Origin of the sequence: Bradyrhizobium sp. HKCCYLRH3073 (assembly GCF_051167995.1) — a bacterium.
Lineage (GTDB): Bacteria > Pseudomonadota > Alphaproteobacteria > Rhizobiales > Xanthobacteraceae > Bradyrhizobium.
On sequence record NZ_JBNPUD010000017.1, the window covers coordinates 1 to 55,785 of the forward strand.

Consider the following 55,785-nt stretch of genomic DNA (forward strand, 5'->3'; position numbering starts at 1 on the left):
GGCGCGCCTTCGCGCCAGCCTTGAGGCCGGCCGATCACCGGTCTACAAAAAAGACAGTTGCTCCCCGGGGACCGGCTCTCTTGCCCCCGTCGCCGGCGGATCATCACCGCCAGCTTGGCCTCAGCGTCGGGAGGCCAGGACCACACGCTTTCGCCGTCCGCGCCATGCCGTTCGTCGGCAGGTCCAGGACCCGCTGCAACATGTCGCGTCCATCGCATTCCGCTGCCAACGTCCGTGACGATCGCGATACGTCCCCTGCCGTGCAACGAAACGCAGGCATCATAAGCCTGATTTGGGCAGAGCACGAAATGATTTATGTTTTTCAGAAGACCTTGACAGCTTTTGTCGTCGCCGGCCGATTTGCCCGACGGGCTGCAGGGCGGTGCTGGGCGCGGTAACCGATCCTGCATCGTCGGCAGCCATCAAATTCGCAACGACGGGGTGAGGTCATCGGATGCGCGCCATCTCGTTCACGAACTCACGATGACGTCACGCTTCGTCGATCCTCGAATGATGGTGTGGTTCAGGTCTCGCGGTCGTGATCCCGGCGAGGCGACGACGCCGCGAATATTTCGTTTCCTCCGCGGTCAATACAGAGGCGGTCGTGCCTCGCTGATGACGGCTCTGACCAGGGCATCAATCGCGTGCGTGATCTCCGCATCCTGAGAACCTGGAGAACAATCATGACATCCTGGAAATCAAAGGCGGCAGCCTTGCTGCTGTCGATGGCCACTGTTGCGCCGGCATCGGCGCAGGGCTGGTTTTTCGGCGAGCAGGAGCCTGGGGCGTTTCAGGCGATGTATCCTGATCGCGACGTGCTCAACGGCGGCGCGCTGACGCCGGCGGGGAAAATGGGCATGGAGCGCGCCTCCGGCGCGGTGCTCGTGTTTCCGCCGCGGGCCCGTCTCAGCCCGTATGATCGGCTGCCGCTGCGGCGGTGACGCGTCGGACCGTCGGCACGAGTCATCCCTTCGCCAGCTCTGAGACATGAGCGCGCTCACGAAGGGTTATCGGCTCGCGCAGTCGTGATAGGAGGGCAGCCTTCGCCCGCCTACATGATCGCAAGCGTGAATTGGTGCACCACAGAGGGAAGACCGATCATGATCATATTCAGGAGCCTGGCGGCAGCTCTGCTGATGTCGACGCTGGCGGTGACCGCGGCATCGGCGCAATTCTCCGAGCCGGCGGCCTATGAGGCCATGCATCCCGAACGCGACGTGCTCAATGGCGGCACGCTGACGCCGGCGGCACAGGCGGAGTTGGCCCGTCGCGGCGCGCCGGGCCTTCCGAATGCCAATGCAGCGATGCGGCCGGCCGATATGGCGAGGCCGCACCGGCGTCATCGGCGCTGAGCGGGGTGGCTCAGCTCGCGTGCTCCTCGCGCTCGTGGATCACGCTGGCGCGGCCGACGATGAGGTCGTCGACCTGGCCGATGCGCGAGACGTCCTTGCCGGCATAGGGCAGCGAATGCAGCACGCAGCGCATCGCGTTCAGCCGCGCACGCTTCTTGTCGTCTGACTTGATCACGGTCCACGGGCAGTCGGCGGTGTCGGTGGAGAAGAACATCGCCTCCTTGGCGCGGGTGTAGTCGTCCCATTTGTCGAGCGAGGCGGTGTCGATCGGCGACAGCTTCCACTGTTTCAGCGGATGCGCCTCGCGCTCCTTGAAGCGGCGGCGCTGCTCGTCGCGGCTGACCGAGAACCAGAACTTGATGAGGTGGATGCCGCTGCGCACGAGGTTGCGCTCGAACTCCGGCACCTGGCGCAGGAACTCGTCGTACTCGATCTGCGAGCAGAAGCCCATCACGCGCTCGACGCCGGAGCGGTTGTACCAGGAGCGGTCGAACAGCACGATCTCGCCCGCGGTCGGCAGATGCTCGACATAGCGCTGGAAGTACCACTGGCCGCGCTCGACGTCGCTCGGCTTGTCCAGCGCCACCACGCGGGCGCCGCGCGGATTGAGATGCTCCATGAAGCGCTTGATGGTGCCGCCCTTGCCGGCGGCGTCGCGGCCTTCGAACAGCAGCACCAGGCGCTGGCGCGCATCCTTCATCCAGTTCTGCAGCTTCAACAGCTCGGTCTGCAGGATGAATTTCTGCTCCTCATAGTCCTTGCGGTACATGCGGAATTTGTAGGGGTAGCCGCCCTGGCGCCAATTGTCGGCGAGCTCGTCGGAGGTGTGGCGCTTGTCGGGCTTGGCCTTGCCCTCGATCAGCGCCTTCATCAGCCTGGCATCGTCCGGCGCGGCGCCGTCCAGCATCGCCCTGACCGGCGCGGAGTTGGGGTCGAGGGCCGGCGGACCGTTGAGCACGGTCTCGAACGCCGACAGCTCGGTGATCTGCGCGGCCTGCATCGATTCGTCCACAAGCGACTGACCGATCGGATCGAGCTTGGCTGCGGACTGCCGGCGCGCGACACGCGCCGTGGCGCTCGCGCGCTTGCGGCGCTGACCGTTGGAAGCCTTGTCTTTCGTCGACTTGCCTTTGGTCTTGCCTTTCGTGGTGTTGGACTTTGCCATACGATCCCGCCGTCTGCTGCTGGTTTAACAGAGATGTGAATCGATCTTTATCCGCCAAGGACCCTGCGTCAGGTTGACGTGGATCAACCTGCCGCAGGTGGGTACCAGCGAGGCGAGCAAAATCGTCTCGCGCGGTAAAGCCGGCGTTACACCACGATCGACAGCCGCTTCGCGGCGCGGGTGATGCCGGTGTAGAGCCAGCGAGCGCGGCTTTCCTGGAAGGCAAAGCTCTCGTCGAACAGCACGACGTCGTCCCATTGCGAGCCCTGCGACTTGTGCACGGTCAGCACGTAGCCGTAGTCGAACTCGTCATAGGGCTTGCGCTGCTCCCACGGGATGTCCTCGATGCCGCCGGCGAAGCATTCGCCGCGCACCGAGACTTTCGTGACCTTGCGTCCGAGATCCTCGTCGGGCGCGACCCGCATGGTGACGATCTTGGACTTCGAGGTCGCGCGCGACTTCACCCGCCACAGCCCGCCATTGAACAGGCCCTTCTTGCGGTTGTTGCGCAGGCAGACCAGCTTGTCGCCGGCGACAGGGAGGGCGTCCTCGATGTCGAGGCGCTGCCGGAAGCGGTTGTTGTAGGCGCGTCGGGTGGCGTTGCGGCCGACCAGCACCTGGTCGGCCTCCATGACGCGGGACGGATCGAGCTCGCGGCGCTCGACCACCTCGCTCTCGCCGTAGCGGCCGACGTCGAGCGTGTTGCCCTCGCGCACGTCCATCGACATCCGCACGATCGGATCGTCCTTGGCCTGGCGATGCACCTCGGTCAGCATCACGTCCGGCTCGCTGTCGGTGAAGAAGCCGCCCCCCTTGACCGGCGGCAGCTGCGCGGGATCGCCGAGCACCAGCAGCGGGCAGTCGAATGACAGCAGGTCGCGGCCGAGATCGGCGTCGACCATCGAGCATTCGTCGATGATGATCAGCTTGGCCTTGGAGGCCGGCGCGTCGTCCCACAATTCGAAGTTCGGCTGCTCCTCGCCGGTTTCTTGCGCGCGATAGATCAGCGAATGGATGGTAGAGGCGTTGTCGCAGCCCTTGCTGCGCATCACCAGCGCCGCCTTGCCGGTGAAGGCCGCGAACTTGACCTCGCCGTCGACGCCCTCGGCGATGTGGCGGGCCAGCGTGGTCTTGCCGGTTCCGGCATAGCCGAACAGCCGGAACACTTGTGGCGTGCCGCTCTGGCCGGGCTTGGCCTTCAGCCAATCGCCGACGGCCTTCAGCGCGGAATCCTGATGCGGGGAGAAGGTGGTCATGGCTCACAGGGATGGAGCCGCGCGGCGACTCGGGGACGTTCCGTGAACCTAAGGGCTGATGCGGGGAGATCAAGCGCTAGCTAAGGCAGGGGTGCCTCGCTTCAGAGAATGGAGGCCGAAAGCGTGCGGCGCGTACGGTGTGCTCCCTCCCCCCTTGTGGGGGAGGGTTGGGGAGGGGGGCTCCGGGCGACACCGCCCGTGTGGGCCCCCTCCCCAACCCCTCCCCACAAGGGGGAGGGGAGCCGACTGCGCGCGCGGCGACGGCTCGGCCATTCAGAGAAGTCGACTACTGCCAGCCCGGCACGCCCCTCATGTCCGGCAGATGATGCGCGATGCCCTTGTGGCAGTCGATGCAGGTCTTTTCGCCGGTGAACAGGAAGCGTTGATGCGCTTCGACGGCGCGCGGCGACTGCTTGGTGATGTCCATCGACTGGGAGCTGTGGCAGTTGCGGCATTCGAGCGAGTCGTTCGCCTTGAACCGCGCCCACTCATGCAAGGCGAGCTCCAGTCTGCGGTCGGTGAACCTCTCGCGGGTGTTGATCGAGCCGAACAGATGGCCCCAGACCTCCTTGGAGGCCTGCATCTTGCGCGCGATCTTGTCGGTCCAGTTGTGCGGCACGTGGCAGTCCGGGCAACTGGCGCGCACGCCGGAGCGGTTGGAGAAATGGACGGTCGTCTTCAGCTCGGCGAACACGTTGTCTTTCATCTCGTGACAGCCGGTGCAGAACTTCTCGGTGTTGGTGATCTCGAGCGCGGTGTTGAAGCCGCCCCAGAAGATCACGCCGGCGAGGAAGCCGGCGAGCACCAGCACGCCGAGCCCGAACACGGAGCTCGGCTTCAGCAGCACGTCGATGAGGTCGAGAATGAACTGCCAGGCGCGGCCGGCAAGGCCGAGCTGCTGCTCGGGGACGGGTGCCTTGGCGCCCTCCGGGATGTCGGCGCTGCTCATCGCTTGCCACCCGGCTTGTCGTGCGCCAGCAGCGTGTCGATGTCGACGAAGTCGTTGCTGACAGGCGGATTGGCGACACTCTGCGGCACGTGGCACTGGGTGCAGAAGTAGCGGCGCGGCGACACCGACGCCAGGAACTGGCCGTCGCGGTCCATGAAGTGGGTGATCGACAGCATCGGCGCCTTCGACTCCGCGATGCGAGCACGGGCATGGCAGGACAGGCATTTGTTGCCCTGCATGTCGACCTGATAGCCGTCGATCGAATGCGGGATCACCGGCGGCTGCTCCGGATAGTTGCGCACCTCTTTCTCGGCGGTGTTCTTCGTCGGCTGCATCGGCGGCGCCGGGCCTTCGTCATTGAGCGGCGTGGGGCCGCGCAGCGACGAGGAGACGCTCTGGGCGAGCAGGGCGCTCGAGCCGGCCGCAAGGCTGGCCGCGAGCAGCATCATGGCAAGTCTCTTGATCATGATCGTCACACCCGCTCGATGCGCACGGCGCATTTCTTGTAATCGGTCTGCAGCGAGATCGGGTCGGTGGCGTCGAGCGTCACCTTGTTGATCAGCTTGGACTCGTCGAACCACGGCACGAAGACGAGCCCGCGGGGCGGCTTGTCGCGGCCGCGGGTCTCGACGCGGGCGCGGATGAAGCCGCGCCGCGAGGCGACCTTGACCTCGTCGCCGCGCCTCAAGTTCGCGGCCTCGGCATCGTCCGGATGCATGAAGCAGACGGCTTCGGGGAACGCCTTGTAGAGCTCGGGCACGCGGCGGGTCATCGTGCCGGAATGCCAGTGCTCGACCACGCGTCCGGTCGACAGCCAGAACGGATAGTCCTTGTCCGGCGATTCCGCCGGCGGCTCGTAGGGCAGGGCGAAGATGCGCGCCTTGCCGTCCGGGAAGCCGTAGAACTGCACGCCGGTGCCGGACTTGACGTAAGGGTCGGAGCCCTCGCGGAAACGCCAGCGCGTCTCCTTGCCGTCGACGACAGGCCAGCGCAGGCCGCGCTCTTTGTGATAGGCCTCGAACGGCGCCAGGTCATGGCCGTGGCCGCGGCCGAACGAGGCGTATTCCTCGAACAGGCCCTTGTGGACGTAGAAGCCGAACGCCTTGGATTCGTCATTGGCATAGCCCGGCTCGATCTGGTCGACCGGGAATTTGTCGACCCGGCCGTTCCTGTAGAGCACGTCGAACAGCGTCTTGCCGCGAACCTCCGGCTTCTTGGCGATCAGCTCCTCGGGCCAGACCTCTTCGATCCTGAAGCGCTTGGAGAACTCCATCAGCTGCCAGAGGTCGGAGCGCGCCTCGCCCGGCGCCGAGACGAGCTGGTGCCAGAACTGGGTGCGGCGCTCGGCATTGCCATAGGCGCCTTCCTTCTCCACCCACATCGCCGTCGGCAGAATGAGATCGGCGGCGAGCGCGGTCACCGACGGATAGGCGTCGGAGACGACGATGAAATTGTCGGGGTTGCGGAAGCCCGGATAGGTCTCTTCGTTCGCGTTGGGGCCGGCCTGCAAATTGTTGTTGACCTGCACCCAATAGGCGTTGAGCAGGCCGTCCTTCAGCATCCGGCTCTGCAGCACCGCGTGATAGCCCGGCTTGTCCGGGATCGTACCTTCCGGCAGCTGCCAGATGTGCTCGGCCTTGGCGCGGTGCTCCTTGTTGGTGACCACCATGTCGGCGGGCAAACGGTGCGAGAAGGTGCCGACCTCGCGCGCGGTGCCGCAGGCCGAGGGCTGCCCGGTCAGTGAGAACGGGCTGTTGCCGGCCTCGGCGATTTTGCCGGTCAGAAGATGGATGTTGTAGACGAGGTTGTTGCACCAGACGCCGCGGGTGTGCTGGTTGAAGCCCATGGTCCAGAACGAGACCACCTTGGTCTTCGGATCGGCATAGAGCTCGGCGAGCGCCTGCAGCCGGTTCAGCGGCACGCCGGACATCTCGGCGGCCTTCTCCAGCGTGTAGTCCGAGACGAACTTCGCATACTCGTCGAACGAGATGTCGGTGGCGTCGTTCGGGTTGGCGGCGCCCTTGGCCTTCTTCTGCAGCGGATGCTCCGGCCGCAGGCCATAGCCGATGTCGGTCTGGCCCTTCTTGAACACCGTGTGCGCCTGGACGAAGTCCTTGTTGACGCGGCCTGTCGTGATGATGTGGTTGGCGATGGCGTTGAGGATGTAGAGGTCGGTCTGCGGCTTGAACACCATGCCGATATCGGCGAGGTCGAACGAGCGGTGCTCGAAGGTCGAGAGCACGGCGACCTTGACATGCGGCGTCGACAGTCTCCGATCGGTCACGCGGGTCCACAGGATTGGATGCATCTCCGCCATGTTGGAGCCCCACAGCACGAACGCGTCCGTGGCCTCGATGTCATCGTAGCAGCCGGGCGGCTCGTCGATGCCGAAGGTGCGCATCATGCCGGCCACGGCCGACGCCATGCAGTGCCGCGCATTGGGATCGATGTTGTTGGAGCGGAAGCCGGCCTTGAACAGCTTGGAGGCCGCATAGCCTTCCCAGATCGTCCACTGGCCCGAGCCGAACATGCCGACGCCGGAGGGCCCGCGCTTCTTGAGCGCCTCCTTGTACTTCTGCGCCATGATGTCGAAGGCTTCGTCCCACGTGACCGGCGTGAACTCGCCGTTCTTGTCGTACTTGCCGTTGGTCTTGCGCAGCATCGGGTGCGTCAGGCGATCATGGCCGTACATGATCTTGGACAGGAAATAGCCCTTGACGCAGTTCAGGCCGCGATTCACCTCGGCCTTGATGTCGCCATGGGTGGCGACGACGCGGTTGTCCTTGGTCGCGACCATCACGCTGCAGCCGGTGCCGCAGAAGCGGCAGGCGGCCTTGTCCCATTTCAGCTCGCTCTGCTCGCGCTCGGTGACGAGGTTCGCCGCGAGCGAGGCGCTCGGCATGCCGGCGGCGGCCGCGGCAATCGCGGCGGCTTCCAGCTTCAGCATCTGGCGGCGATCGATCTTCATGTCGGTCATTGGAGTCTCGTGTGATTAGCCGGCGTCGATGGCGTGGAAGACGAGGCAGGCGGAGTGCACGTGCGGCAGCAGTCCGATCCGGTTCATGGTGGCGCCGAGCGCGCCGGCATCGGGCGCATCGACGACGACGATCAGCTTGCCTCTGATGTCGCGGCCGTGGATCTCGCAGCCGGACAGCGCGAGGATGTCGGCTGCGACGCGGTCGAGCTGCTCGGGCCGGGTCTGCACGATGATGCTGGCGATCTCGCCCTTGGCTGGTGCGACGACGGGATCGGCGGTGAGGACGCGGCCGGTGATCAGCGCGCGCCGGTCGAGGGAGGTGCGGTGTGAGAGCACGGCGGGGTCCTTCCGATCAGTGCGCCGCGGGCGGCCCGGGCGGTCCGGCCATCATCTGGTAGACCCACACCGTGAGTCCGTAGGAGCCGACAGTGGCGACCGCGAGCGCAGGCATCAGCACGGCAGTGAGAAACAGGAAGGCAAAAATTTCCATGCGTCTGCGACGCGCACGCGCGTTCGCATCGCCGCCAATGAGCGACATGAGAGAATTCTCGGCTAGGGGGAGGTTCAGGAGGGGTTGCGGCATCCGGGCCGCGCCTGTTCCAACGTTAAGCAAGGAAGCCTTGCCAAAGGCTTGACCTGGATCAAGCGGCGGAACCGCGGGGACGATTGGTCGCGGATCGGCGAGCATGCCGGTGCGATCGTGGTTGATGGTCTGTGAAGACCCGTGATCGCGTTGTCGATCGCGAGAAATTCTCGCTGCTTTGCACGGGCGTCTCGATACGAACATCCCTTCGCCGTGTGACGAAACAGGACCAGCATCGCTATTTTTCCGGGGTGCTCGACACGCGTTTCGCCCGCCACCATCATCCCTTGCATCGCATCAATGCGGATGCGCAAGGGTCGGAGAGGGCAATGAAGCGTCGCGATTTTCTCAAACTGTCATTGGCATCAGCTGCGGTGATGAGCTGCGCGGCGCCGCTGCGCGCCGAGGACAGGCCGAAGGAGATCCGCATCGGCACCCAGAAGGGCGGCTTCTTCCCCGCCGTGAAGGCGCGCCGCACCATCGAGGAGACGTTCAAGCCTCTCGGCATCGAGATCGTCTGGGTCGATTTCCAGTTCGGTCCGCCGCTGCTTGAGGCCATCAATGTCGGCAGCGTCGATTTCGGCTATGTCGGCGACGCGCCGCCGATCTTCGCGCAGGCCGCGGGCGCCAAGATCCGCTACGCCGCCGCCGTCAAGCAGAACGGCAGCAGCCAGGCGATCGTGGTGCAGAAGGATTCGCCGATCAGAACGCTTGCCGATCTCAAGGGCAAGCGCGTCGCCTTCGGCAAGGGCTCGAGCGCGCACAATCTGCTGGTCGCAGCACTCGAGAAGGCGGGCCTGTCGTGGAGCGACATCACGCCGGCGCCGCTCGCGCCGGCCGATGCCACCGCGGCCTTCGTCAAGGGCTCGGTGGACGCGTGGTCGATCTGGGATCCGTACCTCGCGCTCGCCGAGCTGAAGGAGAATGCACGGGTGATCGCGTGGGACAAGGACGTGCATAAGCCGAACTCGTTCTACATCGTGGGCTCCGACTTCGTTGAGAAGTATCCCGCCATCGTCGCCAGGCTGAACGCCGCGTTCGCCGCCGAGGGCATCTGGGCCAACAGCCATCACGACGAGGTGGCCAAGGCGCAGGCCGAGGCGACCGGCGTCGACATCGCGGCGGTCAGGCGCTTCGTCGACCGTTCGGTCTACAGCGTCGTGCCGCTCGACGACGACATCATCAGGAGCCAGCAGGCGGTGGCGGATCGGTTCGCCCGCGTCGGCCTCATTCCGAAACAGGTCAACGTCAGCGACATCGTCTGGAAGTGGACGCCGTCCACCTGACGCCTGATCGCCATCCCAATCCGAAAGAGACTGACATGAGTAACGCTTCGAAGCCCAACGTGCTGTGGTTCCTGCCGACCCATGGCGACGGCCGCTATCTCGGCACCTCGCAGGGCGGCCGCGAGGTCAACTTCAACTATCTGCGCCAGGTCGCGCAGGCCGCCGATCAGCTTGGCTATTACGGCGTGCTGATCCCGACAGGACGGAGCTGCGAGGATTCCTGGATCGTGGCCTCGGCGGTGGCGCCGTTCACCGAGCGGCTGCGCTATCTCGTCGCGGTGCGACCCGGCCTGCAATCGCCGGCGGTGGCCGCGCGCATGACCGCGACGCTCGACCGCGTCAGCAACGGCCGGCTGCTGGTCAACGTCGTCACCGGCGGCGATCCGGTCGAGAACAAAGGCGACGGCATCTTCCTGTCGCATGAGGAGCGCTACGAGGTCACGCGCGAATTCCTGACCGTCTACAACGCGCTGCTCGAAGGCGAGGCGGTCAACTTCAGCGGCAAGCATATCACGGTGGAGGACGGCCGGCTGCTGTTCCCGCCGGTGCAGTCGCCGCGGCCGCCGCTGTTCTTCGGCGGCTCGTCGGATGCCGGCATCGACGTCGCGGTAGACACCGTCGAGAAGTATCTCACCTGGGGCGAGCCGCCGGCCGATGTCGCGGCCAAGATCGCCAAGGTGAAGGCCGTCGCCGACAGTCGCGGCCGCAAGCTGTCGTTCGGTATCCGCTTGCATGTGATCGTGCGCGAGACCAATGACGAGGCGTGGGCGGCCGCCGACGACCTGATCAAGCACGTCACCGACGACACCATCGCCTCGGCGCAGAAGATTTTTGCCCGCATGGATTCGGTCGGGCAGCAGCGGATGTCGCAGCTTCACGGCGGCCGACGCGACAAGCTCGAGATCAGCCCGAACCTGTGGGCCGGCGTCGGCCTGGTCCGCGGCGGCGCCGGCACGGCGCTGGTCGGCGATCCCGACACGGTGGCGGCGCGCATCCGCGAGTACCAGGATCTCGGCATCGATACCTTCATCCTCTCGGGCTATCCGCATCTCGAGGAAGCCTACCGCTTCGCCGAGCTGGTGTTTCCCAAGCTTGGCTTGAATGTGTCGGAGCGGACGGGCAACGTCACCAGGCTCCGCACCAATACCGGCCCGTTCGGCGAGACCATCGCCAACGAGCACCGTCCGTTGCAGAGGGCCTCGCAATCATGAGTCTGATCGAAAGTGTTCCCAAGGTCCGCAGGCTCGCGGTGCCGCGCGCGGATGGGCTGATCCCCTGGCTGGTGCCGCTCGCGATCATCCTGATCTGGCAGGCGGCCTCGGCCGCCGGCCTGGTCTCGCCACGCGTGCTGCCGGCGCCGAGCGACGTGGCGCGCGCCGGCTGGAAGCTGCTGTGGTCGGGCGAACTCGGCCGCAACATCTGGGTCAGCTTCTGGCGCGCCTCGATCGGTTTTTTGATCGGCGGCGGCATCGGCTTCGCCTTCGGTCTGGCCAACGGCCTGTCGCGACTGTCGGCGAAGCTGACCGACACCACTCTGCAGATGATCCGCAACGTGCCGCATCTGGCGCTGATCCCGCTGGTCATCCTGTGGTTCGGCATCGACGAGAGTGCCAAGCTGTTTCTGGTGGCGCTCGGCGTGTTCTTTCCGGTCTACCTGAATACGCTGCACGGGATTCGCACGGTCGATCCGCAACTCATTGAAATGGGCCGCGTCTACGGCATGTCCGACCGCGAGCTGTTTCGCCGGGTGATCTTCCCCGGCGCGCTGCCGTCGATCTTCGTCGGCCTGCGCTTCGCGCTCGGCATCATGTGGCTCACCCTGATCGTCGCCGAGACGATCGCGGCGTCCTCGGGCCTCGGCTACATGGCGATGCAGGCGCGCGAGTTCATGCAGATCGATGTCGTCGTGCTCTCCATCCTGATCTACGCCCTGCTGGGCAAGGTCGCCGACAGCGCCTCGCGGGTGCTGGAGCGGCTGACGCTGTCCTGGCATCCGGCCTTCAGCAAGCATTGAGGTTCTGGAAATGCAGCAAGCGCTCCGAATTCCCGTCTCCGGTGTGGAGGCGATCGACGGCCCCGATGTGATCGGGCATGCTGAGGCTTTCCGCCCCGTGAGGAAGCACAGCGTGAGTCCGGCCCAACCCGAGACACGCGGCCTGCCGCTCGTGATCCGCGATCTCCGCAAGGCGTTCGGCGACAACGAGGTGCTGCGCGGCATCGACCTGGAGATCGCGGCCGGCCAGTTCGTCGCCGTCGTCGGCCAGAGCGGCTGCGGCAAGAGCACGCTGCTGCGGCTGATTGCCGGCCTCGACAAGCCGACGTCGGGCACGATCAGCTTCGGCGAAGCGGCCGCGCGGCCCGAGGACGTCCGCGTCATGTTCCAGGAACCGCGGCTGCTGCCATGGGCGCGGGTGCTCGCCAATGTCGAGGTCGGGCTCGGCCGCGAGCGCAAGGCCGCCGGTGCGCATGAGCGGGCGCGGCGGGCGCTCGAGGAGGTGGGTCTCGCCGACAAGCGCGACCAATGGCCGGCGGTGCTGTCCGGCGGTCAGAAGCAGCGCGTCGCGCTGGCGCGCGCGCTGGTCAGCGGTCCGCGCCTGCTGGCGTTCGACGAGCCGCTCGGCGCGCTGGACGCGCTGACGCGGATCGCGATGCAGCGGCTGCTGGAGCGGGTCTGGGCCGATCAAACCTTCACCGCAATCCTGGTCACCCATGACGTTGCGGAAGCCGTGGCCCTCGCTGATCGCGTCCTCGTCATCGAGAGCGGCCGGATCGCCGAGGACATCAGCGTCGATCTGCCGCGCTCGCGCCAGCGCGGCTCCGCCGAGCTTGCGGCGCTGGAAGGCTCGATCCTGGGCCAGTTGCTTGGACCGGGCACGACGGGGTAGGAAAGGTCAACGCAATGAACTCCATCGTCCGTCACATGCCTGATGCCACGGCGCTCCAGCCGGATTTTCGCTCTGCGATGCGCCAACTGGTCGGAGGCGTCAGCGTCATCACGGTCGGACGCGGCGATGAGGTCACCGGCATGACGGTGAGCTCGCTGTCGTCACTTGCGGTCGAGCCTCCCTCCATCATCGTCAGCCTCAACCGCAACGCCTCGTCCTGGCCAATTCTGCAGCGGGAGGGCGTTTTTGGCGCCAATCTGCTGGCGGCGGATCAGATCGGCGTGGCCGAACGGTTTGCGGGTAAGGGTGGCTTGCGCGGCGTCGAACGTTTCGCAGGGGCGGAGTGGCGCAAACGGGTCACCGGTGTGCCGCTCCTCGTCGGAGCGCTCGCGACGCTGGATTGCGAGGTCGAGGAGATCATCGAGCGGCACTCCCATGCCATCGTGATCGGCAAAGTGGTCCATATCGATGTGGCGCCGCAGTCGGCGGCCCTGGCGTATTGGCATGGCAGCTATGTCGGGGTTGATCGCGACGACGGTCACGGTCGGCTCGCGGCCTTCAGCGTCCCGGATCCGCGGCTGACGCCGTAACGTTCCGACGCTCCGGGGCGAGCTGGCAACTTTCCTGCGGACGCCTTAAAAGCCGCTGTCGGCGTCAGCAGCGGAAATCATGAAGCGGATCGGAACCTGGGCTCTGTATGCGATCGGCACGGTCGCCATCCTCTATCTCGCGCTGTATGCGTACGCGGTCCTGACGCAGCGCGAGTTCACGCCCGGCGATCCCATTCACATCTTCCGCAATCCCGAGGCGCCGAACTATTCGTGAGGCTGTGCCCGGCGACGCCGCGCCGGCGTATTCTCGCGAACCCATGGATCCGCGGACTGTTCACAGTCCTGTAGCTGCATCCAATCGTCGGTCAGAAACTGCACGCGGCAGCGGCGCCACACTTTGATGTGTCCGCCATCCGGCGACGTCTCGACGTCGGATAGCGACAGCGTGGGCGGCCGCCAGCGATAGCTGCGTTCATTGTCCCAGCCGTCGCAGCCCTCCCTGTCACAGGCGATGGTTCGCGAGATCAGCTTGCCTTTTCCTGCGAAGCACCAGCTCCTGACGCCCCATTCCTGACCCGACGATGGGGTGACGAGCGGTGCGTGCGACGTCTGCTCCCAGCAGCCTGACAGCACGCCGCGCGTGGCGGCACCGGCCGGCGAAACGGCAAGCGGCGCGCCGAGGACCAGCGCGCCGCCGAGAACGATCCGGATGGGCAGATTATACGGGGCTCGGCATGCGCGGCGTGTCGCCGGAGCCCGGCGGCGGGATCGGCACGCCGCCGTCGGCATATTCGTTGAGCTTGTTGCGCAACGTGCGGATCGAGATGCCCAAGATATTGGCCGCATGTGTCCGATTGCCCAGGCAGTGCTTCAGGGTCTCCAGGATCAGGTCACGTTCGACATCGGCGACCGTGCGGCCGACCAGGGCGCGCGTGACCTGTTCCGCCGCCATCGTAGCATGCGCGACGGCGGGTTGGGTCTTGCCGATGTCGAGGCGGGCGCCGTCGGGCGTGAGGATGGCATCCGGCCCGATCTCGTCGCCCTGTGCCATCAGCACCGCGCGATGCATCGTGTTCTCCAGCTCGCGCACGTTGCCCGGCCAGCGGTTGGTGGTGAGGATGCGCTTGGCCTCCGCCGAGATCGGCCGCAGCGGGACGGCATTGGCCTCGGAATATTTGCGCGCGAAATGCTGCGCCAGTTCGAGAATGTCGGCGGGGCGCTCGCGCAGCGGCGGGATCTTGAGGTTGACGACGTTGAGCCGGAACAGCAGGTCCTCGCGGAACGTGCCCTCGCGCACGGCGTCGGCCAGGTTGCGGTTGGAGGTCGCGATGATGCGGATGTCGACAGGGACGGGACGGGTGCCGCCGACGCGATCGATCACGCGCTCCTGGATCGCGCGCAAGAGCTTGGACTGCAGCCGCACGTCCATTTCCGAGATTTCGTCCAGCAGAAGCGTGCCGCCATTGGCCTCCTCGAACTTGCCGATGCGGCGGGCGACGGCACCGGTGAAGGCACCCTTTTCGTGGCCGAACAGCTCCGACTCCAGCAGGTGCTCAGGGATTGCGGCGCAGTTGATCGAGATGAAAGGACGCTTGGCGCGGGCCGAGCGGGTGTGGACGTAGCGCGCCAGCACCTCCTTGCCGGTGCCGGATTCGCCGGTGATCATCACCGAGGCGTCGGAGCCGGCGATCTGCTGGGCGAGCTTGATCACCTTGGCCATCGCCTCGTCGCGATAGACCAGATCGCGGCTGTCATTGGCGACAGCGGCGAGCACCGCCGCGATCAGCTCAGGATCCGGCGGCAGCGGAATGTATTCCTTGGCGCCGGCATGGATGGCGGCGACCGCGGCGCGGGCATCGCTGGTGATGCCGCAGGCCACGATCGGCACGTGGATGTGCTCGGCATCGAGCCGCATCACCAGGTCGCGGATGTCGAGCGCGACGTCGACCAGCAGCAGGTCGGCGCCCTTGCCGCCGCGCAGCACCCGCATCGCCTGCTCGTTGTCCTCGGCATGGGTGACGGTGGCGCCGTTCTCCATGGCGATCTTGGTGGCCGTCGTCAGCTGGCCCTTCAGCGTTCCGACGATGAGAAGCCGCATGTTGGTCTCCTATTCGGTCGTGCCGCTCTCGATCGGCACGCAGGTCATGTCTGTCAGTTGCGGTCGGACTTGATGATTTCGGTCATCGTCACACCGAGCTTGTCTTCGACCAGAACCACCTCGCCGCGTGCCACGAGCCGGTTGTTGACGTAGATGTCGATGGCTTCGCCGACCTTGCGGTCGAGTTCGAGCACGGTGCCGGGCCCGAGCTTCAGCAGCTCGCCGACATCCATCTTCGAGCGGCCGAGCACGGCCGAGACCTGAACCGGGACGTCGAACACCGCCTCGAGGTCGGCCGCGATGCGCGCGGCATGCTCTTCTTCATTGTAGCCGACGTCCCCGCCCAGCGGAGGCGCGTCCGCCGCATTGAGGTCAGGAAGCGGAATCTCGTTGTCGCTCATGACTTAAACTCCCTCGGCCACCACGGCGGCCTAGTTCTTCTTGGACGCCATGTAGCGTCCGACCAGCTCGTTGATCTTGGCGTCGATCGCAGCGCGCTCCAGCACGACCCCGCCATCGGCCCATTCGATACGGCAGTCGCCGGTCGCGATCTCCGGCTCGGCGAGGATCACGAGGCGTCCCTCGAAGCCGCTCTGCTTGGCGAGCTTCTCGATCTTCTCGCGGGCGAGCTCGTATAGCGCGTCGTTGATGCGCAGCACGAGGTGCGGCGTCGCCACCAGATGCGCGAAGCAGTCGTGCACGAGTCCGGAGATCTCGCCGAGCGGCTCCGCCTCGACCAGCGCCGCGCACAGCTTGCGGGCGACGGCGACCGCGACATCGACGGCCTCGGTTTCCATCCGCTGCTCGATGCCTTCGAAGCGTGCGGAGATGCCCTGCAATTGGATGTTGATCTGCTCCAGCGCCGAGGCGACGCGGCGGTCGGCCTCGACCTTGGCTTCGCGCTGCGCCGCCTCGTAGCCGTTGCGATAGGCGGCGGCTTCGGCGGCCGCGACCTTCTGTGCGATCTCGGCGGAGGTGGCGGCAGCGCGCTCCCGCGTCGCCTTCTCCGGCGCGGCGAAGTCGGTATCGAACAGGAATTTCGCGGGCTGAGCCATCAATACACCAGTTCGTCGTCGGCGCGGTTCTTGCTGAGCATGATCTCGCCCTTGGCGGCGAGATCCTTGGCGAGGTTGACGAGCAGGGCCTGCGCCTCGTCGACGTCGCGCAGCCGCACCGGCCCCATCGCGGCCATGTCGTCCTGCAGCATCTTGGCGGCGCGCGACGACATGTTGCCGAAGAAGAAGTTGCGGACCTCCTCGTTGGCGCTTTTGAGCGCCACGCCGAGCTTGTCCTTGTCGACATTGCGCAGCAGGGTCTGCGCCGAGGCGGAATCGAGCTTGATCAGGTCGTCGAAGGTGAACATCAGCGCCTTGATGCGCTCGGCCGATTCGCGGTTCTCTTCTTCGAGCGACGTGATGAAGCGGGTCTCGGTCTGGCGGTCGAAATTGTTGAAGATCTCGGCCATCACCTCGTGGGCGTCGCGGCGACGGGTCTGCGACAGGTTCGACATGAACTCGACGCGCAGGGTCTGCTCGACGCGCTCGATGACCTCCTTCTGCACCGCTTCCATGCGCAGCATGCGGCCGATGACGTCGAGCGCCATGTCCTCGGGCAGGATCGCGAGCACGCGGGCGGCATGCTCCGGCTTCAGCTTGGACAGCACGACCGCGATGGTCTGCGGATATTCGTTCTTGAGGTAGTTGGCGAGCACCTCTTCCTGGACGTTGGAGAGCTTCTCCCACATGTTGCGGCCGGCGGGGCCGCGGATCTCGTCCATGATGCCGTTGACGCGTTCCGGCGGCAGGTATTGCTGCAGCAGGCGCTCGGTGGCGTCGAAATTGCCCATCAGCGCGCCGGAGGCCGACATGCGCGAGACGAATTCGAGCATCAGGTCCTCGACCACGTCGGCTTCGATGGTTCCCAGCGTCGACATCGCCAGCGACAGTTCACGCACCTCGTCGTCATCGAGCTGCTGCCAGATCTTGCCGCCGTACTGCTCGCCGAGGGCGAGCATCATCACCGCGGCGCGGCGCGGGCCGCTCAAGGGCTCGGTCTTCTCGCGCTGCGCCTGGCGGCTCGCCAAGGTCGCGATGACCGTGGAAATGTCGTTGTTGTTGGCGTTGGCGTTCTGGGTCTGCGGCAGCGACATGGCGTCTACGTTCTTTTCAGTTCAGGCGGTTCACGTCGATCGGGTCAGCTCTGCGGCTCGGCGAGCCACTGGCGGATGATGGCGGCGGCTTCGCCCGGGTTGCGGTCGGCCAGCTCGCCCACCCGGTGGACGGACTGAGCGTGGACCTGGCCCTGGACCTGGGCGACGTCGATCATGTTGGCGGTCTGCTGGGCGTGAGCGGCTGCCTGGATGGTTTCGTCGGTGAGCGCCGGCAGGCCGCCGCCCGGGACGGCGATCTCTTCGGTGGCGATGATCTTCTTCACCAGCGGCCGCACCACCATGAACACGACCACGATGCCGAGCAGCATCATCACCGCGAGCTCGATGACGTACATGACGTCATCCTTGGTGAAGTGGAGCATCCCGAGGAAGCCGGTGGGCTCGTTGATCTGCGGCACCGCGGGAGCGTCGGCGAATTTCAGGTTGACCACCTCGACCTGGTCGCCACGCTTCTGGTCGAAGCCGATGGCGGAGCGGACCAGTGCGGCGATGCGGTCGAGCTCGTCCTTGCTGCGCTCCTGATAGACCAGCTCGCCCTTCTCGTTCTTGGAATAGGCGCCGTCGACCAGAACCGCGACCGAGATGCGGTTGACCCGTCCGGCCTCGGTGACCTCGGTCTTGGTGGTGCGGGAGATCTCGTAATTGTTGGTCTCTTCGGTCTTCTTGCTCTGGTCCCGCGGCTGCTGCGGCGGCTGGTTCTGCTGGTTGCCCGGCAGCTCGTTGTTGACCGTGACCTGGCCGTTGTTCTCGTTGGTCGCCGACTGCTCTTCGCGTGTCTGACTCGAGCGCAGCACGCGGCCTTCCGGATCGTAGCGGTCGGAGGTCTGGGTGATGCGGTTGTAGTCGAAATCGGCGGAAAGCTGGACGCGGGCGCGGCCCGCTCCGACCACCGAGGAGACGATGTCCTCGACCTGCTTGCGCATCCGCTTCTCGAAGGCGTTGCGACGCTCGTCGCCGACCTGCTGGTCGATGTCGGTCTGGGTGCCGTCGGCGAGCAACTGTCCGGCCTCGTCGACGATCGACACCCGCTGCGGCTTCAGGCCGTTGACGGCGGAGGCGACGAGGTGGCGGATGGCGCGGATCTGCGCCGGCTCGAGGGTGCCGCGCACGCGCACGACGATCGAGGCGGACGGCTCCGGGGTCTCGCGCGAGAACAGCGGCCGCTCGGGCAGGACGAGATGGACGCGCGCGGCCTGGACACGGTCGATGGCGCGGATGGTGCGGGCAAGCTCGCCTTCGAGCGCGCGGAGATGGTTGATGTTCTGGACGAAGCTCGTGGTGCCCAGCGCGTCCGACTTGTCGAAGATCTCGTAGCCGACGCCGCCGCCCTTGGGCAGGCCGCCCTCGGCGAGCTTCATGCGCAGCCGGGTCACCTTGTCCTTGGGCACCAGGATGACGCTGCCTTCATTGCGCATCTCGAAGGGAATGCCCTGCCGCTCCAGATCCTTGATGATGCTGGAGGAGTCTTCCATCGTCAGGTCGGTGAAGAGGGTGGTCATCTGCGGCGCGGTCACGCGCATGATGACGAAGCCGAAGAAGCCGATCAAAGCAGCGGTCACCGCGATCATGGCGGTGAGCCGCGCGGCGCCCAAACCCTTCAGGAAGTCCAAGAGACCTTGCAAGCAACTGCCCCATAGTTCGGCATTCGACGGGTGGCCGCTGAAAGGCGATGTGAGCTTCGCGGGCCTTTACGGCCGGTTGCATAGATCGCGAAATTCAATCCTTAACCTTCACCAGCACCCGCATTCCAGGTGGCGATCCGATGTCAGCCGCCACGTCCGCCAGTCGCAGAGGGGGCGCGGAGGTTGGATCGAACCGCTGGGCAATTATTGCCTATGGGAAGGTTTCGATATGGTTAACGATGGTTAAAGGGTCCTAACAAAGTGTAGACATGCAAAAAATCGGCTTGGCGGGGCCAAGCCGATTTTCGAACAAATCCCGTCGCGTCGGTAACGCCTTATTGGCGATATTGCTGAATTCGGGTGGTGCGCAGGCCGGCGAGACCATGCTGGTCAATCGAGAACTGCCACGACAGGAATTCGTCGACGGTCAGGGTGTAGCGGCTGCACGCTTCCTCGAGGGACAGCAAGCCGCCGCGAACGGCGGCAACGACTTCAGCCTTCCGGCGAATGACCCACCTCTTGGTGCCTGGCGCAGGCAAATCCGCGATGGTGAGCGGGCTGCCGTCAGGCCCGATGACGTATTTCACCCTCGGGCGATGGGGTTCTGTCATGGCGTACTCACAAACTCTTAACCACTGAACTCACGGTAAGACCCTACGCCGCCTCGCTTAAAATTTGCCTAAGCGAAGGGCGCGAATCCGGCGCTATGCGCGAACGCCGCCACTTCCGGTGGCGCTGCGCCCCGGGAGCGGAATCGTGGTAAATGATTGGTTAAGAATTTCCGGCGCTTACGCTGACATGTCGCCGCGGCGGCTGAGCTTGTTCGAGCTCAGCCGGGATCGGTTCAGACGGGGCGGGAGCTAGCTCACGATCCGCTGGATCTGGTTCACCGTATAGGTCTGGCCGCCGATCGACAGCAGCGGCGGCTGCTGGGTCAGGTCGACCGAGGATACGGTGCCCTTGACCTGGGTCGAGATGGCCACCGGCGAACCATTCGTTGCGTCGGTGCCGACCACCGTGATCTTGTATTGCCCGTCCGGCCATTGGGTGCCGTCATTGCCCTGGCCGTTCCAATTATAGGTCTGGTTGTCGCCGGCGCTCGCCGAATATTTGCCGCTGAAGACGGTCTGGCCGACGCTGTTGGTGATGCTCACCGTCAGGTTGCTGTCCTTCGGAATGCTGAGATCCCAGCTCGCTTGCCCGTTGGTCATGGTCGTCGTCGAGCCGTTCACCACCGCTGTCTTGCCGACGAAGGCGAGCGCCTGGGTCGCCTGCGTCGTCTGCTGCATCGTGAGCAGCGATGCGAGCTGGTCGTTGGTCTTGAGCTGCTGCTCGACGCCGGCGAACTGCACGAGCTGCTGGGTGAACTGGTTGGTGTCCAGCGGATCCAACGGATTCTGGTTCTGCAACTGCGTCGTCAGCAGCGTCAGGAAGGTCTGGAAATTGCCGGCAATGGTCGAGCCTGCGCTCGAGCCGAGGCTGCTGTTGCCGGTTGACGAATTGGTGTTGGTCGTGCCCGAGACCGGCGGGGGTGCCGTGATCGCGTCGCCGATTGCCATGGAAGCCTCCTGTTAAACCCTGATATCCACGCCGCCTTGCGCGCCGAACATCCGTCCATAGGACCGTCCGGCGAGCTGGACCGGGACGTTTTCGTCCTCGGTCACGATCAGGCGTTGTGCGTTGCCATTCTGTTGATAATCGCCGCCATTCTGGCCGGACGAGTTCTGGTCGCGCAGCGAGAACTGCAATCCGCTGTTGTTGCTCTTGAGGCCGGCGTCCTGCAGCGCCTGCTGGAGCTGCGGCGCCGTCTGCTGCAGCATCGCCAGCGTCTCCGGCTTCTCGACCCGCAGATGCGAGGTCACCTGGCCATTGCGGTCGACGTCGATGCGGACGTCGATGCGGCCGAGCTCGGCCGGATCCAGTCGGATCTCGAAGCGGCTCTTGCCGTTGAGCGCGGAGGCTGCGATCTCGACGGCAAGCCCATGAAGCGGCACAGCGGCCGCCGTGGCGGCTGTCGCGGTCAGGTTGGCCGAGGTGATCTGGCTGGTCGATGCGGCCGGCGTCGACAGCTGGGGCTGCAACGCGGCCGTGGCCTGTGCACTCGGATCCGGCGCCGGCCCGTTGGTCTGGCTGGTCGTCGGCGCGGCGTTGCGATCATGTGAGGCCGGTGCCTGCACGTTGCCATTCGCCTTCCCATCGCCGGCCTCGACGGAGTCCGGCTTGGCTGCAACAGCCGGCTGTTGCGCGAGCGCGCCATGGCCCGGCTGCTGAGTGGACTGGACGTTGCCATTGCCCGTTTCGGTGACCTTGCCGGCTGCGCCGTCGGCGAGCCCCGTCTTGGTCTGGGTGCCCGGCTTGCCCGTCGTCTTGGTGCTGCCGGGAACGGTCGCATCGAGCGCGGCGGCGAAGCTCTGTTCGGCAGATGCGGCAGCGTCGCCGGAGGCCGCCGCTGTCGTCTCGGGCGTCGTCGCGGTGGATCCGGCTCCGTCGGCATCCTTGGCCGCCGCGGAGGATTTGGCTGCGGCCGCCAGCAGGCCTGCCGCGGCATCGACCGAGCCCTGCGGGCCAACACCGGGCACTCCGACGGGAGCGGCCGCACCGGGCGCATTGGTTTTGCCGTCGCCGTCCGCCGTGCCATCGCCGCTGGCGGGGTTGGCGAGGGTGATCTCCGGCTGGATGGCGACGGCGACCGGCGTCGGCACGGCCACGGTCGGCCCGGCTACAGCGGTCGTCGCGGCGCTTGCATCCGTGCCGGCCTGATCGCCGTCCTTCTTGTCGCCCGTCTTGCCGTCGCTGGTCTTGCCGTCGGCGGTCCCAGCCGCATCGGTTTTGGTCGACGTGCCGGCGGTCGCGTCGGCCGGGGTATCCGAACCGCTGTCGTCGGCGCGCGCGGTGCTGCCGTCGGCCTTGTCCGCCGGCTTGTCCTGCGACCTGGCCTGGGTGGTGCGATCGGCGTCGCCGGCCCGCGCCGGCTCGCGGCTCGGGGTGGAAGCGTTGGCGGCGCGCGGCGACGGCGACGCGGAGGTGGGCGGCGACGCTGTCGACGGATCCGGAGTCGCGGCGTCGACCAGCGCCGAGAAGCTGTCGGACGGCTGCGGAGCGTCCTGACGGGACTGTCTCGGCGCCGTGGTCTTGAGAACCGTGCCTGCCTGGATGTCTGACGTGACGCTGAACACCTTGGACCCTCTCGCGATGAACTCGACCAAGCAGTTCAGCAAGGAGCGGGCCAAGCCGGGGTTGCAGAGAATCGCCAACAAATTCAGGTTCTTATGGAATCAATCGGGGCGCGGGCCGCGGCCCTCGTCCTCGCCATTTCTGCCCGGCCGGCAAGATTTGCCGCCGGCATCTGCGACCGGCGCAATTGCTTCGCAGGAAGTGCGCCTATATTAGAGACAGATGCTTTCGTGTTGTTTCCGATCAGGACATCCTGTCCGGAGATCGCCCGAAGCAAGCCATCCGCAAAGACGGCGCATGCGAGGCGTTCCCGCGCCGGGAACCCGTTGCCTGACGCCGCGATCGCAGTGACCGGATCATGCTCAACAGTCTAGATCTCGAAGGCCGTCCCGAAGACACCAGGGTCGTCGTCGCCATGTCCGGCGGCGTGGACTCCTCGGTGACGGCCGCGCTGTTGAAGTCGGAAGGCTACGACGTCGTCGGCATCACTCTGCAGCTCTACGATCACGGCGCGGCGACGCACCGCAAGGGCGCGTGCTGCGCCGGCCAGGACATCCACGATGCCCGCAACGTTGCCGAGCGCCTCGGCATCCCGCATTACGTGCTGGACTACGAAGATCGCTTCCGCGAGTCGGTGATCGACAATTTCGCCGCCAGCTACGCTTCGGGCGAGACGCCGGTGCCGTGCATCGAGTGCAACCGCGCGATCAAGTTCGGCGATCTCCTGAAGACCGCGCGCGAGCTCGGCGCCTCCGTGCTCGCCACCGGCCATTACGTCGCCTCGCGGCGGCTGGCGGACGGATCGCGCGCGCTCATCTGCGCGGCGGACAGCGATCGCGACCAGAGCTACTTCCTGTTCGCGACCACGCGCGAGCAGCTCGATTACCTGCGCTTTCCGCTCGGCGACATGACCAAGCCGGAGGTGCGCGAGCTCGCGCGCCGTTTCGGCCTGGAGGTCGCCGACAAGCACGACAGCCAGGACATCTGCTTCGTGCCGACCGGCCGCTACACCGACATCATCGGCAAGCTGCGCCCGAACGCGATGGAGCCGGGCGAGATCGTCGATCTCAATGGCCGCGTGCTCGGCGCGCATCACGGCATCGCCAACTACACGATCGGCCAGCGCAAGGGCCTCGGCATCGCTGCCGGTGCGCCGCTCTACGTCGTCAAGCTGGACGTCGCCACCCGCCGCGTCGTGGTCGGCCCGCGCGAGGCGCTGCGCACGCATCGCATCACGCTCCGCGAGGTCAACTGGATCGGTGATGGCGCGCTCGACGCGGCCGCGCGCGAGGGCCTCGAATTGTTCGTGCGGGTGCGCTCGACGCGGCCGCCGCAGCCGGCCTGGCTGCGCGGTGCGGACGGCCGTTACGAGGTCGAGCTCGTTGCCGGTGAAGAGGGCGTCTCGCCGGGCCAGGCCTGCGTGTTCTACGATGCCGCGTCCGGCCGCGCCCGCGTGCTCGGTGGCGGCTTCATCCAGAGCGCTGTTGCGGAAAGCAGCAGCTTGGGCGGCAACGCGATCAGGCCGCAGCGCGTGGCCGAGCCGGTCCGCGGCTGATCAGCATCCATCATTCAGGGCAGGGGCATGGGGGACATCGACCGCGCGGGGGTCGAAAAGGCCTATGAGCGCTGGGCGCCGATCTACGATCTGGTGTTCGGCAAGGTCTTCGATCAGGGCCGCCAATCGACCATCGCGGAAGCCGATCGCATCGGCGGCCGCATTCTCGACGTCGGCGTCGGCACCGGCCTGTCATTGTCGGACTACGCCCGGACCACGAGGATCTGCGGCGTCGATATCTCCGAGCCGATGCTGCGGCGGGCGCAGGCCCGCGTCCGCGAGCTGAAGCTCTTCAATGTCGAGACGCTCGCGGTGATGGATGCCAAGCATCTCGCGTTCCCCGACAATTTCTTCGACGCGGTGGTCGCGCAATACGTCATCACTGCGGTGCCGGATCCCGAAGCGACGCTCGATGATTTCATCCGCGTGCTGAAGCCGGGCGGCGAGCTGATCCTGGTCAACCATATCGGCGCCGAGAGCGGCCCGCGCCGCATCTTCGAGCTCGCCTTCGCGCCGATCGCGCGCCGACTCGGCTGGCGGCCGGAGTTCCCCTGGGCCCGGCTGGTGAACTGGGCTGCAAAGCGTGGCGGCGTCACTTTGGCCGAGCGCCGGCCGATGCCGCCGCTCGGACACTTCTCGCTCATTCGCTACCGCAAGGGCTGATCACCGGATACCCTGGCCGTGCGCTTTGCCAGGCCATCCGCGCGGAACGCGAACGCGCGGTTTGCGTTGCCCCTCCATGAGCATCAGGCAAACCTTGTTCCTCTCGTTCGCACTGGTCTCGGCCGCGGCTGCGGCCCGCGCCCAGGCGCCGCCGACGCCGGCCACGCCGCCGCAGGCAACGGCGCCGGCCCCCAACGCGAATGCCGCTTGTGCGCCGAATGCCCGCGCGACGGCGACGCCTGACGGCATCACCACCGGCCGCGCCGGCGAGCTGCTCGGCGACAAGCTGGCGAAGACCAACGGCGTGTTGTGTCCGCCGAGCGGGGTCGACCCGGAAATGCACGCGCCGACCCCGGAGGGCGGCACGACCCCGGTGATCCCGCCGCCCGGCAGCCCCGGCGGCAATCCGAACGTACAGCCGAAGTGAGCCTCTTGTGATCCGCATTGCCGAGCAGCTGCTGTTGGTCGCACACGTCGGCGTGTGACCCTCGACGAGCGGCGGAGACATGCGCAAGGTCTTGGAGAGTCGTCCGGAAATCCCCTCGTGCGAAAACCGCTGCTGCCCGCGAGCTTTGCTTGACAGGGGCGGAGACGCCTCCTTATATGCCGCCCGTTCACAAGGCCCGGCGGCCCGCTTCAACCGGTCTTGCCTTGATCGAACACCGTGGCGGGGTAGCTCAGCTGGTTAGAGCACGGGAATCATAATCCTGGGGTCGGGGGTTCGAGTCCCTCCCCCGCTACCAACGGTCACCCCTCCACCCGAACGCTTCGTCCCCATTCTCCCGGTCCGCAAGGCTGGCGCGCCACGCCACGGCGCGGCCTACGATGCCAGCCGCGCGATCACCAGATCGAGCACAGCGCGCAGCCGCGCCAGCCGGCGCAGATCTCGATGATAGCCGAGATAGGTGTCCCGCCCCGGCGGCTGCTCGCCGACGTCGACCTGCTGGAGGCCGGGCGTAGCGTTTCCGAGCGGTCGGGGCAGGACGGCAAGGCCCGCTCCCTGCGCGCAGAGAATGGCCTGAACGTCCCGGTTGTTGCTCCGCATCGCGACCTCCGCCTTCGGGAGTTTCTTCGCCAGCCAGCGCGCGTCGGGCATGTCGGCGAAGGCCGTGTCCATGGTGACGACCCTGATCCCTTCGCCGTCGCCTCCGACGTTCCGGGGGCCGTGAACCGGGCCGTACACAGCATAGGGAATGTGCAAGAGCCGCCGCGAGATCACCTCCGGCTCGTCGAACGACCGAATGCGGAACACGAGGTCCGCCTCGCGGCGGGGAAGGCTGTAGAGCCGAGCATCGGTCAGCAGCTCGACACAAACGCGCGGGTGGAGACGGCCGAACTCGGCAAGGACAGGCGCCAGCATCAAGCGGCCAAACCAGTCCGACGATGAGATCCTGAGGAAGCCGTCGAGTTGCGCCTGCGTTCCGGCCAGGCGTCGCTCGAAGGCGAGCGCTTCCTCCTCCACGCGCTCGGCGTGGGCCAGCACGGCCGTGCCTTCGTGTGTGAGCACGAAACCCTCGGACGTCCGCTGGAACAGCGTCTGGTTCACGGCGGCCTCAAGGGCTGCGAGGCGGCGTCCCATGGTCGGTTGAGACAGGCCGAGCCGACGCGCTGCAGCACCGAGCGTGCCCTCGCGCGCAATGGCAAGGAAGATCCGCAGGTCGCTCCACTCCATGCCGGTCCTTTCAAAAACAGCCCGACGGGATCGCTGGACACCTATTCAGAACTGAATGAATTACGTACAAATTCGATGATGTCCATTCAGAAAATGAGGGATCATGGTCTCCGCCATCACAGCAGGAGGTCTCAATGACCCATTCGATGACGGCTGCCGTCCTCCACGAAACTGGCGCGCCGCTCCGCGTCACCCCGATCAGCCGCCCGACGCCGGGGCACCGTGAGGTCCTTGTGCGCATCGCCGCGGCGGGCACCAACCCGTTGGACGCCAAGATCCAAGACGGCCAGGCCGCGCATGCCAAGCATCCCGCGCCCGCCATCCTCGGGCTGGACATGGCTGGGACGGTCGAGGTCGTCGGCCCCGGCGTCACCCGGTTTCGCCCTGGCGACGAGGTGTACGGCATGGTCGGCGGCGTCGGCGGTCATCCCGGAACGCTGGCCGAATATGTCAGCGCCGATGAGGATCTGCTTGCGGCCAAGCCGGCCAACCTCTCCATGCGCGAGGCCGCGGTTCTGCCCCTCGTGACGATCACGGCCTGGGAGGGTCTTGTCGATCGCGTCGGCATTCGACAAGGACAGACGCTCCTTGTGCTGGGCGGAGCCGGTGGCGTCGGTCACATCGTGGTCCAGCTGGGGCTCGCATTCGGTGCAACGGTCCATGCCACGGGAAGCGCGGAGAGCAGGCCCGTGATCGAGCGCCTTGGCGCGACCTTCATCGACCGGCACGAGCCGATTGCCGAAGCGGTCGGCCGCGTGACGGGAGGGCGTGGCTTCGACGTCGTGTACGATACGGTTGGGGCTCTCGACGTCGCCTTCGCCGCGGTGGCGAGGTTTGGTCACGTGACCTCATCGCTGGGGTGGGGCACCCATCCGCTCGCGCCTCTCTCGTTCAAGGGCGGCACCTATTCCGGCGTTTTCACCCTCCTGCCGCTGATCGAGGGTGAAGGACGGCGGCACCACGGCGAGATTCTCAAGAAGGCCGCGCAGATGGTCGAGGCCGGCAAGCTCACGCCGCTGCTCGACCCGCGCCGGTTCGCACTCGAGGACGTCGGCGCGGCCTATGACGCCCTCAAGAAGGGGGGTGGCGCAGGCAAGATTGCGGTCGACATCGGGGCGGCGTGAGCTTGCTCGACCAATCACGGCTGCACAGGTTTCACTCGCAAATGGCAACGCCAAGGGATCGCGCGATGAGAGTCTGGTGCCGCGCCCGCTTCGACCACCTTGTCGACAAAGCCGGAGCAGGCCTCTTCGCCACCGTCGACCAGGTGACACCCGAGATGTTCGATAACCTGCTCGCCACGCATCTCAAGGGTTCGTTCTTCCTCGATCGAGTTCTCCGGTGGGGACCATATCTGAGAGGCGAGACATGGTGACGGCCAGCGAGACACGTCACGCGCGGGGCTTGCCTCAGGCGGCGGAAGTCACCTCGTTCCGCATGAAGCCGGGGATTGCGGCGAAGCAGGCCGTCGAAGCCGGCCGTGACATCGATGCTTGGCTTCGTCAGCAGCCCGGCTTCGTCTCCCGGCTCATGATCTCCAACGCGGATGGCTCGATCACCGACATCGTCGTCTGGAGGTCTGAGCGGCACGGTCAGAATTCGTCGAGAAGGCTAATGGCCGAGACCGCGTTCTCGCCCTTCCACGCAATGGTCGATGGCAAGTCGGTCGACTGGAGATTCGCTGCCGTCCTGATCTGAACGCAGGCGAGGACATGCGCAGCACGCCTGCAGTTGCCCGCACATTCACGGGTGAACGTGTCGCTCGCACCGGATTGCGCAAGGCGGGCTTCGACCTATTCTCTATCGACACCACCCAGACGACAACTCCACGGCGCCCTCGCTAGCACCGCCCGAGCTCGAGGTCGCGGACCTTCTGAACCATGTCCGTCACGGATGTCGCCTCGAGCTTTCTGAAGGCATTGCTTCGATGCATCTTCACCGTGATGAGGGAGATCCCGAGTTCGGCCGCGATCTGCTTGTTGACCAGGCCGCGATCGAGAGCCGTCAGGACCTCCATCTCTCGCGGCGTCAATCGGGTGGCGCGATCCCTCAAGTGATCCTTCGCGCGCTCCTCCTTCTGCCGTCGCGCCTCGATGTCAATGGCTTCGTCGACCGCCGTGAGGAGGTTCCGCGGCTGGAATGGCTTCTCCACGAAGTTGATTGCGCCGGATCGCATGGCGCTGACAGCGGTCGACACATCCGCGTCGCGGGCGCTCATGATGATCGGGGTTCGGACGTTGCGTGCAAAGAGATGCTGCTGCAGCGCCAAGCCGCTCTTGCCCGGCAACCGGACGTCGATCAGGAGGCAGCCGACTTCGCGATCAACGCCCCTGGTGAGCAGCGAAGCTATCGAATCGTGCCACCTGGACTCGAGACCCGCTGACATCAAGATGGCATCGAGTACGTCTCGCGACGTCGTGTCGTCATCGACGACAGCGACGACATGAGGTGGTGGGATCTCCGGCCTGGCCAACCTGAGATGGTGCAACTCGCCGCGGCCACGCGTCCGCGCACCGTGCTGCAGGAGAGGGGAGTCCGCAGCCGAATGCGAGGATGTTCGACGGCGAGGAAGCTCTGCCGTCATTCTGCGATGAACGCGAGAATGTCTGCGTTGAGGACGTCGGCATGGATCGTCAGCATGCCGTGCGGAAAGCCCTTGTAGAGCTTCAAGGTGCCATGCTTGAGCTGTTTGGCCGACAGCAGCGCGGCGTCTCGATAAGGCACGATCTGATCGTCATCGCCGTGCATGACCAGCGTCGGTACATCGATGAGCTTGAGGTCCTCGTTGAAGTCCGTTTCCGAGAACACCCTGATGCATTCATAATGCGCGTGGGCTGCGCCCATCATGCCCTGACGCCACCAATTGTCGACGGCACCCTCGATGAGGCGCGCGCCCGGCCGGTTGAAGCCGTAGAACGGAATCGGCACATCGCGATAGAACTGCGCCCGGTTGGCCGCGAGCTGGGCGCGGAGATCATCGAATACGGCGAGCGGCGTGCCGTCTGGATTCGCTGACGTCTTGAGCATGATCGGAGGGATCGCGCTGACCAGAACGGCCTTTGCAACGCGCCCCTGGCCGTGACGGGCGACGTAACGCGTGACCTCGCCGCCGCCGGTCGAGTGTCCGACGTGGACGGTATTGCGCAGATCGAGCGCGCGCGCGAGCTCCGCCACGTCGGCCGCATAGGTGTCCATGTCATGGCCGGTCGAGGACTGGCTCGACCGGCCGTGACCGCGCCGATCGTGCGCGATCACGCGATAGCCGCGATGCAGAAAGAATAGCATCTGGGTGTCCCAATCGTCGGCGCTGAGCGGCCAGCCGTGATGAAACAGGATCGGCTGTCCGTTGCCCCAATCCTTGTAGAAAATCTCGGTTCCGTCGGTCGTCGTGATGAAGGGCATGGATGCATCTCCAGTTGAGACCCGTCGAGGATTCCGATTGCAGCGCGGGCTACGGCGCGGCCTCGGACGTGAGCGTTCGTTCGACAACGACTTAAAAGAGACCCACCGGAGAAGTCTTCCGTGCGGACTTCCAATCTTGAAAGAATGCACGAGCACGCGCTGGGCAGCTGCAGCGGATGGAGCTACGGTTCAGCTTGTTCGATTGCGGGCGCCCAGCCGCCAAAGCGCCGGGGAGTTTCCGGTCATTCGCCGAAAGGCGGTGGTGAAATGGGCCTGGCTGCTGAAGCCGAGATCGAAGGCGATCGAGACGACTGGCTGTTCCGTCGCTCGAAGCCTCTCCTGGGCGCGGACGATCCGGCGGTGCAGGATATAGGCATGGGGCGGATGCCCGGTGGCGGCCTTGAACTGGGCGGCAAATCGAGATCGGGGAAGGCCAGCGATGTCACTGAGTTGCGACAGGGAGATCGTCCTACCAAGGTGCGCATCGATATAGTCGAGGGCGCGGCCGATACGGTCGGCCGCGGGCTTCGCCGCGTCGCCGGCGCTGATCGTGCGGCCATGATGTCGTTCGATCAAGCGCGAGCCGAACGCCAAGGCGAGCCCTTCCACGAAGGAGGGTCCCGCGATTCCGTCATAGAGGTCCGCGGCCCTGAATGCCAAGGCAAGCTGTCGGAGACCGTCGTCGACGATCCGGTCGGTCTCGAACAGACAGATGTCGCCCGATGGCAAACGCCCGAGCACGCTGTTCATGCACTCGCGCAGCAGATCCTGCGAGAGAAAAACCCTGAGATTGTCGAGCCGGCCCCTGGCCACCCCGCGCCAACGTCCCTGCCGCGGGCCGGTGATCAGCATGGCATTCGGCTCCTCGCCGCCGCTCCAGACGCCGCGTCCGGAGATCAGCAACTCTTGTCGCGCGCGCCGCTGCACCAGCGTCACGACGTGTGAATCATCCTCGCAATCGGAGCAGACTTCGATAGGACCGTTGTGCTCGCTTCGCCAGCGCGACAGGCCGACTTGAAGATGGCGGCCGTTTGCGAGCGTGGCGGGGGCAGGCTTGGCGCGCCATTGAGTTTCGTCGTGCACCAGCATGGAGAGACCTCGTCGAGAAATCGTTTAGTTAGACAGCGCCGACCGGATGCGAAAGAGGCCGTAGGCCGCAGCGCCATCGATTGACGTGCGAATTGGAAAGTCATTCGCACTTTCAGGAAGCAAGCATGGTCTCTCGTCCGCTAGATGTCGTGACCAGCCGTCGCAACGCTGCGCCGAGGCCAGATTGTGGTGGCTGCCGGGAGACGTTGCTGCCGAACGGGCAATGGGAGATCGCAAGATGACACTGGCTGAGAACCATTCCCGCCGAACGTTCTGCATCTGCTGTATCGCCGCAGCCGGTGCAGTTGCCGCGGGAGGCTGGCTCACGCCATCGCAGGCGTTTGCCGAAGCCCGCAACATCGTGGATACGATCCGCGACGCGGCGGCGCATGCGCCGATCAAGGTCCACGCGCTACGCGGCGATGTCAGCATTCTCGAAGGATCCGGCGGCAACATCGCGGTTCTCTCCGGACGCGACGGCAAGCTGCTTGTCGATGCAGGCATTACGGCGTCGCGTCCGAAGCTGCTGCAGAGTCTGAATACCATTGGCCGCGGCCCTGTGACGCGCCTGATCAACTCGCACTGGCATTTCGACCATACTGACGGGAATGCGTGGTTGAACGGCGAGGGAGCGGCGATCGTCGCCCACGCGAACACCCGCAAGCATCTGTTGTCAGCGCAGCGCGTCGAGGACTGGGACTACAACTTCCCGACATCGCCGCTCGCCGCAGTTCCGAGCGAGACCGTCAGCGCCGAGACGACGCTGAAGCACGGCGGCGCGACGGTTGTGCTCCGGCCCTACGGCGCTGCGCATACCGATTCCGATTTGTCGATCACGTTCACCGAGGCCGACGTCCTGCACTGTGGCGACACGTACTGGAACGGAATCTATCCTTTCATCGACTATTCGACCGGCGGCAGCATCGACGGCATGATCAAGGCCGCCGATGCCAATCTGGCCGCGGCGGGCGACAGGACGATCGTCGTTCCCGGACATGGCGCGCCCGTGAGCAACAGGAAAGAGCTCGCGGTTTATCGGGACATGCTCTCCGCCATCCGCGACAATGTCGCCAAGCTGAAGCAGCAGGGACGTTCGGTGGAGGAGGCCATCGCGGCCAAGCCGACCACGGCCTTCGACAGCCGCTTCGGCCAATTCCTGATCACGCCGGCGTTCTTTACCCGACTGGTCTACCAGGGCGTCTGACGTCCGCGGCCAAGACGAAATCATGGCACAGCGCGGCGCCAGCGTCCGGGCGCTTCTCCGACCAGGCGCCGGAACACATTGATGAAATGCGTCTCGCTCTTGAATCCGACGGAGATGGCAACATCCCGGATCGATCGCTCGGGATCGAGCAGCAGCCGCTTCGACGCATGAACCCGGCACTGGAGGACATACATGTGGGGCGACATGCCGGTGGAGGCCTTGAACTGAGCTGCGAAATGCATGCGGCTGAGACCCGCGGCGGCGCTCAGATCCGCCAGCGCGATCGGCTGTTGAAGATGAGCATCAATGAAGGCCTTTGCCCGATTCAGCCGCCACGGTGTCAGCGGCGACAGCTTTCGCTTCGGCGAATGCTCCTGCTTCAGGTGGTAGCGCCCGATCAGGTGGGCCGCGAAGCTGATGCTCAGGCTGTCGAGGAACAACCGGCTCGGGGCGGCGTCATCGGCGAAGGCGCGCATCAGCGACGTCATCAGGTGACGCAGCACCTTGTCGTCCGCTTCCTGCGGGCCGAACAACTCCATCGAAGGGTCGGCGGGCCTGCCGCTGATGTCCTCGTAACATTCCGTCACGGTAGCCGGAGAGACGAACGCCCGCAGGATCGCGTAGTCCTCGCGATAGATTGCCCGCGCATTGGGAAGCGCGGGCCCTGTCAGGACGATGGTGCCTGGAACGACGTCGCCATCGATCACGGACCGTCCGGCAATGGAGAGCGACAGGTTCGTGCACCGCACGGCGTAAGACACCGTGTAGGGCAGGTCGGCCAGATCGGCTTGCACCTCGAGTGCGGCTCTGTCGATCCTTCCGCTCCACATCGAGACCGAGAGTCGTGCTCCGCCGTCCGCGGTCAGCGATGGTGAGTGCGGTGGCTCGCGCCAGCATCGTTCGGCAGGGATGTGCGCCAGGCTTGGCAGCGAGGTGACCAGGGCCGGCACATGTCGGCCCGTGTGCGATAGTCGCGTCGCCGTGTTGGCTTCTCTGGCCTCGTTGTCCATTGCGCGCCTCCGTCCTTGACCGAGGGGGATGATCCATACAATCTGTCAGAAGAAGCATGCAATCAAAGGAATTGCGGAGAATTGCATGGATTGGCTCCCTACACTTTCCGAATGGCAAGGGCCGCTGTTCGTCCGCATCGTCGATGCGCTCGCCGCGGATATCGCGAGCGGACGGCTGCTGCGTGGGCAGCGGCTGCCGACGCACCGCAGCCTCGCGGCGGAGCTGAGGATCGATCTGACGACGGTCACACGCGCCTATAGCGAGGCGCGTCGTCGAGGCTTGATCGAGGGGCGCGTCGGGCAGGGGACGTTCGTGTCCGAGACCACGGCGCGTGCGTCTCCAGACCAGCCGGCCACGGTCACCATCGACCTCTCGATGAACCTGCCGCCACAGCCGGTCGAGGCGCAGCTGGAACGGCGGATCGAGCAGGGGCTTTCGACCATTCGCACGGAGGCCGGCTTGAGCGCGTTTCTGAGCTACGCGCCGCCGGGCGGCAGCGTGGACCAGCGCGAAGCTGCCGCCCTCTGGCTGCAACCGCGGCTGTCTCATGCCTCGCCCGAGCGGATCGTGATCTATCCGGGATCGCAAGCGATCATCTTCAATGCTCTGCTGGCGCTGACGCAGCCGGGCGATGTCGTCGTGACGGAGGCGCTCACCTTTCCCGGAATCAAGGCAGCCGCTGCGCAGCTCGGTGTGCGTCTCATCGGGGCTGCCATGGATCTGGAGGGGGTCCGGCCCGACGCGCTGGATGACGCCGTGCGCAAGCACCGGCCGAAGGCGGTCTATCTGGTTCCGACACAGCAGAATCCGACTACCGCGACGATGAGCGCCGGACGGCGGCAGGCAATCGCCGACATCATCCGCAAGCGCAACACCGTGCTGATCGAGGATGATGCCTATGGCCCGCTGGAGCCGCGCGTCGCGCCGATCGCGACCTTGATCCCCGAGCAAACCTATTACGCGGCCAGCATCGCCAAATGCATCGCGCCGGCCCTGCGTGTCGCCTATCTGCTGGCGCCCGACGACAAGGCCGAGCAGATGATGCGCGTCAACCTGCAGGCAACGATGCAGATGCCGGCGTCGCCGATGGTTGCGCTGGTCACGCACTGGTTGAAGTCCGGTGTCGCCGACGAGATCATCCGCGCCATCCGCAACGAGGCCGCCGCCCGTCAGCAGCTCGCGTCGCGTCTGCTGAAGGGAGTGACCTATGCCGCGCGTCCCGCCAGTCATCATCTTTGGATGCCGCTGTCGCCGCAGCTCGACGGCACCGACCTGCTGTCGCATCTGATGCGGAACGGCCTGGCCGTCGTCGGTGAGGTCGCGTTCGCGGTCGGCCAGCCGGCACCGCGCGGTCTGCGTCTCTCTCTCGGAGCGGCACGCAACCGGGCCGAGCTCGGCCAGGCATTGCAGGTGCTGTCGCGCGCAGTCACCGCGCGCCCCGTCAGACAGATCGTATAGCGCGATCCCCGGGCGTTCACATCCCCCGGTATAATGGAGGCGCCACCGAATTGCAGATAAGCCTCTGCGACCTCCGTCATCCTGAGGGCACGCATGAGCATCGAAAAGCCGTCTCACACCTGGCTCCGGTCCGATGAGGGAGGCGGCATCTCGCGTCGACGCTTCGTCAAGGCGTCGGCGGTCGCCGTCAGCGTCTCGATAGCCGGCGAAGCGCTCGCCGACGATCTGGCCGACGTGCCGGCGCGGGAGCCGGGTGATGCGTTGTCCGCCTTCAGCGCGCGCTCGCCCTATGTTCACATCGGACGGATTCCGGAGGCGACGCCCGGCAAGCGGAATGTCGATCCCGCCGATGCGATCAACTCTAAGACGCCACTCGACAGGCTCGTCGGCACGATCACCCCGTCGGATCTGCACTATGAGCGCAGCCATTCCGGTGTTCCGAACATCGATCCGGCCAGGCACAGGCTGCTCATCCACGGCATGACACGCGAGCAGCTTGTGCTGACGCCCGATGACATCGCGCGAATGCCCTCGATCTCGCGCGTCGTTTTCATCGAGTGCACCGGCAATGGCTGGGAGAACTGGAAGAAGGCCGACCCCAATCTGACGGTGCAGAATACCCATGGTCTCGTCAGCAGCAACGAATGGACCGGTGTCCCGCTTCGCCATCTGATCGAGCTGGTCGGCAAGGATCATCGCTCCGCCTGGATGCTGGCCGAGGGCGGCGACGCGGCGGGCGTTGCACGAAGCATCCCGCTCACGGATGAGATCATGGACGAGGCGTTCGTCGCCTATGGCCAGAACGGCGAGCCGCTGCGGCCGGCCCATGGCTTCCCGTTGCGTCTCATCATGCCCGGATTCGAAGGCAATCTGAACATCAAATGGCTGCGCCGCCTGAAGTTCGGCGACGCGCCCTGGATGACGCGCTGGGAGACCGCGCGCTACACCCAGCTGCTGGCCAACGGCAAGGCGATGCAGTTCCAGCTCAGGATGGAGACCAATTCCGTCATCACCTCGCCCTCGGGGACGATGACGATCCGCCCCGGCTACAACCGCATCACCGGCCTGGCCTGGAGCGGCCATGGTCGGATCGCAAAGGTCGAGGTGAGCACCGACGCGGCCCGAACCTGGCAGCAGGCCCGGTTGAACCATCCCGTGCTGCCGAAGGCGCAGGCGCGCTTCCAGCTCGACTGGCAGTGGGACGGCAAGCCCACCAGGATCGTCAGCCGCTCGACCGACGAGAAGGGCAATGTGCAGCCCGATCGCAAATCGTTCATCGCGAAGACCGGGACCAACGCGCTGTTCCACTACAGCGCCCAGCAGACATGGAGTATCAGCGGCGATGGGAAGGTCAGCAATGTTCTCGCCTGAGCGCCTTTTCGCTACCGCGCTGGCCGCGGCGCTTCTCGTCTGTCCGGCACATGCGGCCGAATTCGGACGCCCGGCAACGGCGCAGGAGATCAGGCTATGGGACATCGACGTCCGTCCCGACGGCAAGGGCTTGCCAGAGGGCAGCGGCACGGCCGCGCGTGGCAGGGAGCTGTTTGCCGAGAACTGTGCCGCCTGCCATGGCGAAGGCGGGCAGGGCGGCATCAAGGATCGTCTGGTGGGCGGTCAGGGGACGCTCGCCTCTGGCAATCCTGTGAAGACCGTCGGCAGTTTCTGGCCTTATGCCACGACCTTGTTCGACTACATCCATCGCGCCATGCCGTACCAGGCTCCGGGCTCGCTCAGCGTCGACGACTACTACGCATTGTCGGCCTACATCCTCAGCCTGAACGGCATCCTGCCGCCGGACGGCCGTCTCGATCAGGCCTCGCTTCCGAAGGTTAGAATGCCGAACCGCGACGGCTTCGTTCCCGTGCCGGAGTTCAGCAGGGTGCGGGCGCCAAAATGAGCGGATCAGGCTGCCGGCAATCCGCCGGCCGGGGCCTCGTGATCGGGTGGACGCTCGCTCTGCTCGGCCTTCTGACATTGTCGACAACGATCGGAGCACAAGCCATGGACCCGAACGGGCTGATCACGATTCAAAGCCATAATGATCCGAGCACCACGATGCGGAAGCTGCAGGACGCGGTCACATCGAGGGGACTGACGATCTTTGCTCATGTCGACCATCGGGCCGGCGCCGTCGAGGCGGGCATGACGCTGCGCCCGACCGACCTGCTGATCTTCGGCAGCCCCAAAGGGGGAACGCCGCTGATGCAGGCCGCACAGACCAGCGGCATCGATCTGCCCCTGAAGATCCTCGTGTGGCAGGACGCCGAGGGCCGCACCTGGTTGTCCTACAATGACCCGGCCTGGCTGCTGGGGCGTCACGGCCGACCGGCGGCGGCCGAGCCGGCCGTGCGGGCCATGACCGGCGCGCTCGAGGCGATTGCCGGAGCCGCGGCGTCCGAAGCGTCGCCGCAATAGGGGCGCATGCCATGCCGCGCATATCCTGGCGTTCGCTGTGGGGAGAGATGGCGTCGGATGCCCGCACCATGGGGGCCGGCGCCTATCTGCTCGTCGCAGCATTGCTGTCGATGCTGGTTGCGGTGATCGTCGTCGCGGTTCTCGGCTGGTCGTCCGCGGAAGGCACCAACGTGCCGTCGTCAGGCTATGCCGCGATGGCCATCGGCGTGCTGTTCTCGCTCGTATGCGGCATCGGGCTGATGGTGCTGGTGTTCTATAGCAGCCGTGCCGGCTATGATGAGCCGCCGACGATCGTGTCGCGGGACGCCGACGATCAGCCAGGTCCGCCGGGCCTGGTCTAGGCGGATGTTGCGGCGTGGCAAGATAGAGGCGGGGCTGATTAACCTCACACTGGACAACGTCCAAGCCCTGGCAGTAGCGCCCGGCGTTGAGCCCGCCGATATGCTGAAGTGGCCTCGTCAAATCTAAAAGCAGTCACGTTTAGAGGAGGGCTGGTGAACCCCTGGCTTGGCAATGCCGATCGCGCAAAACCAGATCACCGACGCAGCGGCCGATCGGTTTCGGGCCGTCTCAGCGACTGCCACGCGGAGTGGGTGTGGCGGCGGAGAAGAACCATATCGACGGCTCCGATTCCGGACTCTGCTGATTGACCGTTCCCAACAGAGGGGCAGGACCGATCGCAAGAGGAGCCTACGAGCCGGGATCGTCGATCAGCGGCTTTGGCCGGGCAAACAGCTCCAACTTCTCCTTGCGGTCGATGACGATCTCTCGTCCACGGATGCGAACCCCATGGCTCGTAAGTTGGGCAAGACTGCGTGACAGGTTTTCGCGCGTCGTGCCGATGTGGGAGGCCAGCGTGCCGCGGTCGAATGGAATGACGATATTCGGGTGCGCCGGTTCGCGCTGGGCTTCGGCAAGGATCCAGTTGGCGAGGCGCTCGATGCTCGACCGGGCCAGGTTGCCCTTCAGCTTCTTGACAGAAGCGCGATAGGCATACGCCAACTCCTGAGCGACAATCCGTGCGAATGCGATGTCTTCGTCGAAGAGTGCCCTTACATCGCGGGCCGGGATCAGCAGCACCCGCGACTCGGTCAGTGTGCGGGCTGAATTGAGATACGCCTGATCGACCACGACTGCAGCAAGTATGAAGGTCGACACGGGACGAAGCAGCGAGATGCCCCACTCGGCCTCATCCTGCTCGGTGTAGATTTCCACCAATCCGCCAATCAGCACATGCAGGAAGTCGGCCTTATCTCCCTCGCGAGCCAACCGCACTCCGGCCGGAAATTGCTGCAGCAGAGCCGCGCCGAGCAGCCGATTCAGATTCTCGTCGCTGAGGTCCGCGAACAGCGGCAGCGTCTTCAACTGGGCGAGTTCGTCGGGGCGCAAGCGAAGCTCCAGCGGTTACTCATCTGCTATCGCCCCGAACTGTGACAAAAGTCAATTGCATACGTGCGGTCTGATAATCCGATCTGGAGCATTTGGCAGATTGTGGCCGACCGGGCCGTCCGGTTGATGCATCGCAAAACCTTTCCCGGGTGCCCCGAATAACTGCTGTGGCGTCGAATTCATACGTCGAGGCCACCATGGACGCCGTAGATTCTAGCCCTGAGCACCGAACGCGAGCACTCTGGCTCTCAACAATCTCGTTCACGATCTGCTTCGCGGTGTGGACGATCTTCTCGATCATCGGCATCCGGATCAAGCAAGAGCTCGATCTGAACGAAACCGAGTTCGGCCTCCTGATCGGCACCCCGATCCTGAGCGGCTCGCTGATCCGGCTGATGCTCGGCATCTGGACCGATCAGTATGGCGGACGCCGCGTCTATACCGTCGTGATGCTCGCTGCCGCGGTCGCGACCTATCTTCTGACCTGGGCGCATACCTATCCGCAATTTCTCGTCGCCGCGCTCTTCGTAGGAATCGCCGGTGGCTCGTTCGCGGTCGGTGTCGCCTACGTGTCGCGGTTCTATCCGACGGCCAAGCAGGGCACTGCGCTCGGAATCTTCGGCGCCGGCAATGTGGGCGCCGCCGTCACGAAGTTCGTGGCGCCGTTCGTGCTGGTCGCCTATGGCTGGCAGACCGTGGCCCAGGTCTGGGCGCTCGCGATCGGCGTCATGGGAATCGTCTTCTGGCTGTTCTCCGAGGAGGACCCGGTGGTCCGCTCGCGAAGACAGCGCAACCAGAAGGCCGGCAGCGCCTGGCTCGAGCTCGCGCCGCTCAAGAACATCCAGGTCTGGCGCTTCGCGCTGTACTACTTCTTCGTCTTCGGCGCCTTCGTCGCGTTGTCGCTGTGGCTGCCGCAATACCTGATCAAGGTCTACGGCGTCGGAATCCAGTCGGCCGGCATGATGGCCGCCATGTTCTCGTTTCCGGCCAGCGTATTTCGCGCCTATGGCGGACACCTGTCCGATCGGTTCGGCGCCCGTCGCGTGATGTACTGGACTTTCCTGGTGGGTGTCGCCGCGACCTTCCTCCTGTCCTATCCGCCGACGGACTATGTCGTGACGACGGTGAACGGAAAGGTCGGCTTCCATCTGGAGATGGGGCTGGTCCCGTTCGTCGTCATCGTCTTCGTGCTCGGCTTCTTCATGGCGCTCGGCAAGGCTGCGGTCTACAAGCACATTCCCGTCTACTATCCGAACAATGTCGGGGCCGTCGGCGGCCTGGTCGGCATGATCGGCGGGCTCGGCGGATTCGTGCTGCCGATTGCGTTCGGCGCGCTGGTCGATCTCACCGGTCTGCGAACCAGCTGCTTCATGCTGCTGTTCCTGCTGGTCGCGGTCGCGCTGGTCTGGATGCATCTCTCGATCCGGCAGATGGAGCGCGGCGTCGCCGGCGAAGCGCTGAAGAGGCTGCCGGAGCTGCCGGAAATGGAGGAAATTCACCGGCCCGAGCACATCGGAGCTCTGTCCGGCGCGATCCTCACCGATTGGCGGCCCGAGGACGACACGTTCTGGAGAGAGAAGGGCCGAGCCATCGCGCGACGCAACCTCTGGATCTCCATTCCGGCACTGCTGTTGTCCTTCGCGGTCTGGCAGGTCTGGTCTGTCGTGGTTGCGAAGCTGCCTTCGGTCGGCTTCAAGTTCACGACCGATGAACTGTTCTGGCTGGCGTCGCTGCCTGGGATCTCCGGTGCAGTTCTGCGCATCTTCTATTCCTTCATGGTGCCGATCTTCGGCGGCCGGCTGTGGACCACGCTGGCCACGTGGTCGCTGCTGATACCCGCGATCGGAATCGGCTATGCGGTGCAGAATCCGGCGACGCCCTATCCGGTGTTCCTGATACTGGCTCTGTTGTGCGGCTTCGGCGGCGGCAATTTCGCCTCGTCGATGGCCAACATCTCCTTCTTCTTTCCTCGCGCCGAGAAGGGCAACGCGCTCGCGCTCAATGCCGGCCTCGGCAATCTCGGCGTCAGCGTCGTCCAGTTCGTGGTGCCGATCGTGATCACGGTCGGAGTCTTCGGCTGGTTCGGCGGAGATCCGGCGATGACGAGTGGGTCGCAGCCGACGCCGATCTGGCTGCAGAATGCCGGCTTCGTCTGGGTGCCGTTCATCGTCGCCAGCGCTTTCGCCGCCTGGTTCGGGATGAACGACATCGCCTCCGCGAAAGCGTCCTTCGCCGATCAGGCCGTCATCTTCCAGCGGCGGCACAACTGGATCATGTGCTGGCTCTACACCGGCACGTTCGGCTCGTTCATCGGCTATTCTGCGGGCTTCCCGCTGCTGGCAAAGACCCAGTTCCCGGCCGTCGACGCGTTGCAGTTCGCGTTCCTCGGGCCGCTGGTGGGTGCCTTGTCGCGGTCCGCGACGGGCTGGATGGCCGACAAATGGGGCGGCGGGCGGGTGACCGTCGGGGTGTTCCTGCTGATGATGGCCGGTGTGCTCGGGGTGCTCTACTTCCTCGGCATCAAGGATCAGCCCGGTGCATTCTGGGGCTTCTTCGCGATGTTCCTGCTGCTGTTCTTCGCGACCGGCGTCGGCAATGCATCGACCTTCCAGATGATCCCCAACATCATGCGCCAGGAAATGATCCGGCTCATGCCGACTGCGGACGCGGAGACGCGGCTGCGCCAGGCCGAGAAGGAATCCGCTGCCATCACCGGCTTCACCTCCGCGATCGCCGCCTTCGGCGCATTCTTCATTCCCAAATCCTACGGCACCTCGATTGACCTCACCGGCGGCGTGCAGGCCGCCCTCTGGGGCTTCTTCGGCTTCTACGTCACCTGCGTGCTGATCACCTGGGCCGTCTACACCCGCAAGGGCGGCGTCCTGCACGACGTCGAACGGCGCCGAGCGATCGCGACCGCTGCCCAACCCGCTGAATGAGGACGTAAACGATGAGCCATTTTCTCGATAGGCTGACCTTTTTCACCCGGGCCAAGGAGGAGTTCGCAGACGGACACGGCGTGACGACGACCGAGGACCGTTCCTGGGAGGAGGGCTATCGCAAGCGCTGGCAGCACGACAAGATCGTGCGCTCGACGCATGGCGTGAACTGCACCGGCTCCTGCTCGTGGAAGGTCTACGTCAAGGGCGGCATCGTCACCTGGGAGACCCAGCAGACCGACTACCCCCGGACGCGCCCTGATCTTCCCAATCATGAGCCGCGCGGCTGCGCCCGCGGCGCGAGCTACAGCTGGTACCTCTATTCCGGAAACCGGGTGAAATATCCGCTGGTGCGCTCGCGGCTGCTCAGGCTGTGGCGCGAGGCGCGGGCGCGGATGACGCCGGTCGCGGCCTGGAAGTCGATCGTCGAGAATCCGGACAAGCGCTCGGACTACGTGCAGAAGCGCGGACTGGGCGGCTTCGTGCGGGCGAGCTGGGCCGAGGTCAACGAGCTGATCGCGGCGGCCAATGCCTATACGGTCAGGGCCTATGGTCCGGACCGGGTGTTCGGGTTTTCGCCGATCCCGGCGATGTCCATGGTGAGCTACGCGGCCGGCGCGCGCTATCTGTCGCTGCTCGGCGGCGTCTGCATGTCGTTCTACGATTGGTATTGCGACCTCCCGCCGGCCTCGCCGCAGACCTGGGGCGAACAGACCGACGTGCCTGAAAGCGCGGACTGGTACAATTCGGGCTTCCTGATGCTCTGGGGCTCCAACGTGCCACAGACGCGTACGCCGGATGCGCATTTCTATACGGAGGTTCGCTACAAGGGGGCCAAGAGCGTCGTTGTCTGCCCGGACTATTCCGAGGCTGCGAAATTCGCCGATCTCTGGCTGTCGCCGAAGCAGGGCACCGACGCGGCGCTGGCGATGGCGATGGGTCACGTGATCCTCAAGGAGTTTCACATCGACCGGCAGACGCCATACTTCAACGACTATGCGCGCCAGTATACGGATATGCCATTTCTGGTGCGGCTGGTGAAATCCGAGGGACGGCTCGTTCCTGAGCGGTTCGTGCGCGCCTCGGATTTCGCCACATCTCTCGACGAGGCCAACAATCCCGAATGGAAGACCGTTGCCTATGATGAGATCAGCGGGGCCATTGTCGTGCCCAAGGGATCGGTCGGCTTCCGCTGGGGCGAAAAGGGCAAGTGGAGCCTGGAAGAGAAGAGCTCGGCGAACAACGATACCCGGCTGCGGCTGTCTCTGGCCGGCATCGAGGACGAGATCGCGCCGGTGGGATTCCCCTATTTCGGCAACCGTCAGCACGATCACTTCAGCGGCACCAATCATCCGGACGTGCTGACCCGCAAAGTGCCGGTGAAGCGACTTCGTCTTGCCGATGGTGAGGCGGTCGTGGCCACGGTCTTCGACTTGTTCGCCGCCAATTATGGTGTCGATCGCGGCTTCGGCGGCGACCATCTCGGCAAGAGCTACGATGATCTGGAGCCGTACACCCCGGCATGGGCCGAGGCGATCTGCGGGGTGCCGCGCGGCCAGATCATCGCGGTGGCCCGCGAGTTTGCCTCGAATGCGTCGAAGACCCGGGGGCGTTCGATGGTCATCGTCGGCGCCGGTCTGAACCACTGGTACCACATGGACATGAACTATCGCGGCATCATCAACATGCTGGTGATGTGCGGCTGTGTCGGCCAGTCCGGCGGTGGCTGGTCGCATTATGTGGGCCAGGAAAAGCTGCGGCCGCAGTCGGGCTGGACGCCGCTCGCCTTTGCGCTCGATTGGGGGCGCCCGCCGCGGCAGATGAATTCGACTTCGGCGTTCTACGCCCACACCGACCAATGGCGCTACGAGACGGTCAATGTCAGCGAGATTCTCTCACCGACCGCACCGGCCGGCTCCTGGGATGGCGCGCTGATCGACTACAATGTCCGCGCGGAGCGCATGGGATGGCTGCCGTCGGCGCCGCAACTGCAGGCCAATCCGATCGAGGTATCGAAGCGCGCCGCCGCCGCCGGCCTGGAGCCGAAGGACTACGTTGCGACGGCCTTGAAGTCGGGCGAGCTGAAGCTCTCCTGCGAGGACCCCGATGAGCCGAAGAACTGGCCCCGCAACCTGTTCGTCTGGCGTTCGAACCTGCTCGGCGCCTCAGGCAAGGGCCACGAATACTTCCTCAAGCATCTGCTCGGCACCAAGCATGGCGTGCTCGGCAAGGACCTCGGCGACCAGGGCCATAACAGGCCGGTCGAGGTCACCTGGCACGAGGAGGCCCCGGAAGGAAAGCTCGATCTGCTGGTCACGCTCGACTTCCGGATGTCGACCACGTGCATGTATTCGGACGTCGTTCTGCCGACGGCCACCTGGTACGAGAAGAACGACCTCAATACGTCCGACATGCATCCCTTCATCCATCCGCTCTCGGCGGCGATCGATCCGGTGTGGGAATCGCGCAGCGATTGGGACATCTACAAGGGCATCGCCGAGGCCTTCTCCAGGGTCGCGCCCGAAGTGCTCGGGGTCGAGAAGGACGTCGTGCTGACCCCGATCATGCACGACAGTCCAGGCGAAATCGCGCAGGCGTTCGACGTCAAGGACTGGAAGCAGGGCGAGATCGACCCGATCCCCGGCAAGACCATGCCGGCGGTCACGGTGGTCGAACGTGACTATCCGAATCTCTACAAGCGCTTCACCTCGCTTGGACCGCTGATGAACAAGCTCGGCAATGGCGGCAAGGGGATGGCCTGGAACACCGACCATGAGGTCGAGCTCCTGAAGCGCCTCAACGGCGTCGTCGCCGAGGACGGGCCGACCCGGGGGCTGGCTCGCATCGACAGTGCGGTCGACGCTTGCGAGGTGATCCTCAGCCTGGCGCCGGAAACCAATGGCGAGGTCGCGGTCAAGGCGTGGTCGTCGCTGGAGCAATTCACCGGCCGCGACCATGCTCATCTCGCCATTCCGAAGGAGGATGAGAAGATCCGGTTCCGCGACGTCGTTGCGCAGCCGCGCAAGATCATCTCGTCGCCGATCTGGTCGGGGCTCGAGTCGGAGAAGGTCTGCTACAACGCCGGCTACACCAATGTCCACGAGCTGATTCCCTGGCGGACGCTGACCGGCAGGCAGCAGCTCTATCAGGATCACCTGTGGATGAGGGCCTTCGGCGAGGGCTTCTGCGTCTACCGGCCGCCGATCGATACCAAGACCGTCAAGCCGGTGATCGATCGCAAGCCGAACGGCAATGCGTCCGTCGTCCTGAACTTCATCACGCCGCATCAGAAGTGGGGCATCCACTCCACCTATACCGACAACCTCCTGATGCTGACCTTGTCGCGCGGCGGTCCCATCGTGTGGATCAGCGAGATCGACGCAAAGGCTGCCGGCATCGCCGACAATGACTGGATCGAAGCCTACAACAGCAATGGTGCGCTGGTTGCGCGCGCAGTGGTCTCGCAGCGGGTCAAGCAGGGCATGTGCATGATGTATCATGCGCAGGAGAAGATCGTGAACGTGCCGGGCTCCGAGCAGACCGGGCAGCGCGGCGGCATCCACAATTCGGTCACGCGTGTCGTTCCGAAGCCGACGCACATGATCGGGGGCTACGCTCAGCAGGCCTATGGCTTCAACTACTACGGCACGGTCGGCGCCAACCGCGACGAATTCGTCATCGTCCGGAAGATGTCGAAGATTGATTGGCTGGACCAGCCGACTGCCGACCGGTCGGCCACGACCCCCTCGGAGGCTGCAGAATGAAGATCCGTGCTCAAATCGCCATGGTGCTCAATCTCGACAAGTGCATCGGCTGCCACACCTGCAGCGTGACCTGCAAGAACGTCTGGACGAGCCGCGAGGGGATGGAATACGCGTGGTTCAACAACGTCGAGACCAAACCGGGCGTCGGCTATCCCAAGGATTGGGAGAACCAGTCTCGCTGGAAGGGCGGCTGGTCGCGCAATCGCGACGGGTCGATCCAGCCGCGGATCGGCGGCAAGTGGCGGGTTCTGGCGAACATCTTCGCCAACCCTGATCTTCCTGAGATCGATGACTACTACGAGCCGTTCACCTTCGACTATCAGCACCTGCAGAGTGCGCCCGAGGCATCGGCGATGCCGACCGCGCGGCCGCGCTCGCTGGTGTCCGGAGAGCGGATGGAAAAGATCGAGTGGGGGCCGAACTGGGAAGAGATCCTGGGCGGCGAATTCGCCAAGCGCTCTCGGGACATCAATTTCGACGGCGTTCAGAAGGAGATCTACGGCCAGTTCGAAAACACCTTCATGATGTATCTGCCGCGGCTGTGCGAGCACTGCCTCAATCCGGCCTGCGTCGCATCCTGCCCGTCCGGCGCGATCTACAAGCGGGAGGAGGACGGCATCGTCCTGATCGACCAGGACAAGTGCCGCGGCTGGAGAATGTGCGTCTCCGGCTGTCCCTACAAGAAGATCTATTATAACTGGTCCTCGGGGAAATCGGAGAAGTGCATCTTCTGCTATCCCCGGATCGAGGCGGGGCAGCCGACTGTGTGCTCCGAGACCTGTGTCGGGCGCATTCGCTATCTCGGTGTCGTGCTGTATGATGCGGACCGCATCGCAGAGGCCGCCTCCAAGCCCGACGAGGCCGACCTCTACCAGGCCCAGCTCGACGTCTTTCTCGATCCGAACGATCCCAAAGTCCTTGCAGAAGCCGAGCGCCAGGGCATTCCGCATACCTGGCTGGAGGCAGCGATCCGGTCGCCGATCTGGAAGATGGCGATGGAATGGAAGGTCGCCTTCCCCTTGCACCCGGAATACCGGACCTTGCCGATGGTCTGGTACGTGCCGCCGCTGTCGCCGATCACGTCGGCGGCCTCGTCCGGCAAGATCGGGCACGATGGCGAGATGCCCGACGTCAAGTCCTTGCGCATTCCCATGCGGTACCTCGCCAATCTGCTGACTGCGGGCGACGAGAAGCCGGTGACGCTGGCGCTCGAGCGAATGCTGGCCATGCGTGCCTATATGCGGGCCAAGACCATCGATGGCGTGGTCGACGAGGCGATCGCGAGGCGCGTCGGCCTGAGCGGCGCGCAGATCGACGACATGTACCACATCATGGCGATCGCCAACTACGAGGACCGCTTCGTGATCCCGACCGCGCACCGCGAACTCGGTGCCGACGCGTTTGATATCCGCGGCTCCTGCGGCTTCTCGTTCGGCAACGGCTGCTCCGGGGGCGAGAGCGAAGTCAACCTGTTCGGGTCGCCGCGCAAGACCAAGAATCCGATGGAGGTCGCCTGATGAAGACGTTCAAGGTGCTGTCGGCGTTGCTGAACTATCCGAGCGGGGAATTGATCGCGGCCATCCCGGAGCTCGCGCGAGTGCTCGACCAGGAAGGCCTCGTCCAGCCTGGCATTCGCCGGGAGCTCGACGTGCTGCTGCAGGAGATCGCCTCGGGCGACGTCTACGACCTGCAGGAGCGCTACGGCCTGCTGTTCGACCGCAGCAAGACCCTGGCGCTGCATCTGTTCGAGCACGTCCATGGCGAAGGCCGCGACCGCGGCCAGGCCATGGTCGACCTGCGCGCTATGTATGACAATGCCGACCTCGTCATCGCCGGCAACGAGCTGCCGGATTATCTGCCGCTGTTCCTCGAATTCCTCGCCACCCGGGAGCTTGCGGACGCGCGCGAGCTGCTCGGCCAGACCAGCCACATCATCGCCGCGCTCGCGGAACGATTGGGGCGCCGGCAGTCGAGCTATCGGGCGGTGTTCGACGCGCTGCTCCAGATCGCCGCGGACCAGCCCCGCGCGGAGATCGTCGATGAGCTGCTGAAGGCGGCGGACGTGGATCCGATGGACCTGCACGCGCTCGACGCGGCCTGGGAGGACGAAGAGGTCAGGTTCGGCCCGGGAGGCGGCGACCGGGCAGCCTGTGGGCACGACAATCTGATCGCAAAACTGCGCCACGCCAAACGTGCGGTCAACGCGCCGCCGTCACAGTTGCAATGAGGGGATTGGCCATGCAAACGCTCAATGCCATCGTCTTCGGCTGGTATCCCTATCTCTGCCTGACCGTCTTTCTGATCGGCAGTCTGATTCGATTCGACCGCGAGCAGTACACGTGGCGCTCGGGCTCGAGTCAGCTGCTTCGGCGGCGCCAACTGATCTGGGGCTCGAACCTTTTCCATGTCGGGATCCTTTTCATTTTTGCGGGGCATTTCGTCGGGCTGCTGACGCCGATCTGGGTGTTTGACATGCTCGGCGTGTCGCACGGCTTCAAGCAGATGCTCGCGATCGTCGCCGGTGGCGGCGCCGGGCTGATGTGCCTGGTCGGCATTTCGCTCCTCGCGCATCGCAGGCTCTTCGATCCCAGGATCCGCGCGACGTCGTCTTTTGCTGACACGGGTATCCTTCTGGTCCTGTTCGTCCAGCTGCTGCTTGGCTTGGCGACCATCCCCGTGTCGCTCGGTCATCTCGATGGTCACGAGATGGTCAAGTTCATGGCCTGGGCGCAGGGCATTCTCACGTTGCAGCCTGGAATCGCCGCCAACATTGTCGACGTCCATCCGATCTTCAAGGCGCATCTGGTCCTGGGAATGACCATCTTCCTGCTCTTCCCCTTCACCCGCCTGGTCCACATCTGGAGTGCGCCGGTGTGGTATCTCGGCCGCCGCGGCTATCAGGTGGTGCGCAGCCGCGACGGACGCCGTCATCTTGTGCAACCGATTCAGCCTGCGGAGTAACCGATGGACTGTTCATTGGGCGCGGCGCTTCCAAAGCCGAAGATGGTCAGTGTGAACGGGGTCGTGATCGAACGCGACGTCATTGCCCGGGAAGTTCAGAACCATCCGTCGGACAAGCCGATCCTCGCCTGGCAAGCGGCGGCGCGCGCGCTTGCGGTGCGCGAATTGCTGAGACAGGAGGTCAGGAGGCTCGGCGTAACGGCCTCCCCTCTGCGTGATGCCGAAGGTCGCAGCGAAACCGAGGAAGAAGCGGCGATGCGGGCGCTGATCGCGCGCGAGGTTCTGATACACGAGCCGGACGAATCGACGTGCCGTCGCTTCTACGATCAGAACAGGCAACGGTTCCTTGTCGGCGAGCTCTACGAAGCGTCGCACATCCTGCTGATCGCGCCGAGCAGCGATTCGCTGGCTCGATCGGCTGCGCGAGACGAGGGGCGGACGATCATGGAGGCCGTGCGGAGAAGCCCGGAGGTGTTCGAGACCATCGCGCGCGATCGCTCCGACTGCAGGGTCTCGGCGGAGAATGGTGGCAGGCTCGGGCAGCTGTCGCGTGGGCAGACGACCGCCGAGTTCGACGCCGCGCTGGCCCGGATGTCGGTTGGAGAGGTCGGTCTGATTGAGACACGCTTTGGTATCCATGTCGTGCGCCTTGACCGGCGGGCCCCCGGACAAGTCCTGCCGTTCGACATGGCGAGGGCGCGCATTTCGCAATATCTCACCGAGCGTGTCCGGCACCAGGCGCTCGCGAAATATGTCGCCGATCTGGCAGGCCGCGCGGCGATCGTTGGCGTGACTTTGCCGGCGCCGCAATCGGCGCTGCCGCAGTAGAGGGGGCGATCATGCTGCTCGGGGATCTCATTCACGATCTCAGCGACGACGCGAAGTCGAGTGCGGTGTTGCAGGGGTGTGGCGACCTTACGCTCCTGGTGCGCGTCAGCTCTGTCGCGGATCGCCTCGGCGAGGATGTCGGTGAGTATGCGTCGGCTGCTGTCCGGCGCTTTGCAAATCTCGCCGAGAACGAGGATTGGCTCGGGTTGATGAGCGCCATCGACAGAGCCGCCGATCCCGCGATCGTCTGTCTGACGTCCATGATCAAATGGTCGCTGCAGAGGGATGAAATCGATCACTCCTAGGCCGGGTCCGCCACAGGCTATCTTTGCTGGAGGAGTGGGTTGGACATGTCGAAGCATCAAGCTGATGTTGGGATTCGCATGCACGATGAGATGGTAGAGAAGGTCGGTGTTGAGGCCGCGCCGCTCGTGGCGCTCGTCTACGACGACGGGAAATATCCCTACGAGACGTTCGATCACCTCGTGGATCACTCGCGTCGAGTGCGATTGAAGGTCGCCGGCGCACTGCAGCGAAGGCTGTTCCTCGACGAAAATCGCCGGTGCAACGTCCTGCTCGAGGAGATCGACACGGCCAATCAAACCCCGATCTTCGAGGATCGTGGATCGGGAGCGAGAGGTTGCCGGCTGGATGAATCGGCGCTGGCAGAGGTGACGGTTCGAGTCCTCGCCAGCCTGGATGCGCGTCCAAACATCCTGGTGTTGAACAAATTTGGCAAGGCAGAGTGCGAGGGACGCGGAACGCTTGATCTGATTGCCCGCGCGCTGGACCTCGCGATACCGACGATTGTCGGCGTGCCGCGCAGCAATATCGATGCCTGGAGAGATTTCTCCGGAGACATGGGAGTTGAGCTCGAAGCCCGAGGAGACGTGGAGCGGTGGCTGGAAAGTGTTCGTCAGGATCGAACTATAGACTCAGCCAGCCAGCTGCGCTGATCGCGAGCAATCGACGGGTCGGGGGACACAGAACTGCCGAGCCGGGCCGCCGAAGATATCTGCCGGCTGACATGGATGTTCCTCGACGCGACAGGGAGTCCGCCGGTCGTGCTGGAGTCGTCATCACGACGCTGATGACGCGAAATGTTGCGCTCCGACAAAGAATGGCCGGTCGGCCCCGTCTAGCATCTTTCCGATGGTCGGGAGATTGTACGGCGCAAGCTCATCGTTCGCGCTCCCTTCGGGCGTGAGGAGGCCGCGTTCCTCCGGGCGCCACGGCAACTGCCGAATGGCGCAACGTCGTCGCGAGTGCTGCGTCCGCGATCAAGAACTGGAGCCGCTCATGATTGGAGCGAAAATCTCGCGCTGGACGATGAGCTATTTCGCGGCAGCGCTGGGGTGGCTGCTCGTTGCCTTGGCAATGCTGGTCGGCGGACTCGGTTACCCCGCTGCAGACCTCGGCGCTCCCGATACGCTTGTCGTTGTGCATGCGGTCTGCATCGGTTGGCTCAGTCTCTCGGTATGCGGCGCCTTGTTCCAGTTCGTTCCCGTTCTCGTCGCAAGGCCGCTCCCCTTCGACAAATGGGCCTTGCCGGCCTTGTTCCTCATCAACGTCGGTCTAGTCTGCTTGATATCGGGTTTCCTCTCACTGGCCGGACGAATTGCTCCAGCCGCTTGGCTTCTGCCGGCCGGCAGCGTGGTGCTCGGCGCCGGTCTGGCGATGGTCGCGCTCGATCTGGGCCTGACGCTCTTCAGCCAGCCGAAGGGATCTGCTCTATTTGTCATCGCCGGACTTGGCTCGTTATGTGCGACTGTCGCGCTCGGCGCCGCGTTCTCGTTTGCTCTCGCCGGATCGGCGGGCGCCTTCGGCGCCGCGCTCCTGGCCGCGGCGATTCCGATCCATGCGATTGCCGGGCTGGGAGGCTGGCTGACCCTGACCGCCATGGGGGTGAGCTATCGCCTGCTGGCCATGTTCATGCTCTCGGCGGACCTCGGCGATCGACAGAGCACATCCGCGCTGAAATTTGGTGCGCTCGCGCTATCGGTGGCAGTCGTGGGCGGATTGTTCGCAATCGGCCTCGCAGCCGAGCTCGGAGCCGTGCTCATCCTCGCTGCTGGTCTTGGGGTGATCTCGCTTGCGCTCTATGGACGGGACATCGCGACGATCTATCGCTCCCGCAAACGGCGCCAGCTCGAGCTGAACATGCGGATGGCAACCGTGTCTTTCGCCAATCTGGCGGCGACGGTGGCGCTCGGCACCGTCATCATCGTCACCGGAAAGGTCGGCGTTCATGTCGGCGCGTTCGCGTTCTTGGCCGTGTTCGGCTGGCTGTCTGGTGTCATATTCGCGAAGCTCTACAAGATTGTCGCCTTTCTGACCTGGCTCGAAACCTACGGTCCCGTGATGGGGCGCGGCCCGACGCCACGGGTTCAGGACCTGGCGGTGGAACGCCGGTCCGAGAAGTGGTTCATCATCTATTTTCTAGGCGTCTGGGCGGCGACCATCATGTTGATGATGGGCGAGGACCAGGCGTTTCGCGGCGCCGCGGCGGTCATGGCCGTGGGCAGTATTGGAATCATACACGAGCTTGTGCGAGTCCGACGTCTTTCCGATGTTGCGGGCTCCCGGAGGCTTCCGGCCGGAGCCATCGCGCCAAGCCTGTTGTTCGCCAGAAACTAGGAGGGAAGCCATGATCGCGTACATTGACGTCGACGTCCGACCGATTCTCAGGGCCGGAGGCGAGCCGTTCTCCGTCATCATGGACGCGGTTGGCCGGCTGGCGCCAGGCCAGGGCGTGCGGCTGATCGCGAGCTTCAGGCCGGTTCCGCTGCTCTCCGTCATGGCAAAAAAGGGCTTCGCCCACACCGATCGACCGCTCGACGATGGCGACTGGGAAGTGCTGTTTTCGCCGCTGGCTGCCGAGGACGCCGGTCAGGAAGATGCAGGTGCCAGCCTCGCATTCGAGCGATGGCCAGATCCCGTGGTCACGCTCGACAACCGGGAGCTCGACCCACCCGAGCCGATGGTGCGCATCCTTGCGGCCGCGGAGGAGTTGGCCCCTGGAGAGACCTTGTCGGCACTTCTGGGCCGCGAGCCGGTGTTCCTGTTCCCTGAACTTGAGAAACGTGGCTTTCGCTGGCTCGGCGGGTTTACGCCGGATGGATCGACCTACGAACTGTCGGTGAGGGCTCCGCTATGAGCCGCGATGTCATCGACCGCATCCGCGACGCCATGCGCGTGGTCATCGATCCGGAGCTGGGAGAAAACGTGGTCGATCTCGGCTTCATCTACGACATCACGGCGACGGATGGCGTTGTGCATGTCACGATGACGGCCACGACGCCCGGGTGCCCCGCAACAGGTTTTCTCAAGGAAGGGGTCGCATGCAGCATTGCGGAGATTGCGGGCGTCGAAGCCGTGGACGTGACGATGACATTCGATCCGCCTTGGACCCCATCCAGAATTGATCCGGCCGTTCGTGCTGCGCTGGGTTTCGACAACGTCAATTGACCGAACGAAAGCGAAAAGCTGGTGGCTGCTCGGCCGGGAACAGTCCAGGTTCGCGCGGCAGCACGGAGAGGCGGCGTCTGTACTCCCGCTCGTCGAAGAACACGTCAACCGTCGCAGACGCCTTCGGCTCATCGCCCGAGTGCGTCTGTCGTGTTCTGTCTTCAAGTCCTATCGTCTGTCTTGCTTCGCTACCTCAGCAAGATTGCTTGCTTCGGTCGTCCGGTCCGGAAGCCACTCCCGCGCGTTGGCGCGGAGCCCGGGGACGTCGAGCAGGTTGATCGCGCGGCAGGCGATCTGCTCGATGACGTCATCGAGCGACTGGGGCTTCAGGTAAAACGCCGGCACTGGCGGCGCGATGATCGCGCCGATCTCGGTGGCCTGCGTCATCGCTCGGAGATGACCGAGATGCAGCGGGCTCTCCCGCACCAAGAGGATCAGCCGGCGGCGCTCCTTGAGTTGAACGTCGGCGGCGCGGACCAGGAGGTTGTCGAGCTGGCCCCAGGCGATCGCCGAGAGGGTGCGGATCGAGCAGGGCGCCACGATCATGCCGGCTGCAGAAAACGAGCCGCTGGCGATGCTCGCGCCGATGTCGGCGACATCATGAGCATGCGCCGCCAGATCACGCAGCCGCGCCAGGCTGCCCTGGCCGACCTCCTCGTGCAAGGTGCGCACGGCGGCGTCAGATACCACGAGATGGACCGTGCATTGCGGTTGCTCCGCGAGCCGTTCGACGATGCGCACACCGATCGCGGCGCCCGAGGCGCCGCTGATGCCGACGATGACGTGGTGCCGTCCGCTCATGCCGAGGCCACTCGACCGGCCCCGCCCTCGCCGAGGCCGAGGCTCGGCCACATCGCGTCGATGCGTGCCGCTACGGCGGGGTCCATCGCCAGCACCTCGCCCCAGGCGCGCTCGGTCTCGGCGCCGAGCTTGGTTGTGGCGTCGATGCCGAGCTTGCCACCGAGGCCGGATTTTGGCGAGGCGAAGTCGAGATAGTCGATCGGCGTGTTGGCAAGCGGCACGAGATCGCGCGAGGAGTCGCTGCGCGTCGCGACGGCCCACATCACCGCGCGCCAGTCGCGGACGTCGATGTCCTGGTCGACCACGATGAGGAGCTTGGTGTAGCTGAACTGCGGCAGCATCGACCACAGGCCGAGCATGATGCGGCGGGCTTGGCCCGGATAGCGCTTCTTGATCGCTACGACGGCGATTCTGTAGGAGCAGGCCTCTGGCGGCAGATGGCAGTCGACCACCTCCGGGAATTGCTGCCGGATCAAAGGGACGAACAGCGTATTCAGCGCCTCGCCAATTCGAGACGGCTCGTCCGGCGCGCGTCCCGTGAACGTCGACAGATAGAGCGGGCTGCGACGCGTGGTGATCGCGGTGACCTGCAGCACCGGAAAGTTCTCGACGGCGTTGTAGTAGCCGGTGTGATCGCCATAGGGCCCCTCCGGCGCGGTTTCGGTGGCCGACACGACGCCCTCGATCACGATCTCGGCGGCCGCCGGCACCGTCAGGGGCACGGTGAGGCATTCGACCAGCTCGGGGCGGTCGCCGCGCAGGATGCCGGCGAAGCGCAGCTCGGAGATGGTCTCGGGCAATGGCAGCACGGCGCTGAGGATGGTGGCGGGATCGGCGCCGATCACGATCGCGATCGGCATGTCGCGCCCCAGCGCCTGCCACTGCTGGTGGTGGCGGGCGCCGCCGCGATGAGCGAGCCAGCGCATGATGGCACGATCGCGGCCGAGCACCTGCATGCGGTAGACGCCGACATTTTCCTGCTCGCCGGTGGATGCGTCCGGCGGGACGGTGATGACGAGCGGCCACGTCAACAGCGGCGCCGGCTCGCCCGGCCAGCAGATCTGGGCCGGCAAGGTGGTCAGGTCGATGTCATCGCCCATGGTGACACATTCATGCACCGGCGCGGCTGATCGCAGCCTCGGCCGGGTCGACAGCGCCGCGCGCGCCAGCGGCAGCTTCTGCAGCGCTTCCCTGATGTCGCGCGGCGGTTGCGGGGCGCGCAGCTCCGCCATCATCTTGCCGAGCTCCGCCAATCGTTCCGGCTGCACGCCCATGCCCCAGGCCACCCGCTCCACGGTGCCGAACAGATTGGTGACGAGCGGCATTGCCGAGAGTGAGCCGCACGCCTTGATCGGCCGTTCGAACAGCAGCGCGGGCCCTTCGGCGGAGATGACGCGGCGATGGATCTCGGTGATTTCGTGGACGACCGAGACGCTGTCGCGAATGCGTCGCAGCTGTCCCCGCTCGTCGAGAAAGCGCAGGAAATCCGACAGCTCGCGGAAGCGAGGGACATCACGTCGCAACGATAGGCTCCGTTCAAAAAACGCCTCGTAGCTGGAACAATCAGTATGATCTTTGTTCCGGGTCAAATACTTCCCCCGCCGATCCGGCCAGAGCTTGTGCCATGAGTTCTCTTCAGGACGCGTCTTCGACCTCACTGCCACTGTTGCCGCCGCTGCTCAGGCAGGCGCTGCGTCCGTTGCCGTTGCTGCCGCTGCAGATTGCGCTCGGCGCTTTCCTGCGCGGGCTTCTGCGCCGGCATCCGCATCTGCTCGACCGGCTCGGGTCGCATCGCGGAAAGCGCTTTGGCATCAAGCCGACCGATCTGCCGTTCGCATTCGTGATTCAGGCGGGCCCGCAGCAGCCGCAACTCGCGGCGGTGCGCGAGTTGCCCACCGACCTCAATGCCTCCATCTCCGCGTCGATCGTGAGCCTGCTGGCGCTGGTCGAGGGCCGGCTCGACGGCGATGCGCTGATGTTTTCGCGTCAGCTGGTCATCGAAGGCGATATCGAGGCGGTGCTGGCGCTCCGCAATGCGATCGACGATGCTGGTCTGGATCTGGTCGCTGAGATCGCGACGCTTTCGGGGCCGTTCGGCGTGCCCGCGCAACGCCTGCTCGCGGCAGCGCGCGACTCGCTGCTGAGATCAACGACGAACGAAAGCGGGATGCGACGATGGAGCTGATCTGTCCGGCAGGGACGCCGGCGGCGCTGAAGAGCGCGGTCGAAGCCGGTGCCGATGCCGTCTATTGCGGCTTCGCCGACGAGACCAACGCCCGCAACTTTCCTGGGCTGAATTTCAGCCGCGCGCAGATGCGCGAAGGGATCACGTTCGCGCATCGGCGCGGCGCCAAGGTGCTGGTCGCGATCAACACCTTCCCGCGCGCCGGCGCCGTCGAGCTGTGGCGTCGCGCGGTCGATGATGCCGTCGAGGCCGGGGCCGACGCGCTGATCCTTGCCGATGTCGGGCTGATGGACCATGCCGCGCGGCGCCATCCCGAACAGCGACTGCATGTCTCGGTGCAGGCGGCGGCGGCGAATGTCGACGCGATCGCGTTCTACGTCGAGAATTTCGGCGCCCGCCGCGTGGTGCTGCCGCGCGTGCTGAGCGTGCCCGAGATCGCCGAGATCACCCGTGAGACGGACTGCGAGACCGAGGTGTTCGTGTTCGGCGGACTTTGTGTGATGGCCGAGGGCCGCTGCTCGCTGTCCTCCTACGCCACCGGCAAGTCACCGAACATGCAGGGCGTGTGCTCGCCGCCCAGTCACGTCGCCTATCAGGAGACGCCACAGGGAACGACCTCGCGGCTCGGCGGCTTCACCATCAACCGCTTCGGCCGCGACGAGCCGGCCGGCTATCCGACGCTGTGCAAGGGCCGCTTCTCGACCACGCAAGGCGCCGGCTACATCTTCGAGGATCCGGTCAGTCTCGATGCCACGACCCTGCTCGAGGGTCTGCGCGAAGCCGGCGTCACCGCGCTCAAGATCGAGGGCCGCCAGCGCGGCCGCGCCTATGTCGACAGCGTGGTGCGGCATTTTCGCAGCGTGCTGGCAGCGCTCGATGCCGGCAGGTCCACCGAGGCGGCCGACCTCACGGC

Annotated in this window: 55 protein-coding genes and 1 tRNA gene (1 of these 56 only partly in view); 33 read left to right on the forward strand and 23 right to left on the reverse strand. The window is 65.2% G+C overall.

The annotated features are described in order from the left end of the window. Positions 1–683: 683 nt before the first annotated feature. Positions 684–941 carry a hypothetical protein gene (locus ACQR1X_RS28510; RefSeq protein WP_316237571.1) on the forward strand — a complete coding sequence of 86 codons (258 nt, stop codon included), beginning with the start codon at positions 684–686 and terminating at the stop codon, positions 939–941. Between the two features lie 159 nt (positions 942–1,100). Beyond that, positions 1,101–1,352, forward strand: a complete 252-nt coding sequence (locus ACQR1X_RS28515; protein ID WP_315803343.1) for a hypothetical protein — start codon at positions 1,101–1,103, stop codon at positions 1,350–1,352. Between the two features lie 10 nt (positions 1,353–1,362). Here ACQR1X_RS28515 and ppk2 read toward each other — a convergent pair whose 3' ends face one another. The 7 genes from ppk2 to napE all read right to left on the reverse strand — a co-directional run bounded on the left by ppk2 (position 1,363) and on the right by napE (position 8,237). Then, positions 1,363–2,517, reverse strand: coding sequence for a polyphosphate kinase 2 (ppk2, locus tag ACQR1X_RS28520; protein ID WP_434900088.1), 1,155 nt, complete (start codon positions 2,515–2,517; stop codon positions 1,363–1,365). A gap of 146 nt (positions 2,518–2,663) precedes the next feature. Next, positions 2,664–3,773: an ATP-dependent DNA helicase gene (locus ACQR1X_RS28525; RefSeq protein WP_315803345.1), complete on the reverse strand. Its 1,110-nt coding sequence runs from the start codon at positions 3,771–3,773 to the stop codon at positions 2,664–2,666. Positions 3,774–4,059: 286 nt separating this feature from the next. Next, a complete protein-coding gene (locus tag ACQR1X_RS28530; protein WP_434900089.1) occupies positions 4,060–4,722 on the reverse strand; it encodes a NapC/NirT family cytochrome c in 663 nt (220 codons plus the stop codon). Then, positions 4,719–5,171, reverse strand: coding sequence for a nitrate reductase cytochrome c-type subunit (locus ACQR1X_RS28535; protein WP_316237569.1), 453 nt, complete (start codon positions 5,169–5,171; stop codon positions 4,719–4,721). Before ACQR1X_RS28535 ends, ACQR1X_RS28530 begins: the two co-directional genes overlap by 4 nt. A 23-nt stretch (positions 5,172–5,194) precedes the next feature. After that, positions 5,195–7,699 (reverse strand): nitrate reductase catalytic subunit NapA, encoded by a 2,505-nt coding sequence (napA, locus tag ACQR1X_RS28540; protein ID WP_434900090.1) that lies wholly within the window; start codon positions 7,697–7,699, stop codon positions 5,195–5,197. A gap of 15 nt (positions 7,700–7,714) precedes the next feature. Further along, the gene (locus ACQR1X_RS28545) at positions 7,715–8,035 is read right to left on the reverse strand and encodes a chaperone NapD (protein WP_315803349.1); all 321 of its coding nucleotides are present in this window, start codon (positions 8,033–8,035) and stop codon (positions 7,715–7,717) included. Positions 8,036–8,051: 16 nt separating this feature from the next. Further along, the gene (gene napE / locus ACQR1X_RS28550) at positions 8,052–8,237 is read right to left on the reverse strand and encodes a periplasmic nitrate reductase, NapE protein (RefSeq protein WP_316182353.1); all 186 of its coding nucleotides are present in this window, start codon (positions 8,235–8,237) and stop codon (positions 8,052–8,054) included. 374 nt (positions 8,238–8,611) lie between these two features. Between napE and ACQR1X_RS28555 the strand changes: the two genes are divergently transcribed. The 6 genes from ACQR1X_RS28555 to ACQR1X_RS28580 all read left to right on the forward strand — a co-directional run bounded on the left by ACQR1X_RS28555 (position 8,612) and on the right by ACQR1X_RS28580 (position 13,278). Then, the gene (locus ACQR1X_RS28555) at positions 8,612–9,568 is read left to right on the forward strand and encodes an aliphatic sulfonate ABC transporter substrate-binding protein (RefSeq protein WP_316217465.1); all 957 of its coding nucleotides are present in this window, start codon (positions 8,612–8,614) and stop codon (positions 9,566–9,568) included. A 35-nt stretch (positions 9,569–9,603) separates the two neighbouring features. Continuing rightward, positions 9,604–10,779 carry an FMNH2-dependent alkanesulfonate monooxygenase gene (gene ssuD / locus ACQR1X_RS28560; protein ID WP_434881286.1) on the forward strand — a complete coding sequence of 392 codons (1,176 nt, stop codon included), beginning with the start codon at positions 9,604–9,606 and terminating at the stop codon, positions 10,777–10,779. Next, positions 10,776–11,582, forward strand: coding sequence for an aliphatic sulfonate ABC transporter permease SsuC (gene ssuC / locus ACQR1X_RS28565; RefSeq protein ID WP_434900091.1), 807 nt, complete (start codon positions 10,776–10,778; stop codon positions 11,580–11,582). The genes ssuD and ssuC overlap by 4 nt, the downstream gene beginning before the upstream one ends. Positions 11,583–11,592: 10 nt before the next feature. Next, entirely contained in the window at positions 11,593–12,453 is an 861-nt protein-coding gene (locus ACQR1X_RS28570; protein ID WP_434840046.1) for an ATP-binding cassette domain-containing protein, read from the forward strand. A gap of 14 nt (positions 12,454–12,467) precedes the next feature. Further along, positions 12,468–13,043 (forward strand): flavin reductase family protein, encoded by a 576-nt coding sequence (locus tag ACQR1X_RS28575; RefSeq protein ID WP_315803355.1) that lies wholly within the window; start codon positions 12,468–12,470, stop codon positions 13,041–13,043. Between the two features lie 79 nt (positions 13,044–13,122). After that, positions 13,123–13,278, forward strand: coding sequence for a hypothetical protein (locus ACQR1X_RS28580; protein WP_284421132.1), 156 nt, complete (start codon positions 13,123–13,125; stop codon positions 13,276–13,278). Between the two features lie 444 nt (positions 13,279–13,722). Here the strand turns inward: ACQR1X_RS28580 and flbD are convergent, their stop codons facing one another. From flbD to ACQR1X_RS28620, 8 genes are all read right to left on the reverse strand, one after another. Then, complete coding sequence (flbD, locus tag ACQR1X_RS28585; protein WP_315803356.1) at positions 13,723–15,102, reverse strand: sigma-54-dependent transcriptional regulator FlbD; 1,380 nt, start codon at positions 15,100–15,102, stop codon at positions 13,723–13,725. 53 nt (positions 15,103–15,155) lie between these two features. Beyond that, entirely contained in the window at positions 15,156–15,503 is a 348-nt protein-coding gene (gene fliN / locus ACQR1X_RS28590; protein ID WP_015669138.1) for a flagellar motor switch protein FliN, read from the reverse strand. Positions 15,504–15,533: 30 nt separating this feature from the next. Then, on the reverse strand, positions 15,534–16,157 hold the full coding sequence (locus tag ACQR1X_RS28595) for a FliH/SctL family protein (RefSeq protein WP_316182367.1): 624 nt from the start codon (positions 16,155–16,157) through the stop codon (positions 15,534–15,536). Then, positions 16,157–17,251 (reverse strand): flagellar motor switch protein FliG, encoded by a 1,095-nt coding sequence (fliG, locus tag ACQR1X_RS28600; protein WP_315714167.1) that lies wholly within the window; start codon positions 17,249–17,251, stop codon positions 16,157–16,159. Before fliG ends, ACQR1X_RS28595 begins: the two co-directional genes overlap by 1 nt. 44 nt (positions 17,252–17,295) lie before the next feature. Further along, the gene (gene fliF / locus ACQR1X_RS28605; protein WP_315803358.1) at positions 17,296–18,894 is read right to left on the reverse strand and encodes a flagellar basal-body MS-ring/collar protein FliF; all 1,599 of its coding nucleotides are present in this window, start codon (positions 18,892–18,894) and stop codon (positions 17,296–17,298) included. Positions 18,895–19,229: 335 nt separating this feature from the next. After that, on the reverse strand, positions 19,230–19,505 hold the full coding sequence (locus ACQR1X_RS28610; RefSeq protein WP_002714638.1) for a DUF1153 domain-containing protein: 276 nt from the start codon (positions 19,503–19,505) through the stop codon (positions 19,230–19,232). A gap of 249 nt (positions 19,506–19,754) precedes the next feature. Further along, positions 19,755–20,453, reverse strand: a complete 699-nt coding sequence (locus ACQR1X_RS28615) for a flagellar hook capping FlgD N-terminal domain-containing protein (RefSeq protein WP_315803359.1) — start codon at positions 20,451–20,453, stop codon at positions 19,755–19,757. Positions 20,454–20,465: 12 nt separating this feature from the next. After that, a complete protein-coding gene (locus tag ACQR1X_RS28620; protein WP_434900125.1) occupies positions 20,466–22,070 on the reverse strand; it encodes a flagellar hook-length control protein FliK in 1,605 nt (534 codons plus the stop codon). Between the two features lie 356 nt (positions 22,071–22,426). Here ACQR1X_RS28620 and mnmA point away from each other — a divergent pair, with 356 nt between their 5' ends. The 4 genes from mnmA (at position 22,427) to ACQR1X_RS28640 (ending at position 25,029) form a co-directional block, all read left to right on the forward strand. Next, entirely contained in the window at positions 22,427–23,623 is a 1,197-nt protein-coding gene (gene mnmA / locus ACQR1X_RS28625; protein ID WP_316182371.1) for a tRNA 2-thiouridine(34) synthase MnmA, read from the forward strand. Between the two features lie 27 nt (positions 23,624–23,650). Next, positions 23,651–24,286, forward strand: coding sequence for a class I SAM-dependent methyltransferase (locus ACQR1X_RS28630; protein ID WP_434900092.1), 636 nt, complete (start codon positions 23,651–23,653; stop codon positions 24,284–24,286). A 76-nt stretch (positions 24,287–24,362) separates the two neighbouring features. After that, on the forward strand, positions 24,363–24,713 hold the full coding sequence (locus ACQR1X_RS28635) for a hypothetical protein (protein ID WP_316237562.1): 351 nt from the start codon (positions 24,363–24,365) through the stop codon (positions 24,711–24,713). Between the two features lie 239 nt (positions 24,714–24,952). Then, positions 24,953–25,029: transfer RNA gene (locus ACQR1X_RS28640), tRNA-Met, on the forward strand. 77 nt (positions 25,030–25,106) lie between these two features. Here the strand turns inward: ACQR1X_RS28640 and ACQR1X_RS28645 are convergent. Next, entirely contained in the window at positions 25,107–25,958 is an 852-nt protein-coding gene (locus ACQR1X_RS28645; protein ID WP_434900093.1) for a LysR family transcriptional regulator, read from the reverse strand. A 134-nt stretch (positions 25,959–26,092) separates the two neighbouring features. Here ACQR1X_RS28645 and ACQR1X_RS28650 point away from each other — a divergent pair, with 134 nt between their 5' ends. Continuing rightward, positions 26,093–27,082: an alcohol dehydrogenase catalytic domain-containing protein gene (locus ACQR1X_RS28650; protein WP_434900094.1), complete on the forward strand. Its 990-nt coding sequence runs from the start codon at positions 26,093–26,095 to the stop codon at positions 27,080–27,082. A gap of 244 nt (positions 27,083–27,326) precedes the next feature. After that, entirely contained in the window at positions 27,327–27,656 is a 330-nt protein-coding gene (locus ACQR1X_RS28655; protein WP_316182395.1) for a hypothetical protein, read from the forward strand. 142 nt (positions 27,657–27,798) lie between these two features. On the opposite strand, the gene ACQR1X_RS28660 is transcribed toward ACQR1X_RS28655, so the two are convergent. The 3 genes from ACQR1X_RS28660 to ACQR1X_RS28670 form a co-directional block, all read right to left on the reverse strand. Beyond that, positions 27,799–28,542, reverse strand: a complete 744-nt coding sequence (locus ACQR1X_RS28660; RefSeq protein WP_316182396.1) for a response regulator transcription factor — start codon at positions 28,540–28,542, stop codon at positions 27,799–27,801. Continuing rightward, positions 28,539–29,360 carry an alpha/beta fold hydrolase gene (locus ACQR1X_RS28665; RefSeq protein WP_434900095.1) on the reverse strand — a complete coding sequence of 274 codons (822 nt, stop codon included), beginning with the start codon at positions 29,358–29,360 and terminating at the stop codon, positions 28,539–28,541. Before ACQR1X_RS28665 ends, ACQR1X_RS28660 begins: the two co-directional genes overlap by 4 nt. Positions 29,361–29,549: 189 nt before the next feature. Then, a complete protein-coding gene (locus tag ACQR1X_RS28670) occupies positions 29,550–30,449 on the reverse strand; it encodes a helix-turn-helix domain-containing protein (RefSeq protein WP_434900096.1) in 900 nt (299 codons plus the stop codon). 238 nt (positions 30,450–30,687) lie between these two features. Here ACQR1X_RS28670 and ACQR1X_RS28675 point away from each other — a divergent pair, with 238 nt between their 5' ends. Continuing rightward, the gene (locus ACQR1X_RS28675) at positions 30,688–31,653 is read left to right on the forward strand and encodes an MBL fold metallo-hydrolase (RefSeq protein WP_315803498.1); all 966 of its coding nucleotides are present in this window, start codon (positions 30,688–30,690) and stop codon (positions 31,651–31,653) included. 20 nt (positions 31,654–31,673) lie between these two features. On the opposite strand, the gene ACQR1X_RS28680 is transcribed toward ACQR1X_RS28675, so the two are convergent. Further along, positions 31,674–32,663 (reverse strand): helix-turn-helix transcriptional regulator, encoded by a 990-nt coding sequence (locus ACQR1X_RS28680; RefSeq protein ID WP_434900097.1) that lies wholly within the window; start codon positions 32,661–32,663, stop codon positions 31,674–31,676. Positions 32,664–32,748: 85 nt separating this feature from the next. Here ACQR1X_RS28680 and ACQR1X_RS28685 point away from each other — a divergent pair, with 85 nt between their 5' ends. The 5 genes from ACQR1X_RS28685 (at position 32,749) to ACQR1X_RS28705 (ending at position 36,878) form a co-directional block, all read left to right on the forward strand. Then, entirely contained in the window at positions 32,749–34,122 is a 1,374-nt protein-coding gene (locus ACQR1X_RS28685; RefSeq protein ID WP_434900098.1) for a PLP-dependent aminotransferase family protein, read from the forward strand. Positions 34,123–34,215: 93 nt separating this feature from the next. Then, a complete protein-coding gene (gene soxC, locus ACQR1X_RS28690) occupies positions 34,216–35,493 on the forward strand; it encodes a sulfite dehydrogenase (protein ID WP_316182403.1) in 1,278 nt (425 codons plus the stop codon). After that, positions 35,480–36,019 carry a c-type cytochrome gene (locus ACQR1X_RS28695; protein WP_315803374.1) on the forward strand — a complete coding sequence of 180 codons (540 nt, stop codon included), beginning with the start codon at positions 35,480–35,482 and terminating at the stop codon, positions 36,017–36,019. Before soxC ends, ACQR1X_RS28695 begins: the two co-directional genes overlap by 14 nt. Positions 36,020–36,123: 104 nt before the next feature. Beyond that, positions 36,124–36,537, forward strand: coding sequence for a DUF302 domain-containing protein (locus tag ACQR1X_RS28700; RefSeq protein ID WP_434900099.1), 414 nt, complete (start codon positions 36,124–36,126; stop codon positions 36,535–36,537). 11 nt (positions 36,538–36,548) lie between these two features. After that, on the forward strand, positions 36,549–36,878 hold the full coding sequence (locus ACQR1X_RS28705; RefSeq protein ID WP_434900100.1) for a hypothetical protein: 330 nt from the start codon (positions 36,549–36,551) through the stop codon (positions 36,876–36,878). Between the two features lie 349 nt (positions 36,879–37,227). Here the strand turns inward: ACQR1X_RS28705 and ACQR1X_RS28710 are convergent, their stop codons facing one another. Next, the gene (locus tag ACQR1X_RS28710) at positions 37,228–37,926 is read right to left on the reverse strand and encodes a helix-turn-helix domain-containing protein (RefSeq protein WP_434900101.1); all 699 of its coding nucleotides are present in this window, start codon (positions 37,924–37,926) and stop codon (positions 37,228–37,230) included. A gap of 197 nt (positions 37,927–38,123) precedes the next feature. On the opposite strand from ACQR1X_RS28710, the gene ACQR1X_RS28715 reads away from it, so the two are divergent. From ACQR1X_RS28715 to ACQR1X_RS28765, 11 genes are all read left to right on the forward strand, one after another. After that, positions 38,124–40,865: a nitrate/nitrite transporter gene (locus tag ACQR1X_RS28715; RefSeq protein ID WP_316217452.1), complete on the forward strand. Its 2,742-nt coding sequence runs from the start codon at positions 38,124–38,126 to the stop codon at positions 40,863–40,865. 11 nt (positions 40,866–40,876) lie between these two features. After that, positions 40,877–44,629: a nitrate reductase subunit alpha gene (locus ACQR1X_RS28720; protein ID WP_434900102.1), complete on the forward strand. Its 3,753-nt coding sequence runs from the start codon at positions 40,877–40,879 to the stop codon at positions 44,627–44,629. Then, on the forward strand, positions 44,626–46,146 hold the full coding sequence (gene narH / locus ACQR1X_RS28725) for a nitrate reductase subunit beta (RefSeq protein WP_434890774.1): 1,521 nt from the start codon (positions 44,626–44,628) through the stop codon (positions 46,144–46,146). Before ACQR1X_RS28720 ends, narH begins: the two co-directional genes overlap by 4 nt. After that, the gene (narJ, locus tag ACQR1X_RS28730) at positions 46,143–46,856 is read left to right on the forward strand and encodes a nitrate reductase molybdenum cofactor assembly chaperone (RefSeq protein ID WP_434881355.1); all 714 of its coding nucleotides are present in this window, start codon (positions 46,143–46,145) and stop codon (positions 46,854–46,856) included. Before narH ends, narJ begins: the two co-directional genes overlap by 4 nt. A gap of 11 nt (positions 46,857–46,867) precedes the next feature. Then, a complete protein-coding gene (gene narI, locus ACQR1X_RS28735) occupies positions 46,868–47,590 on the forward strand; it encodes a respiratory nitrate reductase subunit gamma (protein ID WP_316217448.1) in 723 nt (240 codons plus the stop codon). A gap of 63 nt (positions 47,591–47,653) precedes the next feature. Next, complete coding sequence (locus ACQR1X_RS28740) at positions 47,654–48,418, forward strand: peptidylprolyl isomerase (protein WP_316237556.1); 765 nt, start codon at positions 47,654–47,656, stop codon at positions 48,416–48,418. Positions 48,419–48,429: 11 nt separating this feature from the next. Then, positions 48,430–48,723 (forward strand): hypothetical protein, encoded by a 294-nt coding sequence (locus tag ACQR1X_RS28745; protein ID WP_315803383.1) that lies wholly within the window; start codon positions 48,430–48,432, stop codon positions 48,721–48,723. Between the two features lie 45 nt (positions 48,724–48,768). After that, positions 48,769–49,374 carry a DUF2478 domain-containing protein gene (locus ACQR1X_RS28750; RefSeq protein WP_434900103.1) on the forward strand — a complete coding sequence of 202 codons (606 nt, stop codon included), beginning with the start codon at positions 48,769–48,771 and terminating at the stop codon, positions 49,372–49,374. Positions 49,375–49,717: 343 nt separating this feature from the next. Continuing rightward, positions 49,718–51,055, forward strand: coding sequence for a hypothetical protein (locus ACQR1X_RS28755; RefSeq protein ID WP_434900104.1), 1,338 nt, complete (start codon positions 49,718–49,720; stop codon positions 51,053–51,055). Positions 51,056–51,065: 10 nt separating this feature from the next. After that, positions 51,066–51,575 carry a DUF2249 domain-containing protein gene (locus ACQR1X_RS28760; protein WP_434900105.1) on the forward strand — a complete coding sequence of 170 codons (510 nt, stop codon included), beginning with the start codon at positions 51,066–51,068 and terminating at the stop codon, positions 51,573–51,575. Beyond that, complete coding sequence (locus ACQR1X_RS28765; RefSeq protein WP_316182424.1) at positions 51,572–51,886, forward strand: metal-sulfur cluster assembly factor; 315 nt, start codon at positions 51,572–51,574, stop codon at positions 51,884–51,886. The genes ACQR1X_RS28760 and ACQR1X_RS28765 overlap by 4 nt, the downstream gene beginning before the upstream one ends. 168 nt (positions 51,887–52,054) lie before the next feature. On the opposite strand, the gene ACQR1X_RS28770 is transcribed toward ACQR1X_RS28765, so the two are convergent. Next, complete coding sequence (locus ACQR1X_RS28770; protein ID WP_316182426.1) at positions 52,055–52,687, reverse strand: UbiX family flavin prenyltransferase; 633 nt, start codon at positions 52,685–52,687, stop codon at positions 52,055–52,057. Further along, positions 52,684–54,210: a UbiD family decarboxylase gene (locus ACQR1X_RS28775; protein WP_315803389.1), complete on the reverse strand. Its 1,527-nt coding sequence runs from the start codon at positions 54,208–54,210 to the stop codon at positions 52,684–52,686. Before ACQR1X_RS28775 ends, ACQR1X_RS28770 begins: the two co-directional genes overlap by 4 nt. A 143-nt stretch (positions 54,211–54,353) precedes the next feature. Here ACQR1X_RS28775 and ubiT point away from each other — a divergent pair, with 143 nt between their 5' ends. Next, a complete protein-coding gene (ubiT, locus tag ACQR1X_RS28780) occupies positions 54,354–54,872 on the forward strand; it encodes a ubiquinone anaerobic biosynthesis accessory factor UbiT (protein ID WP_315803390.1) in 519 nt (172 codons plus the stop codon). Beyond that, positions 54,863–55,785: the 5' portion of a ubiquinone anaerobic biosynthesis protein UbiU gene (gene ubiU, locus ACQR1X_RS28785; RefSeq protein WP_434881304.1), read on the forward strand. The gene runs 55 nt beyond the window's last position; only the first 923 of its 978 coding nucleotides appear in the window; its start codon is at positions 54,863–54,865; the stop codon falls past the right edge of the window. The genes ubiT and ubiU overlap by 10 nt, the downstream gene beginning before the upstream one ends.

Bases quoted from the DNA above. Each gene is read 5' to 3' on its own strand.
- ACQR1X_RS28510 (WP_316237571.1), top strand. From the start codon at position 684: ATGACATCCTGGAAATCAAAGGCGGCAGCCTTGCTGCTGTCGATGGCC.
- ACQR1X_RS28515 (WP_315803343.1), top strand. From the start codon at position 1,101: ATGATCATATTCAGGAGCCTGGCGGCAGCTCTGCTGATGTCGACGCTG.
- ppk2 (WP_434900088.1), bottom strand. From the start codon at position 2,517: ATGGCAAAGTCCAACACCACGAAAGGCAAGACCAAAGGCAAGTCGACG.
- ACQR1X_RS28525 (WP_315803345.1), bottom strand. From the start codon at position 3,773: ATGACCACCTTCTCCCCGCATCAGGATTCCGCGCTGAAGGCCGTCGGC.
- ACQR1X_RS28530 (WP_434900089.1), bottom strand. From the start codon at position 4,722: ATGAGCAGCGCCGACATCCCGGAGGGCGCCAAGGCACCCGTCCCCGAG.
- ACQR1X_RS28535 (WP_316237569.1), bottom strand. From the start codon at position 5,171: ATGATGCTGCTCGCGGCCAGCCTTGCGGCCGGCTCGAGCGCCCTGCTC.
- napA (WP_434900090.1), bottom strand. From the start codon at position 7,699: ATGACCGACATGAAGATCGATCGCCGCCAGATGCTGAAGCTGGAAGCC.
- napE (WP_316182353.1), bottom strand. From the start codon at position 8,237: ATGTCGCTCATTGGCGGCGATGCGAACGCGCGTGCGCGTCGCAGACGC.
- ACQR1X_RS28555 (WP_316217465.1), top strand. From the start codon at position 8,612: ATGAAGCGTCGCGATTTTCTCAAACTGTCATTGGCATCAGCTGCGGTG.
- ssuD (WP_434881286.1), top strand. From the start codon at position 9,604: ATGAGTAACGCTTCGAAGCCCAACGTGCTGTGGTTCCTGCCGACCCAT.
- ssuC (WP_434900091.1), top strand. From the start codon at position 10,776: ATGAGTCTGATCGAAAGTGTTCCCAAGGTCCGCAGGCTCGCGGTGCCG.
- ACQR1X_RS28570 (WP_434840046.1), top strand. From the start codon at position 11,593: ATGCAGCAAGCGCTCCGAATTCCCGTCTCCGGTGTGGAGGCGATCGAC.
- ACQR1X_RS28575 (WP_315803355.1), top strand. From the start codon at position 12,468: ATGAACTCCATCGTCCGTCACATGCCTGATGCCACGGCGCTCCAGCCG.
- ACQR1X_RS28580 (WP_284421132.1), top strand. From the start codon at position 13,123: ATGAAGCGGATCGGAACCTGGGCTCTGTATGCGATCGGCACGGTCGCC.
- flbD (WP_315803356.1), bottom strand. From the start codon at position 15,102: ATGCGGCTTCTCATCGTCGGAACGCTGAAGGGCCAGCTGACGACGGCC.
- fliN (WP_015669138.1), bottom strand. From the start codon at position 15,503: ATGAGCGACAACGAGATTCCGCTTCCTGACCTCAATGCGGCGGACGCG.
- ACQR1X_RS28595 (WP_316182367.1), bottom strand. From the start codon at position 16,157: ATGGCTCAGCCCGCGAAATTCCTGTTCGATACCGACTTCGCCGCGCCG.
- fliG (WP_315714167.1), bottom strand. From the start codon at position 17,251: ATGTCGCTGCCGCAGACCCAGAACGCCAACGCCAACAACAACGACATT.
- ACQR1X_RS28610 (WP_002714638.1), bottom strand. From the start codon at position 19,505: ATGACAGAACCCCATCGCCCGAGGGTGAAATACGTCATCGGGCCTGAC.
- ACQR1X_RS28615 (WP_315803359.1), bottom strand. From the start codon at position 20,453: ATGGCAATCGGCGACGCGATCACGGCACCCCCGCCGGTCTCGGGCACG.
- mnmA (WP_316182371.1), top strand. From the start codon at position 22,427: ATGCTCAACAGTCTAGATCTCGAAGGCCGTCCCGAAGACACCAGGGTC.
- ACQR1X_RS28630 (WP_434900092.1), top strand. From the start codon at position 23,651: ATGGGGGACATCGACCGCGCGGGGGTCGAAAAGGCCTATGAGCGCTGG.
- ACQR1X_RS28635 (WP_316237562.1), top strand. From the start codon at position 24,363: ATGAGCATCAGGCAAACCTTGTTCCTCTCGTTCGCACTGGTCTCGGCC.
- ACQR1X_RS28645 (WP_434900093.1), bottom strand. From the start codon at position 25,958: ATGGAGTGGAGCGACCTGCGGATCTTCCTTGCCATTGCGCGCGAGGGC.
- ACQR1X_RS28650 (WP_434900094.1), top strand. From the start codon at position 26,093: ATGACCCATTCGATGACGGCTGCCGTCCTCCACGAAACTGGCGCGCCG.
- ACQR1X_RS28655 (WP_316182395.1), top strand. From the start codon at position 27,327: ATGGTGACGGCCAGCGAGACACGTCACGCGCGGGGCTTGCCTCAGGCG.
- ACQR1X_RS28660 (WP_316182396.1), bottom strand. From the start codon at position 28,542: ATGACGGCAGAGCTTCCTCGCCGTCGAACATCCTCGCATTCGGCTGCG.
- ACQR1X_RS28665 (WP_434900095.1), bottom strand. From the start codon at position 29,360: ATGCCCTTCATCACGACGACCGACGGAACCGAGATTTTCTACAAGGAT.
- ACQR1X_RS28670 (WP_434900096.1), bottom strand. From the start codon at position 30,449: ATGCTGGTGCACGACGAAACTCAATGGCGCGCCAAGCCTGCCCCCGCC.
- ACQR1X_RS28675 (WP_315803498.1), top strand. From the start codon at position 30,688: ATGACACTGGCTGAGAACCATTCCCGCCGAACGTTCTGCATCTGCTGT.
- ACQR1X_RS28680 (WP_434900097.1), bottom strand. From the start codon at position 32,663: ATGGACAACGAGGCCAGAGAAGCCAACACGGCGACGCGACTATCGCAC.
- ACQR1X_RS28685 (WP_434900098.1), top strand. From the start codon at position 32,749: ATGGATTGGCTCCCTACACTTTCCGAATGGCAAGGGCCGCTGTTCGTC.
- soxC (WP_316182403.1), top strand. From the start codon at position 34,216: ATGAGCATCGAAAAGCCGTCTCACACCTGGCTCCGGTCCGATGAGGGA.
- ACQR1X_RS28695 (WP_315803374.1), top strand. From the start codon at position 35,480: ATGTTCTCGCCTGAGCGCCTTTTCGCTACCGCGCTGGCCGCGGCGCTT.
- ACQR1X_RS28700 (WP_434900099.1), top strand. From the start codon at position 36,124: ATGGACCCGAACGGGCTGATCACGATTCAAAGCCATAATGATCCGAGC.
- ACQR1X_RS28705 (WP_434900100.1), top strand. From the start codon at position 36,549: ATGCCGCGCATATCCTGGCGTTCGCTGTGGGGAGAGATGGCGTCGGAT.
- ACQR1X_RS28715 (WP_316217452.1), top strand. From the start codon at position 38,124: ATGGACGCCGTAGATTCTAGCCCTGAGCACCGAACGCGAGCACTCTGG.
- ACQR1X_RS28720 (WP_434900102.1), top strand. From the start codon at position 40,877: ATGAGCCATTTTCTCGATAGGCTGACCTTTTTCACCCGGGCCAAGGAG.
- narH (WP_434890774.1), top strand. From the start codon at position 44,626: ATGAAGATCCGTGCTCAAATCGCCATGGTGCTCAATCTCGACAAGTGC.
- narI (WP_316217448.1), top strand. From the start codon at position 46,868: ATGCAAACGCTCAATGCCATCGTCTTCGGCTGGTATCCCTATCTCTGC.
- ACQR1X_RS28745 (WP_315803383.1), top strand. From the start codon at position 48,430: ATGCTGCTCGGGGATCTCATTCACGATCTCAGCGACGACGCGAAGTCG.
- ACQR1X_RS28750 (WP_434900103.1), top strand. From the start codon at position 48,769: ATGTCGAAGCATCAAGCTGATGTTGGGATTCGCATGCACGATGAGATG.
- ACQR1X_RS28755 (WP_434900104.1), top strand. From the start codon at position 49,718: ATGATTGGAGCGAAAATCTCGCGCTGGACGATGAGCTATTTCGCGGCA.
- ACQR1X_RS28760 (WP_434900105.1), top strand. From the start codon at position 51,066: ATGATCGCGTACATTGACGTCGACGTCCGACCGATTCTCAGGGCCGGA.
- ACQR1X_RS28765 (WP_316182424.1), top strand. From the start codon at position 51,572: ATGAGCCGCGATGTCATCGACCGCATCCGCGACGCCATGCGCGTGGTC.
- ACQR1X_RS28770 (WP_316182426.1), bottom strand. From the start codon at position 52,687: ATGAGCGGACGGCACCACGTCATCGTCGGCATCAGCGGCGCCTCGGGC.